Raw genomic sequence first — 56,346 nt, forward strand, 5'->3', positions numbered from 1 at the left:
ACCCCGGCCGTGCACGCGGGTGGCGACGTGCCGGCCGTCCATGCGGGCGGCGACCTGCCGGGCGGCGGGGCCGGAAACCATCTGCCTGGCAGCAGCGCGGCCGACCACCTGCCCGGCGGCCGGGCCGACGACCTCGGCAGCGGGCCCAGGGCGTCACACGAGCCGCCGAGCGGCCATGCCGGTGGCACGGCGGACAATCTCCCGGGCGGCCGAACAGACGACGTCGGTACCGACCCGACCGCCAGCCACGAGCCGTCGGGCGGTCACGCAGGAAGTGACGGTCACGGAGCCGACGTGGGCGGCCACGGTGATGGCGGCAATGGCCCTGGAGGCCACACCCACGGCGGTGACCACCCAAGTGGCCATCCTGGCGAGGCAGGCTCGCCGCACGGCCACGAACCCAACGGCGAGCCGCATGCGGAACGGGATGTGCGTGACCCCAGGGGCTCGGTTGCGGACGACATCGCCCGGCGGGAAGCCGAACCCATTCAGCTCGGGGATGAGCCACTGCCGCCCCCCAGGCAGGGCGAGCATGACCTGGGGCAGATACCCGAGAGTCGAGTGCAGCGCGACGCAGACGGTCTGATCACCCATGTGGACGGTCGTAACTTCGAGCACTTCCTCAAGGATCTCTCCTATCAGCGCGGTGCCGCGTTCAGGGAAGCCAAGGAACTTGGCACGTTGTCCAGAAGGAAAGTGGGCCCCTGCGCCGGTCTGGTCATGGACCTGCGGACGGGAAGAATAGTCGAGGCGATGAACGGCAAGCCCGACGACCTGATTGAAAACGTCCACCCGACGATCGGGGACAGGTACGAGAACTTCCCTGACCCCAGGCCGGCCCCCGACGAGCCGCTGAGGCATGCCGAGGTGAAGGCAGTCAACAGCCTGCTCTGGGAGCGGACGAAGCTAGGCCTTCCAGACGGTGCTGAGGCGCTGGCTGAGCTCCGTGCCGCAATGGAGTTTCCCTATTTTGACCACATGAGGACCGAGTTGCCGGGTCGTCCGGCAGCCTTCTGCGCCAACTGCGACCTTATGCTGGATGGGGTGGACAGCCTTCACGGCAGGTTCACCGGTGCACCGACTGACGAAAACTGGATTCCCTAATGGCCGAGGCAGAGCGAATCAATATCGACGACCCAGAGGTCGACATGGACCTGGGGCAGCGGCTGCTGTACCGAGGAAAGCTGTTCACGGGCGAAGTCGAGGAGTATCTCGGGGGCGCCCGCGTCAGCCTGGAATCCTACGTCGAGGGGCTGCCCGACGGCCCGGCCTGGGAATGGTACAAAAACGGAACGCTTGAGTCCGAGATGACGGTGCGTAAGGGGCGGGCTGTCGGGGTCGCGAAACGTTGGCATCCGAACGGTGTACTCGCCTCCGAGCGGACGTTCTCTGACGACAATGGGGCGATGCTCTCCGTCCGAGAATGGGACGAGAACGGCCAGCCGACGAAGAGTTGGAGCAAGGGAGAGAGCTGATCTCTCTGTGTCTGCAGGCGCCCGTGATCGGCCGGCCCTCGGATGCATAGAGGGAAGCGGTTGGGAATGAGCGCGAAGCGTATCGACCTCGACGACCCCGAGGTGGACCTCGACTATGCCCAGCGCCTCCTGTACCGGGGTGAACTCTTCACCGGGGAGGTCGAGGAGCACCTCGCGGGGCATCGCGTGAGTCTGGTGACCTACACGGACGGATACCGGGACGGCCCGTTCCGTGAGTGGTTCAAGAGCGGAGTCCTTCGCGCAGAGGGAACGATGCGGATGGGGAACTTGTCCGGGGAGTACAAGAGCTGGCACGAGAACGGCGTTCTCGCCACGAAGAAGCTGCACAGCGAGGACGGCGGGGGCCCCCTCTCCCACTACGAGTGGGACGACGAAGGAAGCCCGACCCGGGCTTGGGAGAACACGGCTCCACAGGGGTGAGAGATCCCTGCACGCCCCGAGGAAATGAGGGATGCCCTGCGGGACCCGGACAAGGATCCCGCAGGACGCTGTTCATGAAGATCGCAGATCACTTCCAAGAGCTCTGGTCCCCTTCTCTCGGGGCGTCGAGAGGGAGCGTGCGAGATTCCCTCGCGGGCTCCTCATATGACGACGAGCGGGAGATCGTTCAGTACCTTCTTTCCGGGCATGACCTCTTCAACATCATGGGTTCGTCCGACGATGTTCTGGGTTCCGGCCGGACCATCATGGGCGGCGACTCCGTCTACTCGGACGGGGAGTGGGTGTGGCGCGGAGACCTCTGTTTCTACGTGCGCACGTACCACGTCACCCTGCCGCCCGAATTCCTTGAGCGAATCAGGGCTTTCGACTACGTCATGCCGACAGAGGACCTGCCAAGCCTCATGGAAATCGCCAGGAAGCTCCGCACACAACTGTGAGACGCGTGAAGCGGAGCGATCCACGGCCTCCAACCATCCGGCGCCAGAAGTGCTCGGCTGGCTCACCGCGAACGGCTCCACACCGGTGGGTACTTCCTGGGTGCGGACGAATACGAGGCGTTCTCCCGGTTCTGAGTGGGGCGGCGGCTCAGGATGCGGAGGACTACCTTGTCTGAGCGATTCCTGGCAGTCACTTCGACCAGGCAGCGGAGATTCTTCACCGGCCGTTGCGTCGAAGCCGCCCTCATCACCGACCAGTTACGGAAACCAGGCGGCGAGCCGTCCGACGGCCGCAGCAGCACGCCCACCGAGGCGGCTTGTGCCCTCGGGGTCGTGTCGCCGGCGCGCAGTGACTCCGACTGCCCGAAGTGTGCTGACCCCGAAGTGTGCCGACCCCGGCGATCTTGAGGTGAACCTCCTGCCGAGCCGTGGACGCCTGCCCGGCGGGCGCCCCCCACTGTCACCCCCCGGCGGTACCGTCGGATCATGGCCCAAGAAACGGCGAGCGAGGAGCGGCGACTCGCCGTGCTCGAAGGCGTGCTGGAGCGCATCACATACGCCAACGAGGAGAACGGCTACACGGTCGCGCGGGTCGACACCGGCCGGGGCGCCGGCGACCTGCTGACCGTCGTGGGGGCGTTGCTCGGCGCCCAGGTCGGCGAGTCCCTGCGGATGGAGGGCCGGTGGGGCTCGCACCCGCAGTACGGCAAGCAGTTCACCGTCGAGAACTACACGACCGTCCTGCCCGCCACCGTCCAGGGCATCCGCCGCTATCTGGGCTCCGGTCTGGTCAAGGGCATCGGCCCGGTCTTCGCCGACCGCATCACCCAGCACTTCGGCCTGGACACCCTCCAGGTGATCGAGGAGGAGCCGAAGCGTCTCATCGAGGTGCCGGGCCTCGGCCCCAAGCGCACCAAGAAGATCGCCGACGCCTGGGAGGAGCAGAAGGCGATCAAGGAGGTGATGCTCTTCCTCCAGACCGTCGAGGTGTCCACGTCGATCGCCGTGCGCATCTACAAGAAGTACGGAGACGCCTCCATCTCCGTGGTGAAGAACCAGCCCTACCGGTTGGCCGCCGACGTCTGGGGCATCGGCTTCCTCACCGCCGACAAGATCGCCCAGTCCGTCGGCATCCCGCACGACAGCCCGCAGCGCGTCATGGCGGGCCTGCAGTACGCGCTGTCCCAGTCCACCGACCAGGGCCACTGCTACCTCCCCGAGGAGCAGCTGATCGCCGACGCCGTCAAGCTGCTCCAGGTCGACACCGGCCTCGTCATCGAGTGCCTCGCGCAGCTCGCGGCACCCCCCGAGGAAGGGGAGGACCCGGGTGTCGTGAGGGAGAAGGTGCCCGGACCGGACGGCACGCCCGTCACCGCCGTCTACCTGGTCCCCTTCCACCGGGCCGAACTCTCCCTCTGCGCCCAGCTGATGCGCCTCCTGCGCACCGACCAGGACCGGATGCCCGGCTTCCAGGACGTGGCCTGGGACAAGGCTCTGGGCTGGCTGAAGGGGCGTACGGGCGTGGAGCTGGCGCCCGAACAGGAAGCCGCCGTCCGGCTGGCACTCAGCAAGAAGGTCGCCGTCCTCACCGGCGGCCCCGGCTGCGGCAAGTCCTTCACGGTCCGCTCGATCGTGGAGCTGGCCCGCGCCAAGAAGGCCAAGGTGGTGCTCGCCGCTCCCACCGGCCGCGCCGCCAAGCGGCTGTCCGAGCTCACCGGCGCCGAGGCCTCCACCGTCCACCGCCTCCTGGAGCTGAAGCCGGGCGGCGACGCGGCCTACGACAAGGACCGCCCGCTGGACGCCGACCTGGTGGTGGTCGACGAGGCCTCCATGCTGGACCTGCTGCTCGCCAACAAACTCGTGAAGGCGGTGCCCCCGGGCGCGCACCTGCTGTTCGTCGGGGACGTCGACCAGCTCCCAAGCGTCGGCGCCGGCGAGGTTCTGCGCGACCTGCTCGCCGAGGGCGGCCCGATTCCTGCCGTGCGCCTCACCCGGGTGTTCCGCCAGGCCCAGCAGTCGGGCGTGGTGACCAACGCGCACCGGATCAACTCCGGGCAGCACCCCCTCACCGACGGCATGAAGGACTTCTTCCTCTTCGTCGAGGACGACACGGAGGAGGTAGGCCGGCTCACCGTGGACGTGGCGGCACGGCGGATTCCGGCCAAGTTCGGGCTCGACCCGCGCCGGGACGTCCAGGTGCTGGCCCCCATGCACCGGGGCCCCGCCGGCGCCGGCAACCTCAACGGCCTGCTCCAGCAGGCCATCACCCCGGGCCGCCCCGAACTCCCCGAGAAGAGGTTCGGCGGCAGGGTCTTCCGGGTCGGCGACAAGGTCACGCAGATTCGCAACAATTACGAGAAGGGCACCAACGGTGTCTTCAACGGCACCGTGGGCGTGGTCACCTCGCTCGACCCGGTCGACCAGCGCCTCACGGTGCGGACGGACGAGGACGAGGAGGTGCCGTACGAGTTCGACGAACTGGACGAACTGGCCCACGCCTACGCGGTGACCATCCATCGTTCGCAGGGCAGCGAGTACCCGGCCGTGGTGATCCCGGTCACCACCAGCGCCTGGATGATGCTCCAGCGGAACCTGCTGTACACGGCTGTGACCCGCGCCAAGAAGTTGGTCGTCCTCGTCGGATCACGCAAGGCGATAGGCCAGGCGGTGCGCACGGTGTCCGCCGGACGCAGGTGCACGACCCTGGACTTCAGGCTCTCGGAACGATGACATCACCAAAAATGATCGATCAAATGAGTCATGTGGGTCACAGAGCTCTTCCGGAAGCGGGCTGAGGAGGGGCAGGATGAGCGATCGGCGGCACTCAGTGCCGCCGATAAGCCCAATGGTCGACCCCGAGTGCACTCTCGTGCGCCAAATGGGGGATGGTAGAGACAGTCAGGGCAACCTCGAAGAAGAGGCACAACGTCGGTGAGGGATGACGTGAGCGACAACTCTGTAGTACTGCGGTACGGCGACGGCGAGTACACCTACCCGGTGATCGACAGCACCGTCGGCGACAAGGGCTTCGACATCGGGAAGCTCCGTGCCCAGACCGGTCTGGTGACGCTGGACAGCGGTTACGGCAACACCGCCGCCTATAAATCCGCCGTCACCTACCTCGACGGCGAGGCCGGCATCCTCCGGTACCGCGGCTACCCGATCGAGCAGCTGGCCGAGCGCTCCACCTTCCTGGAGGTGGCCTACCTGCTGATCAACGGCGAGCTGCCGACCGTCGACGAGCTCACCGTCTTCAAGAACGACATCACGCAGCACACCCTGCTGCACGAGGACGTCAAGAACTTCTACCGCGGCTTCCCGCGGGACGCGCACCCGATGGCCATGCTGTCGTCGGTGGTCTCCGCGCTGTCGACGTTCTACCAGGACAGCCACAACCCGTTCGACGAGAAGCAGCGCAACCTCTCGACGATCCGCCTGCTCGCCAAGCTTCCGACGATCGCCGCGTACGCGTACAAGAAGTCGATCGGTCACCCGTTCGTCTACCCGCGCAACGACCTCGGCTACGTCGAGAACTTCCTGCGGATGACCTTCTCGGTCCCGGCGCAGGACTACGAGCTCGACCCGGTCGTCGTCTCCGCCCTGGACAAGCTGCTCATCCTGCACGCGGACCACGAGCAGAACTGTTCGACCTCCACGGTCCGTCTGGTCGGCTCCTCGCAGGCCAACATGTTCGCCTCGATCTCCGCCGGCATCTCCGCGCTGTGGGGCCCGCTGCACGGCGGCGCCAACCAGTCGGTGCTGGAGATGCTCGAGGGCATCCAGGCCTCCGGCGGCGATGTCGACTCCTTCATCCGCAAGGTGAAGAACAAGGAGGACGGCGTCCGCCTGATGGGCTTCGGCCACCGGGTCTACAAGAACTTCGACCCGCGCGCCAAGATCATCAAGGCCGCCGCGCACGACGTGCTGTCCGCCCTCGGCAAGTCCGACGAGCTGCTGGACATCGCGCTCAAGCTGGAGGAGCACGCGCTCTCCGACGACTACTTCGTCTCGCGCAGCCTCTACCCGAACGTGGACTTCTACACGGGCCTGATCTACCGCGCCATGGGCTTCCCGACCGAGATGTTCACGGTCCTGTTCGCCCTCGGCCGCCTCCCGGGCTGGATCGCCCAGTGGCACGAGATGATCAAGGAGCCGGGTTCCCGCATCGGCCGCCCGCGCCAGATCTACACGGGTGTCGTCGAGCGCGACTTCGTGCCGGTCGAGGAGCGCTAGAACTCGCGGAAATGACGGAAGGCGCCCTGCCGCCGGTCCCCCCACGGGCCGGCGTACAGGGCGCCTTCCCATGTCCCGGTGCGGATTCCCCCCACGGGATCCGGCCGGGCGACTGTGAGAAACCAGCGCCTGAATCGCTGTCTTGCGGTACTGCCTGGTAGTGCCGTTGAGCAGAACGAGCAAAACTCCTCGTACTACTCCTGTGTGCGATCTGCCGGGACAGCGCACGCTGGGAGGGCCGCTCAAAGCTTCCCGGTGTGCGTGCCCCGGCGACGCATCTCTGAGGAAGTCCCCCAAGACATCCTCAGATGCCAGTAGGCGCCCCCCAAGACGCTTCCTGACACCGTCAACTTAGACCTTCGAACCCCTTCGATGGTTACGTTCACATCACTGTGATCTGCGTCTCTTGCATATGTCCGTTAGATGCGCAAGAGCCCGGATACACCGAACGGGACCCAAGCGTAAGGATGATGCGCGAGCCTTGTGAAGAGCTTATGTGAGGCTGGCGCAGGACTCCAGAGGGGCTCTGGCCTCGACTTCGGCTAATCACGAGTAACCTCGGCGTGTTTCGGCGGTTCGCTAACGGAACGTCCGCAGCCGAAGGCTGTTCGTCACCACGAACACCGACGAGAAGGCCATCGCCGCTCCCGCGATCATCGGGTTCAGCAGTCCGGCGGCGGCCAGCGGCAGCGCGGCCACGTTGTAGCCGAAGGCCCACACGAGGTTGCCCTTGATCGTGGACAGCGTCCGCCGGGACAACCGGATCGCGTCCGCGGCCACCCGCAGGTCCCCGCGCACCAGCGTCAGGTCGCCCGCCTCGATCGCCGCGTCGGTGCCGGTCCCCATCGCCAGCCCCAGATCGGCGACGGCGAGCGCGGCCGCGTCGTTGACCCCGTCGCCGACCATCGCCACGGTGCGCCCCTCGGCCTGCAGCCGCCGTACGACGTCGACCTTGTCCTCGGGCAGCACCTCGGCGACCACCTGCTCGGAGGCGATTCCGACGGCCCTCGCGACCGCCTCGGCCACGGTCCGGTTGTCCCCGGTCAGCAGCACGGGCGTCAGCCCCAGGGCGCGCAGTTCGCGCACGGCCTCGGCGCTGCTCTCCTTGACCGCGTCCGCGACGGCCAGCACCCCGCGGGCGGCTCCGTCCCAGCCGACCACGACGGCCGTACGACCGTCCCTCTCGGCCTCGTCCCTGGCGCGGGCCAACTCCTTCGGGAGCGCGTCGAAGAGGCGCCCCACGGCGACCTGGTGGCCCTCCACGCGCCCGCGTACGCCTCTGCCGGGCACGTTCTCGAAATGGTCGGCCTCCGGCAGCGGCCCGACCCGTTCCTCGGCGCCCACGGCGACCGCGCGGGCCACGGGGTGCTCGGAGGCGTGCTCCAGGGCGCCCGCGAGCCGCAGTACCTGCTTCTCGTCGGCGTCCCGGGCCACGTACACCGTCTGGAGGGTCATACGGCCGGTGGTGACCGTGCCGGTCTTGTCCAGGACGACGGTGTCGACGCGGCGGGTGGACTCCAGGACCTCGGGGCCCTTGATGAGGATGCCGAGCTGGGCGCCACGGCCGGTGCCGACCATCAGCGCGGTCGGCGTGGCCAGGCCCAGGGCGCACGGGCACGCGATGATCAGCACGGCGACGGCCGCGGTGAACGCGGCGGCGGTGTCGCCACCGGCGCCGAGCCAGCCGCCGAACGTGGCGACGGCGAGGGCGATGACGACCGGTACGAAGACCGCGGAGACGCGGTCGGCGAGCCGCTGTACCTCTGCCTTGCCGTTCTGCGCGTCCTCGACCAGCTTCGCCATCCGCGCGAGCCGGGTGTCGGAGCCGATCCGGGTGGCCGCCACGACCAGCCGCCCGCCGGCGTTGACGGTGGCGCCGACCACGGTGTCGCCGACCGTGACGTCCACCGGGACGGACTCGCCGGTCAGCATGGAGGCGTCCACGGCGGAGGTGCCCTCGACGACGGTGCCGTCGGTGGCGATCTTCTCCCCGGGCCGTACGACGAACCGGTCGCCGACGGCCAGGCGGGCCGCCGGGATCCGCACCTCCCGGCCGTCGCGCAGCACGGCCACGTCCTTCGCGCCCAGCTCCATCAGGGCCCTGAGCGCCGCCCCGGCTCGGCGCTTGGCGCGGGCCTCCAGGTAGCGGCCCAGCAGGATGAAGGCGGTGACCCCGGCGGCGACCTCGAGGTAGATCGTCGAGGCGCCGTCCATCCGGCCGACGGTCAGGGAGAAGCCGTGGCGCATGCCCGGCATGCCCGCGTCGCCGAGGAACAGTGCCCACAGGGACCAGCCGAACGCGGCCAGCGTGCCCAGCGAGACCAGGGTGTCCATGGTGGCCGCGCCGTGCCGGACGTTCGTCCAGGCGGCCCGGTGGAAGGGCCATCCGCCCCAGACCACGACCGGCGAGGCGAGGGTCAGCGCCAGCCACTGCCAGTTGTCGAACTGGAGGGCCGGGACCATGGACAGCAGGATCACCGGGACGGCGAGCAGGGCGCAGACGGTCAGGCGCTGCCGGAGGGAGACCAGTTCGGGGTCGTCTTCGGCGGGTGGCTCCTCCCGCGGGGGCTCGGGCTCCTCGGCCGTGTAACCGGTCTTCACCACGGTCGCGATCAGGTCGGCGACCTCGGTCCCCGCGGGGTAGGTGATCTTCGCCTTCTCCGTCGCGTAGTTGACGGTGGCGCTCACGCCGTCCATGCGGTTGAGCTTCTTCTCGACACGGGCCGCGCAGGAGGCGCAGGTCATCCCGCCGATGAGCAGCTCGACCTCCGAAGCGGGCGCTGTCGGGGTCTCGGCGGCGGTGCTGGACATGTGCTTACTCCAGTGAGCGGACCGGGCCGTGCGGAGCCGGGGGCGGCCGGCCGGCACGGCCCGGGAGACGGGTGGTCAGACCCTGCCGGCGAGTTCGAAGCCGGCCTCGTCGACGGCCGCGCGCACGGCCTCCTCGTCGAGCGGGGCGGCGGACACGACGGTGACCTCACCGGTCGAGGCGACGGCCTTCACCGAGCTGACGCCGGGGATCTCGGAGATCTCGCCGGAGACGGAGCCCTCGCAGTGCCCGCAGCTCATGCCGCTCACCTTGTAGACGGCGGTGACGGAACCCGGGGTGTCGGTCTGGGCGCTCATGTCGTTCTCCTCGTCGAGGCGTGTGGGCGGGTGGGGCCAGGCGGGTCTCTACGGCCAACCATGGCGTCCACTTACCTCACACTATACCCCTAGGGGGTATTTCTCCAAGAGAGGGCCGCGGCGGGGCGGGCCCACCGCGCGAGCAGTCGTGCTCAACGCGCTCAGCCTGACGGCGATGTTCGGCGCGGTGGTCTGGGTCTTCCAGGGCGGCCATCTGTCCGGCCTGCTCGGCTTCACCAGCCGCGGCTCCATCGAGACGACCCTTCCGGTCCTGATGTTCTGCGTGGCCTTCGGTCTGTCGATGGACTGCGGCGTCTTCCTGCTCTCCCGCATCAAGGAGGAGGCCTGCTGGTGCCGGCGGTCATGCGTCTCACGGGCCGGGCGACCTGGTGGGCGCCGGGGCCGCTGTGCCGCTTCCACCAGCGGTTCGGGCCGAGCGAGGGCGGCGGCGCATCCGAGCCGGTCGCGCAGCGGGACGGGGACAGGGTGGCGGCGCACGGCTAGCGTTCCGCCGTCAGAGGTGATCCAGGGAAGGCGAGGCGGACGGCATGCGGGCTGTGGTGTTCGAGCGGTACGGGGAGCGGGCCGAGGTGCGTGAGGTGGCCGACCCGAAGCCCGCGGAGCACGGGGTGGTGGTGCGGGTCGAGGCGACGGGCCTGTGCCGCAGCGACTGGCACGGCTGGCAGGGGCACGACCCGGACATCACCCTGCCGCACGTGCCGGGGCACGAACTCGCCGGTGTCGTCGAGGCGGTGGGCACCCGGGTGACCGGCCATCGGCCAGGCGACCGGGTGACCGTCCCCTTCGTGTGCGCCTGCGGGACCTGCCCGTCGTGCGCGGCGGGCGACGGGCAGGTGTGCGAGCGGCAGACCCAGCCCGGGTTCACGCACTGGGGCTCCTTCGCCCAGTACGTGGCGCTGGACCACGCTGACGTGAACCTCGTCGCGGTGCCGGACGGGATGTCCTTCGCCACCGCCGCCTCCCTCGGCTGCCGGTTCGCCACGGCGTTCCGGGCGGTGGTGCAGCAGGGCCGGGTGGCGGCGGGGGAGTGGGTCGCGGTGCACGGCTGCGGGGGTGTCGGACTGTCCGCCGTGATGATCGCGGCGGCATCGGGGGCGCGGGTCGTGGCCGTCGACGTGTCGCCCCGAGCCCTTGAGCTGGCGCGGCGCTTCGGCGCGGCGGAGTGCGTCGACGCCTCCCGCGTGACGGACACGGCGGCCGCGGTCCGCGAGCTGACCGGCCGTGGCGTCCACCTGTCCCTCGACGCCCTGGGCTCGCCCGCCACCTGCGTCGCCTCCGTGAACGGCCTGCGCCGCCGAGGCCGCCACATCCAGGTCGGCCTGCTGCCCTCGCCGGACGGCACCACGCCGGTGCCGATGGCCCGCGTGATCGGCCTGGAGCTGGAGATCCTGGGCAGCCACGGTATGGCCGCCCACACCTACCCGCCGATGCTGGAGCTGGTCCGGGCGGGAGTGCTGCGGCCCGACCTGCTGGTCACGTCCACCATCGGGCTGGCCGAGGTGCCGGCGGCCCTGGCCGCGATGGGCACGACGCCGGGGGCGGGGGTGACGGTCATCGAGCCGTGGAGCTGACGGCCCCGGGGTGTCCGCGGTGGGCGTCCCACTCGCGGTCGAGGATCCCCATGATCACCTCGTCGACCCACTCGCCGTCCCGCGACTGGGCTTCCCGCCGCACGCCCTCCGGTACGAAGCCGACCTTCTCGTAGACGCGGCGGGCCCGCGGGTTGTTGCCGTAGACCTCCAGACCGACGCGGTGCAGGCCGAGTCGCTCGAAGCCGTGGCCGACGATGAGCCGGATCGCCTCGGTGCCCAGCCCGCGGTCGCGGCCCCGAGGGCCCATGAGCGTACGGAAGTTGCAGCTGCGGGCGTGTGGGTTCCACTCGTTCAGGACGACCTCGCCGACGAGTTCGCCGGTGGCGCGGTCGGTGACGGCGAGGTCCAGCCGGTCGGGGGCGTGGGCCCGGGAGGCGTAGATGGAGCGGAGCCCGTCCAAGGTGAACTCGGAGCCGGGTTCGAAGGTGAAGCGGATGACCTCGGGGTCCTGGAGGATCTCCCAGACGGCGTCCGCATCGGCCTCGGTGAAGGGCCGCAGCACGGTCTTGTCGCCGGTGAGAACGGGTTTGACGGAGAAGCTCATGGAGGTGACTGTGCCCCACTCGGCGGGCGGGGCACAGGTGATTTCCCGTGGATCGGAGCGGGGGGTTCAGAGCTCTCTTCGGCCTCGGTTGCCCGGGCGGGAGGCGACCCACGCCCGGACGGTGTCCGCGTACCAGTAGGGCTTGCCGCCCTCGACGTGGTCCGGCGCCGGCAGCAGTCCGTGCTTGCGGTAGGAGCGCACGGTGTCCGGCTGCACCCGGATATGCGCCGCGATCTCCTTGTAGGACCAGAGCCGTCGGTCGGTCATGAGCTGCCACCTCCCTGCGCGTACCGCGGCGGCGGCCTGGGGCGGCCGTCCGGGGGAGCCGGGCACTGCGCTGGCGATCACAAAGCCTGTTCCCCGTCAACGACGCAGAGTGAAGGCCGGGCAGGGCCTGTGCACCGGGTGTGACGCAAGACCCGCGTACACGGGACATGTGTGACATGAAGGGGGCGTTTGTGACAGAGGTGAAGCAAAGGTGTACACGGGCTCATGGGCGGGGCGCGTTGACTTGCCGAAGCCCGCGCCCCTCGACGCCGGTCACCGGCGCCGCCGGGCTCCCGCTGAACCCGCCTGGCACCAACGTTCCCGGGCGTCCCGGGAGTCCCGCCCGTCCAAGGCGAAGCCATTACGAGCGCCGGCAACGGCCCGAGGTGTGCCGAGCCCTTGCGGCCAAGGCTGCCGGCAACCCCCTCAGGGGCGCGGGGAACTGCGCGACCAGCCCTCCACGGCCCGCACCCGAGCCCTGACAGGACTCGGCCCTGACAGAACTCGGCCCTGACAGGACTGGGTCCTGACAGAACCCGGCCTGCCAGGACCCAACCTTCACAGGACCCAGCCCCACAGGCCCCGGCACCCCCGCCGGCGCCCCCTCGCTCCAACCCCCGGAGGGCTACGCCCCGCAGGACCGAAGGAACGCCCGGGTCCGCTGCGCGATCGGCAGCGGGGTGTCCGGCTCGCACGGGTACATGTCCTGCTCGACGATCGCGAACAGGTCGACGTCCAGCTTCTGCGCGGCCTCCAGGACGGGGCCGAGCGCGGGCACACCGGCCGGCGGCTCGCACATCACACCGCGGGCGACGGCGGGACCGAACGGCACCTCGTTGGCCCGCACGTCCGCCAGGATCTCCGGGTCGACCTGCTTCAGGTGCAGGTATCCGATCCGCTCGCCGTAGGTCTCGATCAGCTTGACGCTGTCGCCGCCGCAGTACGCGTAGTGCCCGGTGTCCAGGCACAGCGAGACCTGGTCGGAGTCCGTCCCGTCCAGGAAGCGGACGACGTTCTCCTCGCTGTCGATGTGGGTGTCGGCGTGCGGGTGGACCACGATCCGCAGGCCGTACCGCTCCCGCACCTCCTTGCCGAGCCGCTCGGTGAGGGAGGTGAGATTGCGCCACTGTTCGGGCGTGAGCGTGTCCGGCTCCAGCACCTCGCCGGTCTTGTCGTCCCGCCAGAAGGACGGGATGACCACCAGGTGGGAGGCGCCCATGGCCTGGGCCAGCACCGCGTTGTCCGCGACGTGGGCCCAGGTCTTCTCCCAGACGGCCTCGCCGTGGTGCAGGCCGGTGAAGACCGTGCCGGCCGACACCTTCAGACCGCGCCTGGCGGTCTCCTCGGTGAGGACGGCCGGATCGGTCGGCAGATAGCCGTAGGGGCCCAGTTCGATCCACTCGTAGCCGGACTGCGCGACCTCGTCGAGGAAGCGCTGCCACGGCACCTGCCGGGGATCGTCCGGGAACCAGACGCCCCAGGAGTCGGGGGCCGATCCGATCCGGATGCGGGAGAGTGAGGTCTGAGGTGACAACGACGTCATGGCCGTCAGCGTGCGGTCACCCGGCCGAGGGTGTCAAGGGCTGGTCCGAATGTCTGGACAAAACATTGACAGGGCGCGGGGTGCGGGGCTAGAAAGCCGTGGAGAGCCGGTGTGAAGCCCGAGGCGCGGGTCCGAAGGCATGAAGGGAACTCGATGGCGTACGACCTGATCACCATGGGGCGGATAGGCGTGGACCTGTATCCGCTGCAGACGGGCGTGCCGCTGCCCCAGGTGTCGTCCTTCGGCAAGTTCCTCGGCGGCTCCGCCACGAACGTCGCGGTCGCCGCCGCCCGTCTGGGACGGGACACGGCGGTGATCACGCGGACCGGCGACGACCCGTTCGGGACCTACCTGCACGAGGAGCTGCGCGGCTTCGGCGTGGACGACCGCTGGGTCACCCCGGTCCCCGGTCTGCCGACCCCGGTGACCTTCTGCGAGGTCTTCCCGCCGGATGACTTCCCGCTCTACTTCTACCGCCGGCCCAAGGCGCCCGATCTGGAGATCGACGCCCACGAGCTGGACCTGGACGCCATCCGCGAGGCCCGCGTCTTCTGGGTCACCGGCACCGGCCTGAGCGAGGAGCCCAGCCGTACGGCGACCCTGGCGGCCCTGGCCCACCGCGCCAAGGCCGGCACCACGGTCTTCGACCTCGACTGGCGCCCCATGTTCTGGAACGACCCGGAGGCCGCCCGCCCCTTCTACGAGGAGGCCCTGCGCCACACCACCGTCGCCGTCGGCAACCTCGACGAGGTGGAGGTGGCGACCGGAGTGCGCGACCCCCACGCGGCGGCCCGCGCGCTCCTGGACGCCGGCGTCGAACTCGCCGTCGTCAAGCAGGGCCCCAAGGGCGTCCTCGCCGTCAACGACAAGGGCGAGTCCGCGCAGGTCCCGCCGCTGCCGGTGAACGTCCTCAACGGACTCGGTGCCGGCGACGCCTTCGGCGGTTCCCTCTGCCACGGCCTGCTGGAGGGCTGGGACCTGGAGAAGATCATGCGGCACGCCAACGCGGCCGGCGCCATCGTCGCCTCGCGCCTGGAGTGCTCGTCGGCGATGCCCACACCCGACGAGATCGAGGCCGCGATCGCCGCAGGAGCCGTCAAGTGAGCGTCGACATCACCGAACTCGTCCGTCTGCGCGCCGAACGCCCCGAAGCCGTCGCGGAGGCCGCTGCCCGCCGCCCCCGCCGGTCGCTGCTCAACGAGGCCGGCCGGCTGATGATCGTCGCCGCCGACCACCCCGCCCGGGGCGCGCTCGGCGTCGGCGACCGCAAGTTCGCCATGGCCAACCGGGTCGACCTGCTGGAACGCCTCTGCCTGGCGCTGAGCCGCCCCGGTGTGGACGGCGTCCTGGCCACCGCCGACATCCTGGACGACCTGCTGCTGCTCGGCGCCCTCGACGGCAAGGTCGTCCTGGGCTCGATGAACCGAGGCGGCCTGCAGGGCGCCAGCTTCGAACTCGACGACCGCTTCACCGGCCACCGCCCCGAGGACATCGAGCGCCTCGGCTTCGACGCGGGCAAGCTGCTGCTGCGCATCGACTACGACGACCCGGGCTCGTTGACCACCATGGAGTCGACGGCCCGCGCCATCGACGACATGGCCGCGCGCCGACTCCCCGTCTTCGTCGAACCGTTCATCAGCGCCCGCACCTCGGAGGGCAGGCTCCGCAACGACCTGTCCGCCGAGGCCGTCACCAAGTCGATCGCCATCGCCTCGGGCCTCGGGGGCAGTTCGGCCTACACCTGGCTGAAGGTGCCCGTCTGCGAGAACCCCGACGACATGGCCGACGTCATGGCCACGTCCACGCTGCCCGCCGTCCTGCTGGGCGGCGAGGTCGGTGACGACCAGGACGGGGCGTACGAGAAGTGGCGCGGCGCGCTGCAACTGCCCACCGTGCGCGGCCTGGTGGTCGGCCGTTCGCTGCTGTACCCGGCGGACGGCGACGTGGCCGCCGCCGTGGACACCGCCGTAGGACTGCTGTGAGGGCCGCATGACCAGCAACGACCTCTATCTCGCCAAGGGCGCCACCGCGAACGCCCGGTACGCCGTCGACATCGACCCCAAGCGGGCCGGCTGGACCTACTGCGGTCTGCGGGTCGTCGAGCTGGAGCCCGGCGGTACGCACACGTTCGACACCGGGGACAGCGAGTGGATCGTCGTCCCGCTGCAAGGCGGCTGTACCGTACAAACAGATGGCAACGAGTTCCAACTCTCGGGCCGGGAAAGCGTGTTCAGTGGAGTCACCGACTTCGCCTACGTGCCCCGTGACGCCCGGGCACAGATCGCCTCCGGCGCGGGCGGCCGCTTTGCTTTGGCAGGAGCGAAGTGCGAGCGACGACTCCCCGCCCGCTACGGCCCCGCGCCGGAGGTCCCCCAGGAAGAGCGCGGCAGTGGCAACTGCACGCGCCACGTCCGCAACTTCGCCTCGGCCGACGCCTTCGACTGCGACCGGCTGATCGCCGTCGAGGTCGTCACGCCCGGCGGCAACTGGTCCTCGTACCCGCCGCACAAGCACGACGAGCACCGGCCGGGCGAGGAGGCGGAGCTGGAGGAGATCTACTACTTCGAGATCGACGGCCCGAACGGTTTCGGCTATCAGCGCGTATCCCCTTCCCGTGAGGGCGGATCGGACGTCCTCGCGGAGGTCCGCTCCGGCGACGCCGTCCTCGTCCCCGACGGATGGCACGGCCCGTCGATCGCCCAGCCCGGCCACGACATGTACTACCTGAACGTCATGGCGGGACCGGGCGACACCCGGGAGTGGCGGATCTGCTTCCACCCGGACCACACGGAGGGTTACCGATGACCTCGACGACGAGGCTGACGGTCGCGCAGGCGCTGGTGCGCTTCCTCACCGCCCAGTACACCGAGCGTGACGGCGTACGGCAGCGGCTGATCGGCGCGACCTGGGGCATCTTCGGCCACGGCAACGTCGCCGGGCTCGGCCAGGCACTGGTCGAGCACACCGACACGATGCCGTTCCACCAGGGCCGCAACGAGCAGTCCATGGTGCACGCGGCGGTCGGTTACGCGAGGCAGTCCAACCGTCTCTCCACCCACGCCGTGACCACCTCCATCGGCCCGGGCGCGACGAACCTCGTGACCGGCGCCGCCCTCGCGACCATCAACCACCTCCCCGTCCTGCTGCTGCCCGGCGACACCTTCGCCACCCGGGTCGCCGACCCGGTCCTCCAGCAGCTGGAAGCGCCGTACGCCGGAGACGTGTCGGTCAACGACTGTCTGCGCCCGGTCTCGCGGTACTTCGACCGCGTCACCCGCCCGGAAGCCCTGATCCCGGCCGCCCTGCAGGCCATGCGCGTCCTCACCGACCCGGTGGAGACGGGCGCGGTCACCCTCGCGCTCCCCCAGGACGTACAGGCCGAGGCCTACGACTGGCCGGACGAGTTCTTCGCCGAGCGCACCTGGGTGGTACGACGCCCGGGCGCCGACCCCACCGAACTCGCCGAGGCCGTACAGACGATACGGGCGGCCAGGCGGCCCCTGCTGATCGCCGGCGGCGGCGTCCACCACAGCCGCGCCGAGGAGGCCCTCGCCGAGTTCGCCGAGGCCACCGGCATCCCGGTCGCCTCCACCCAGGCCGGCAAGGGCTCCCTGCGCTACGACCACGCCCAGGACGTCGGCGGCGTCGGCCACACCGGCACCGCGACCGCCGACGAACTCGCCCGCCTGGCCGACCTGGTGATCGGCGTCGGCACCCGCTACACCGACTTCACCACCGCCTCCGGCACGCTCTTCGAGCAGCCCGGCGTGCGCTTCCTCAACCTCAACATCGCCCCGTTCGACGGCCACAAGCTCGCCGGGATGCCGCTCGTCGCGGACGCCCGCAGCGGCCTGATGGAGCTGACCGAGGCCCTCCAGATGCACGGGCACCGGGTCCCGGACGGGTACGTGCGCGAGTACACCGAGGACAAGGAACGCTGGGAGCAGCGCGTCGACGCCTGCTACGAGGCCGACGAGCCGGACGTACGGCCGACGCAGTCCCAGGTGCTCGGCGCGCTGGACGCCCTGGTGGACGACACGGACGTGATCATCAACGCGGCCGGTTCGCTCCCCGGCGACCTGCACAAGCTGTGGCGGGCCCGCTCGCGGGACCAGTACCACCTGGAGTACGGCTACTCCTGCATGGGCTACGAGATACCGGCCGCCATCGGCGTGAAGATGGCGGCACCCGACCGGCCTGTCTGGGCGCTGGTCGGCGACGGTACCTATCTGATGATGCCGACGGAGATCGTGACGGCCGTACAGGAGGGGATCGCGATCAAGATGCTCCTCGTCCAGAACCACGGCTACGCGTCCATCGGCGGCCTGTCCGAGTCGGTGGGCGGCGAGCGGTTCGGCACCGCGTACCGCTACCAGTCCGAGGACGGTACCTACACGGGGGCCCCGCTCCCCGTCGACCTCGCCGCGAACGCGGCGAGCCTGGGCATGCGCGTCCTGCGCGCGAAGACGGTCCGGGACCTGCGAGCCGCGCTCGCCGAGGCCCGGGCCGCCGACACTCCCACATGTGTCTACGTCGAGACGGAAACGGCAGACACAGTGTCGGGCCCGCCGCCGGCGCAGGCCTGGTGGGATGTACCTGTGGCCGAGACCGCGACGCGACCGTCCGCGGTCAAGGCCCGTGAGCTGTACGAACGGCACGTCTCCACCCGACGCCGCCATCTGTGAAGGAGCACTCGGTCATGACGAAGATCGTCAACCACTGGATCGGCGGCAAGACCGTCGAAGGCGCGTCGGGTACGTACGGGCCGGTCACCGACCCGGCGACCGGCGCGGTCACCACCAAGGTCGCGTTCGCGACGGTCGACGAGGTCGACGCCGCGGTAGCCGCCGCCAAGGACGCCTACGCCACCTGGGGCCAGTCCTCGCTGGCCAAGCGCACCACGATCCTGTTCAAGTTCCGCGCCCTGCTGGACGCGCACCGCGACGAGATCGCCGGGCTGATCACCGCCGAACACGGCAAGGTGCACAGCGACGCGCTGGGCGAGGTCGCGCGTGGCCTGGAGATCGTCGACCTGGCGTGCGGGATCACCGTGCAGCTGAAGGGCGAGCTGTCGACCGAGGTGGCGTCCCGGGTCGACGTGTCCTCGATCCGGCAGCCGCTGGGTGTCGTCGCGGGCATCACGCCGTTCAACTTCCCGGCCATGGTCCCGATGTGGATGTTCCCGATCGCCATCGCGACCGGCAACACCTTCGTGCTCAAGCCCTCGGAGAAGGACCCGTCGGCCTCCATGAAGCTCGCCGAGCTGCTGTCCGAGGCCGGGCTGCCGGACGGTGTCTTCAACGTCGTCCACGGCGACAAGGTGGCCGTCGACCGCCTCCTGGAGCACCCGGACGTCAAGGCCGTCTCGTTCGTCGGCTCGACCCCGATCGCCCGCTACATCCACACCACCGCCGCGGCCAACCACAAGCGCGTCCAGGCCCTGGGCGGCGCCAAGAACCACATGCTGGTCCTCCCGGACGCCGACCTCGACGCGGCGGCGGACGCGGCGGTGAGCGCGGCCTACGGCTCGGCAGGCGAGCGCTGCATGGCCATCTCGGCCGTGGTCGCCGTCGGCGCGATCGGCGACGAGCTGGTGGAGAAGATCCGCGAGCGCGCCGAGAAGATCAAGATCGGCCCCGGCAACGACCCGACCTCCGAGATGGGCCCGCTCATCACGAAGGTCCACCGCGACAAGGTGGCGTCGTACGTCGAGGGCGCGGCGGCCGAGGGCGCGGAGGTCGTCCTCGACGGCACCGGCTACACGGTCGACGGCTTCGAGGACGGCCACTGGATCGGCATCTCCCTGCTCGACAAGGTGCCCACGAGCGCGAAGGCCTACCAGGACGAGATCTTCGGCCCGGTCCTGTGCGTGCTGCGCGTCGACAGCTACGACGAGGGCGTCGCCCTCATCAACAGCTCGCCGTTCGGCAACGGCACCGCGATCTTCACCCGGGACGGCGGCGCCGCCCGCCGCTTCCAGCTGGAGATCGAGGCCGGCATGGTCGGCGTGAACGTCCCGATCCCGGTCCCGGTCGGCTACCACTCCTTCGGTGGCTGGAAGGACTCGCTCTTCGGCGACCACCACATCTACGGCAACGACGGCACGCACTTCTACACCCGCGGCAAGGTCGTCACGACCCGCTGGCCCGACCCGGCCGACGCCCCGGCGGGCGTGGACCTGGGCTTCCCGCGCAACCACTGAGCACACCGGGTGGGGCCGTCCGCATCGCGGACGGCCCCACTTTCGTGCCCGCGTGGGAAGACGCGGTGGCTCGCGTCACTCCCCGAGGACGAGCGGGCACAGGGGCGTGGGGTCTCACCCCGCCGTACACCGGACGCGGTACACGACAGCGGCCGCGTACCCCGGCGGGATGGCCCGCAGTTCACCCCTCGGTCGATAACTCCCCGACAGCTTCACCCCGTACCGTTGACGCATGGATCTTCGACTGCCCCGGCTGCGAGGCCTACTCCGGGGGCCGCGACGGCTCGGTGCCGCCGCGGCCGCCGTTGTGGTGCTCGCCGGCGCCGGGACATGGACGGCCGCCGCGGACGACGACGCGCCCCCGGTACGCCGTACCGACCGGGTCATGGAGATGGGGGACGGGGTGCGCATCGACACCTCGTACTTCACCTCCTCCGGCGCGGGCCGGCGCCCCGCCGTCCTCCTGGCCCACGGCTTCGGCGGCAGCAAGAACGACGTACGGCAGCAGGCCCAGGACCTCGCCCGGGACGGCTACGCGGTGCTGACCTGGTCGGCCCGCAGCTTCGGCAGGTCCACCGGCAAGATCGGGCTGAACGACCCGAAGGGCGAGGTCGCCGACGTCCACAAGCTCATCGACTGGCTGGCGAAGCAGCCGCAGGTACAGCTCGACAAGTCCGGTGACCCGCGCGTCGGCGTCTCGGGCGCCTCGTACGGCGGGGCGATCTCACTGCTGGCCGCCGGGTACGACGACCGGGTGGACGCCATCGCCCCGTCGGTCACCTACTGGAACCTCTCGGACGCGCTGTTCCCGAACGGCGTGTTCAAGAAGCTCTGGGCGGGCATCTTCGTCAACTCCGGCGGCGGCTGCGAGAAGTTCGAGGCACAGCTGTGCCGGATGTACGAGCGGGTCGCCGAGTCCGGCACCCCGGACGCGCAGGCCGAGCAGCTCCTGGCGGAGCGTTCACCGGCCGCCGTCGCCGACCGCATCAAGGTGCCGACCCTGCTGATGCAGGGCCAGACCGACTCCCTCTTCCCGCTCGACCAGGCCGACGCGGCCGCCAAGGCGATCCGCGCCAACGGCGCCCCCGTCGACGTCGACTGGATCGCGGGCGGCCACGACGGCGGCGACATGGAGGCGGACCGCGTCCAGGCCCGCGTGCACTCCTGGTTCGACCGGTACCTGAAGGACGACAAGGGCGCCGACACCGGCCCCGCGTTCCGGGTCACCCGCACCCTCGGCGCCGGCTCGGGTGACGGCGAGACCCGCCTGAAGGGCGTGGACGCGGACAGCTACCCCGGCCTGGAGGGCAGGCCCCGGTCGATCGCCCTGACCGGACGCGAGCAGAGCTTCGCCAACCCGGCAGGAGCCAGCCCGCCCGGCGTCTCCTCCCTGCCCGGCCTCGGCAGCGGCGGCGGCCTCGCCCAGCTGTCGTCGCTGGGAGTCTCGGTCTCCCTCGACTTCCCGGGCCAGTTCGCCGCGTTCGAGTCGGCGCCCGTCCGCGACGACCTCCAGATCACCGGCTCCCCGACGGCCACCGTCCATGTGAAGTCCACGAGCGACGACGCCGTGCTCTTCGCCAAGGTGTACGACGTCGGCCCGGGCGGCGGCCGGCAGGAGCTGCCCTCCCAGCTGGTCGAGCCCATCAGGGTCGAGGGCGCGAAGGCCGGCAAGGACGTCACGATCACCCTGCCCGCCGTCGACCACGAGGTGGACGACGGTCACCGGCTGCGCCTGGTCCTCGCCTCCACCGACCTGGCCTACGCCTCACCGAACAGCCCGGCGACGTACACCGTCTCCCTCAAGGGCGACCTGAAGGTGCCGACCGCCCTCGGCGACGCCAACGCGGCGGCCCCGCTGCCCGCCTGGGTGTGGTGGCTGCCCCTCGCCGGCGCGGTGCTCGCCCTGGTCCTGCTGGTGACCGGACGCCGCCGCACGACGGCCCCCGCCGCCCCCGACCCCGGACTGGCGGAAGTCCCGCTGCAGATAACGGACCTGAGCAAGCGCTACGCCAAGTCGGCCGACCGGTACGCCGTCCGTGACCTGTCCTTCCGCGTCGAGAAGGGCCAGGTCCTCGGCCTGCTCGGGCCGAACGGCGCGGGCAAGACGACCACCCTGCGCATGCTGATGGGCCTGATCAAGCCGGACGGCGGCGAGATCCGCGTCTTCGGCCACGCGATCGCGCCCGGCGCTCCCGTGCTGTCCAGGGTCGGCGCCTTCGTCGAGGGCGCCGGCTTCCTCCCGCACCTCTCCGGCCGCGAGAACCTGGAGCTGTACTGGCAGGCCACCGGCCGCCCGCCCGAGGACGCCCACCTGGACGAGGCCCTGGAGATCGCCGGCCTCGGCACCGCTCTGGCCCGTGCGGTACGGACGTACTCCCAGGGCATGCGCCAGCGCCTGGCCATCGCCCAGGCCATGCTCGGACTGCCCGATCTGCTGATACTCGACGAGCCGACCAACGGTCTCGACCCGCCGCAGATCCGCGAGATGCGCGAGGTCATGATCCGTTACGCGGCGGCCGGCCGCACGGTGATCGTCTCCAGCCACCTCCTGTCCGAGGTCGAGCAGTCCTGCACGCACCTGGTGGTGATGGACCACGGACAGCTCGTCCAGGCGGGCCCGGTCCGCGAGATCGTCGGCTCCGGCGACACCCTGCTGGTGGGCACCGCCACACCGGTCGACGACCCGCTCGTCGAGAAGGTCGCCGCTCTGCCCGGCGTCGAGTCGGCCGTCCGCGGCGACGAGGGCCTGGTGGTACGGCTGGGCGCCGACGGCAGCGCCCAGCGACTGGTCGCCGAACTCGTCCGGCTGGAGGTACCGGTGGAGTCGGTCGGCCCGCACCGTCGCCTCGAAGACGCCTTCCTCACCCTGATCGGAGAGTCCGCATGAGCACGCTCGCCGAGCCCGTCGAGGTCGCCGCCGGCTACCGCGCGGGCCGCACGCTGCCCATCCGGGTCGAGCTGGTCCGGCAGTTGAAGCGGCGCCGCACCCTCGTCATGGGCGGCATCCTGTTCGCCCTGCCGTTCGTGCTGCTGATCGCCTTCCAGGTGGGCGGCGAACCGGGCGGCCGCAACCAGGGGGTGAACCTGATGGACACCGCCACGCTGTCCGGGGCCAACTTCGCCGCGGTGAACCTCTTCGCGTCCGCCGGATTCCTGCTGGTCGTCCCCGTCGCCCTGTTCTGCGGGGACACCGTCGCCTCGGAGGCCAGCTGGTCCTCCCTGCGCTATCTGCTGGCGGCACCGGTGCCCCGGGCCCGGCTGCTGTGGTCCAAGCTCGTGGTCGGGCTGGGCCTGAGCCTCGCGGCGATGGTGCTGCTGCCGCTGGTGGCGCTCGCCGTCGGCACGGTGGCCTACGGCTGGGGCCCGCTGGAACTGCCCACCGGCGGCTCGCTTGCCGCCGGGACCGCCGCCCAGCGCCTGGTGATCACGGTGGCGTACATCTTCGTGTCCCAACTGATCACCGCGGCCCTGGCGTTCTGGCTCTCCACCCGCACGGACGCGCCGCTCGGCGCGGTCGGCGGGGCGGTCGGCCTGACCATCGTCGGCAACGTGCTCGACCAGGTGACGGCCCTCGGCGACTGGCGCGACTTCCTTCCCGCGCACTGGCAGTACGCCTGGCTCGACGCCGTGAGGCCACAGCTGGAGTGGTCGGACATGATCCAGGGCGCGTCCGTGTCGGTAACGTACGCCCTGGTGCTGTTCGCGCTGGCCTTCCGGGGTTTTGCCCGCAAGGACGTGGTGTCGTAGGTCAACGGAGGATCACCTACCGGTCTCGACGGCCGTCTTCCGTGCCCTCTTCGAGATTCATCCGCAACGCCCCGTAGCGCACGTTCCGGCCCCCTTCGCCGTCACAGTCACAAGCGTCGGCGTCAACTAGCCAAGGGGGCACGGAAAATGGAGCGACATCGGATACGACGGCTGCGAGCCGCCCTGGTCGCACTCACCGCGACGGGCGGCCTGCTGCTGACGGGATGCGGCGCGAGCGGCGACAGCGACCGAGGCAGCAGCTCGGATCGGGCGGACGGGGCGACCGGTTTCCCGGCCCCGGGCCCCGACCGGGGCACCGGCGAGCAGGACGGCGACAGCCCGGACGACGAGTCCCGCGAGGTCGCCCCCTCTCCCGACCACCTCTCCACCTTCGCCCTCGACGTCGACACCGCCTCCTACGGCTACGCCCGCCGCACCCTCGCCGACGGGCAGCGCCCGGACCCCTCCACGATCCGCCCGGAGGAGTTCGTCAACAGCTTCCGCCAGGACTACGAACGCCCCGACGGCAACGGCTTCTCGGTGACCGTCGACGGCGCCCGCACCGACGACGAGGACTGGTCCCTGGTCCGCGTCGGCCTCGCCACCCGCGGCACGTCCCAGCGGCCCGACGACCGCCCGCCCGCCGCCCTGACCTTCGTCATCGACATCTCCGGCTCCATGGCCGAACCGGGCCGCCTCGACCTGGCCCAGGAATCCCTGGGCGTGATGACCGACCGGCTGCGCGACGACGACTCGGTCGCCATCGTCACCTTCAGCGACCAGGCGAAGACCGTGCTGCCGATGACCCGCCTGGGCGGCAACCGCGACGAGATCCACGACGCCGTCGACGACCTGGAGCCCACCTTCTCCACCAACCTCGGCGCGGGCGTCGAGACCGGCTACGCCACCGCCGTCGAGGGCCGCCGCGAGGGCGCCACCAACCGGGTCGTCCTGGTCTCCGACGCCCTCGCCAACGACGGTGACACCGACGCCGACTCCATCCTGGAGCGCATCGACGGCGCCCGCCGCGAGCACGGCATCACCCTCTTCGGCGTCGGCGTCGGCAGCGACTACGGAGACGCCCTGATGGAACGCCTCGCCGACAAGGGCGACGGCCACACCGTCTACGTGTCCGGCGCGGACGACGCCGAGAAGGTCTTCTGCGAGCAGCTCCCGCGCAACATCGACCTCACCGCCCGCGACGCCAAGGCCCAGGTCGCCTTCGACCCGGAGACGGTCGCCGACTTCCGCCTGATCGGCTACGACAACCGCCGCGTCGCCGACGACGACTTCCGCGACGACCGTGTCGACGGCGGCGAGGTCGGCCCCGGCCACACCGTGACCGCCCTCTACGCCGTCCGCACCAGGCAGGGCGCCGACGGCCACCTCGCCACCGCCACCGTCCGCTGGCAGGACCCCGAGACCCGTACCCCGCACGAGGAGTCAGGCCAACTGGAGTCCGACTCCCTGGACCACTCCGTGTGGAGCGCGAGCCCCCGCTTCCAGGTCACCGCCGTGGCCGCCTACTTCGCCGACGCCCTCCGCCGGGGCGACGACCGCTGGGCGGCACTACCGGACGCCCGGCCCCTCGACGAGCTGGCCGGACGGGCCGACGACCTGGCGGACACCACCGAGGACAGGGCGGTACGCGAACTGGCCGACACCATCCGCCGGGCGCGGCACCTCGCGGACTAGTCGGTCTCCGCGCACCGCCTGCCTCCGGGACCTACCGGCCGGCGCAGACCGAGGGCAGCGCCCGTGCCAGCCCCTCCAGATGCAGCAGGTCCAGCTCATGGCCGTACGCGGACCGCGCGGCGGCGACGGTCAGCCGGGGCGCGCACGACCGCCCGGCCCGCAGCGCCGACGTCTCCCGCAACTCGGCCAGCACCTGTGTGGTGATGCGATCCAGCTGCGGCCGGACCTCCTTGACCAGGTCCGGCCGCTCGGTGGGCCGCTGCTCGGGATGCGCGTCCCAGCGGGCGTAGAGACCGCGCTGCACCAGCTTGTTCGCCTCGATCTGGTCCCGGAAGACCGCACTCACCGCCTCCGGGTCCAGCCCGAGCGCGACGGCCCGCGCGGACACGTCGTCGAGGATCTGCCGCTCGCGCTCGGGGTCGTCGATCGGCTTGTCCGTCCCGTACTTGGCGGCCGCCACCTTGTCCGCGAGCAGCAGCCGCTCGGCGAACAGGTCGGTGAGCGGGACGAGCGAGTTGGCTCGCGCGGACGCGGACGCGGGCACGGACGCGAACGCGGGCACGGGTGTGGGTGTGGGCGCGGCTACGGCGGCGGGGGCGCCGGCGAGGGTGACGGCCGCCGTGGCGCACACGGCGACGAGGACGGAGCGAAGGCGTTGGGGGCGCACGGGCTTTCCTTCCGTGGGGGGTCGGTCGGCGCCGGGCCGGGACCCCGCGCCGGTCAGCAACGTACCGGTGAGGCCCCCGCCCACCGCCCGCGGGCCCTGCCCCGACTCCCTTTCCGTCGTGGGCAGATGTGGGCGTCGTCGGACATCCACGCCGCCGGAACCCGGCGAGCACCACGGCCGCCGCGGGCAGCGGCCACCGGGCAGCACTGGGCGGGGCTTCCGGCCGGACCACGGAGGGCGGCGAGGCCTTCGGCCGCGCGGGCGAGTGCGTCGACGTCGTGATCCGGTCGTCGGACCACCCGGAGCCGACCTTGACACCCTCAGCATGTTTACTCGACAGTAAGTTGACTCTCCAGTAAGGACTGGACGGGACGTCAGCAGAGCCGCGACCGGGAGCCGTCTCATGGGAGTACGCAAGGATCTGAAACGGGCGAAGCAGCGCAGCGACCTGGCGGCCCGCACCAGGGTCGAGACCGTCACGGACGAGCGCGGAGTGGTCCGCGAGGCCCGCACCCCCACCCTCGCCACCCACCCGGCGAACGGCACCACCGCCGACCTGCCCTTCACCAACGCGGCCGAGGCACCCGAGGCGGTGGTCCTGCGCCGCCGCGGGCACGACGGCTGGCGGCCGGTGACCGCGGCGGCCTTCGCCCGCGAAGTCACCGCCGTGGCCGCGGGGTTGATCGCCGCGGGTCTCGAGCCGGGCGGCCGGGTCGCCGTGATGTCCCGCACCCGCTACGAGTGGACCGTCCTCGACTTCGCGATCTGGGCGGCCGGCGGCCAGACCGTCCCCGTCTACCCCACGTCCTCCGCCGAACAGGTGGAGTGGATCGTCCGCGACTCCGGAGCCCGCTTCGTCGTCACGGAGACGGCCGAGAACGCCGACACGGTGACGACCGGCACGGCCCACCACCAAGCCGGCCCGCGTGTATGGCAGTTGGAGGCGGCGGCGCTCGACGAACTCACCACCCTCGGCCGTGACGTCCCGGACGACGAGGTCACCAAGCGCCGGACGTCCCTCACCCCCGACACCGTCGCGACGATCTGCTACACCTCGGGCACCACCGGCAGGCCCAAGGGCTGCGTCCTCACCCACGGCAACCTGTTCGCCGAGGCCGCCAACACCGTCGAGCTGCTCCACCCGATCTTCAAGGAGGTCACCCGCCAGGTGGCCTCCACGCTCCTGTTCCTCCCGCTCGCCCACATCCTCGGCCGCACGCTCCAGATCGCCTGCCTGATGGCCCGCATCGAGATCGGCCACTGCCCGAGCATCAAGCCCGACGAACTGCGCCCCGCGCTCAAGGAGTTCCGCCCGACCTTCCTCGTCGGCGTCCCGTATCTCTTCGAGAAGATCCACGACACCGGCCGCGCGACCGCCGAGAAGATGGGCCGGGGAGCCTCCTTCGACCGCGCCGACCGCATCGGCGTCCGCTTCGGCGAGGCCCACCTGAACAGGTTCCTGGACCGGGGCAAGGGCCCCGGCCCGGGCCTCCACGCCGCCTGGGCCCTGTACGACCTGCTGGTCTACCGACGGGTCCGCAAGGAACTCGGCGGCCGCATGCGCTACGCCATCAGCGGCGGCTCCCCGCTCGACCGCAACCTCAACCTGTTCTTCTACGCCGCCGGAATCGTCGTCTACGAGGGCTACGGCCTCACGGAGACGACGGCGGCCGCCACCATCGTCCCGCCCCTGAAACCCCGCCCCGGCACGGTCGGCCCCCCGGTACCCGGCACCACGATCCGCATCGCCGACGACGGCGAGGTCCTCGTCAAGGGTGGCATCGTCTTCGGCTCCTACTGGAACAACCCGGAGGCGACGGACGCGGTCCTGACCGACGACTGGTTCGCCACCGGCGACCTCGGCTCCCTCGACGAGGACGGCTACCTCACCATCACGGGCCGCAAGAAGGACATCCTCGTCACCTCCGGCGGCAAGAACGTCTCCCCGGCCGTCCTGGAGGACCGCCTGCGCAGCCGCCCGCCCGTCGGCCAGTGCGTCGTCGTCGGCGACAACCGCCCCTTCGTCGCCGCCCTCGTCACCCTCGACCCCGAGGCGGTCACCCACTGGCTGGCGGTGCGCGGACTGCCCGCCGACACCCCGCTGTCGGACCTCGCACAAAACCCGCGCCTGCGGGCCGACGTCCAGAAGGCCGTGGACTACGCCAACGAGGCCGTCTCCCGCGCCGAGTCGATCCGCGCGTTCACCGTCGTCGAGGGCGAGTTCACCGAGGACAACGGCCTGCTCACACCGTCCCTGAAGGTGAAACGGCACGCGGTGCAGGAGGCCTACGGGGACGCGATCGACGCGCTGTACCGACGCTGAGGCACAACGGAACGGCGGGCCACCGGAGAACCGGTGACCCGCCGTGCGCTGGAGCGAGGGCTCAGCCGTTGCCGGCGCCGTTGCCGGACAGGGCCGAGATGTCGTCCAGGATGTGCGACAGCGGCTCGTCGCCCTTGGCCTGCGTCGAGTTCTCGACACACTGCTGGTTCTGCGGGGCCGACAGGATCGGGATGTCCTGCACGCCGACGTTGATCAGGCCGACGAGGGACTGGAGGTTCGCCTTCGCGGGCAGGCCGATGCAGGGCTTGTTCAGCGAGCCCTGGACCAGCGCCAGCTGCGGGCTCATCTTGCCGTACGTGGCCGAGTTGCCGAACGACTGCGAAGCACCGTTGCCGCTGGCGGAGGTGGTGCCGTTGTCGTCACCGATGGCGAGCGCCGGGGAGGCGGCCGCAGCCGAAAGACCGGCGACGGAGGCGGCGACGGCCGCGGTTGCCCACAGCTTCTTCATGTTCTTTCCCTTCGAAAAGCGGACTCCGGGGAGGAGCTGCGTGATCGACAACGGCTCAAACCCCGCCAGGGTTGCGGGCTTTGCCCCGATTGGCCCAGCGCACTTGGCCTCCGCGCAAGCGCCCCAGGAACGCCTCCCGTGCGGCCCTCACCGACAGGCGTAGGAGCTCCCGCGCACCGGTGCGGCGTTCGCCAGTCGCGGCGGATCGAGTGGCTTGGGTGACGTCCCGGCCTTGATCAGCGGACGGTCCGAGCGCAGCCTGTCGAACATCTTGTCCGCCTTCGCCCGGTCCCAGACGAGCGTGGACCCGATCTCGGGATGGCTCTCGTCGAACCCGGCGATCGGCACCGTCGCGAACTCCGTCGCCTTCGCCGGCACCCGGTCCAGGGCGGCCGCCAGCTCCACCAGCTCCCCGGCGTCGAACCCCTGCTCGACCTGGCCGCTCCCGAGCAGTGTGTCCACCACCCGGGCCGTCCCGACCGGGTCGGTCAGCAGGTCGCGCGCCTGGAGTCCGCGCAGCGCGTTCACCAGGAACCGCTGCTGACGCTGGATCCGGCCCAGGTCGGCGCTGAGGTCGACGTGCCGGGAGCGGACGTACTGCAGCGCCGGCCCGCCGGCCAGCAGGTGCTTGCCGGGCCGCAGGTCGAGCTTGGTGGCCTTGTCCTTCAGGCGGCGCGGGGTGCACACCTCGACCTTGCCGACCTCGTTGACGGCGTCGATGAAGCGCCGGAAGTCGATCTGGAGATAGCGGTCGACATTCAGTCCGGTCATCGACTCCACCGTCTGCACGGTGAGCGGGGCACCGCCCTCGGCGTACGCCCCGTTGATCTTCGACGGGTGCGGCGGGCGTTCCTCCCCGGTGTACTCGTCGCGATGCGGAGGGATCTCCGCGTAGGAGTCGCGCGGCAGGCTGACGACGCTCACCCGGTCCCGGTCGGCCGACACATGGACCAGCATCAGGACGTCCGTGCAGTTGCAGGCGATCCCGCCCGCGTGGAACTTGCGTTTCTCGGCGGCGGAGATGGTGTCCCGGCCGTCCGTGCCCATCACCAGGATGTTCAGGCCGTCGGCGGAGGGCTCGCGGTCGGGCAGCGCGGGGGCGCCGAGCAGGGCCGCCGCGGCGGCGGACACGATTAGGGAAGAAAGAGTTCTCTTCATCGTCACGCGAGGCAACGTAAGCGAGCGGGCCGCCGGTGGTCCGGCGGCCCGCTGACGGAGGCTCAGAAACCAGCCTCTGGGCTCAGAGGCCCTGGGTGATACGAGGCTCAGCTGTTGCCGGCGCCGTTGCCGGCGAGGACCGAGATGTCGTCCAGGATGTGCGACAGCGGCTCGTCGCCCTTGGCCTGCGTCGAGTTCTCGACACACTGCTGGTTCTGCGGGGCCGACAGGATATTGATGTCCTGCACGCCGATGTTGAGCAGGCCGACGAGGGACTGGAGGTTGGCCTTCGCGGGCAGGCCGATGCAGGGCTTGTTCAGGGAGCCCTGGATGAGCGCCATCTGCGGGCTCATGTCGCCGTGCGTGTAGGAGTTGCCGAAGGACTGCGAAGCACCGTTGCCACTGGCGGACGTGGTGCCGTCGTCGTTGCCGATGGCCATGGCGGGGGAGGCGGCGCCGATGACGGACGCGGCGACAGCGGCAGAAGCCAAAACCTTCTTGATCACTTGAGTAGATCCCTTTCTGGAGAAACCCCGTCCACCGGAGCCGTGCTGGTCAACTGCCGCGGGCCCGCTTGGTTGCTGTCATTCACTCCGATGGCCCACTGGGGCTGATCGGGTGAAACGTCGCAACCAAACCTCGCCCAACCGGTTGATGCCAGCGCAGGAACACGCGTCCTGCCGGGATGCGTCTGGTCCAGGACGCCTCCTGCCCCAGGAAAGGAAAGCGAAATGCTGAAGAAGGCAATGGCCACGGCGGCGATCGCCGCGTCTGTCGTCGGCGTGTCGGCGGCGGCCGCTCCCCAGGCGCTTGCCATCGGCGACGACAACAGCACCACCTCCGCCAGCGGCAACGGCGCCCGCGAGGCGTTCGGCAACCAGGGGACCAAAGGCGACCTGAGCCCGCAGGCCACCCTGGTCCAGAGCTCGCTGAACAAGCTCTGCGTCGGTCTGCCCGCGAAGGCCAACCTCCAGTCCCTCGTCGGCCTGCTCAACATCGGCGTGCAGGACATCCCGATCCTGTCGGCCCCGCAGAACCAGCAGTGCGCCCAGAACGCGACGCAGGCCAAGGGTGACGAGCCGCTGTCGAACATCCTGACCGACATCTCGGCCCTGTCCGGCAATGGCGCCGGCAACGGCTGACGCATCGCTTCCCTAATTTCGCTCGGGCCGTCCCGCCACTTGCGCGGGGCCGTCCGGGCGATTTTATTTTGCTTATCCCGATCGCGTTTATTCGATATGGATCCTCGTTACTGATCTTCGCTATTGATCTTCAAGGTAAATTCCGTGAAGGCGTTCGGGTGAATTACCCCGCGACACACGTTCCGGAGTTTCTTCTTCCGTCTATCTCTCGTTTACAGCCTGCAGGTCATGGTGCGAGCCGTTCCGACTGTGCTCGCTCGGTTTCGACCGTCACAGAGGCATGACCGCAGAGAAGGGAAAGCTCATGAAGAAGACCGCAGCTGTCGTCGCGGGCGCGATCATGGCCCTCGGCATGGCCGCCCCGGCCTTCGCCGACTCGGGTGCCCAGGGTGTCGCCATCGGCTCGCCGGGTGTCCTCTCGGGCAACGTGGTCCAGGTTCCGATCCACATTCCGGTCAACGTGTGCGGCAACACCGTGAACGTCATCGGCCTGCTCAACCCCGCGGTCGGCAACCAGTGCGTGAACGACTGACGGCATAACGCACCAGCCGTCCGGCTGGGCCATGGCCGGCCTTGGGCGTCTTCCATTCGTTCCGAGGCCGGCTTTTCCCACCTCTTCGAGCAGGAAGACAACGAGATTGCGCCAGACCCTGAGTAGGGGAATGGTCGCGGCGGCCGCCGCGACGAGCATTCTGTCCCTGTGCGGCAGCTCCGCCCTCGCCGACGTGGACGGGAACGGGACCGCCAAGGATTCGCCCGGTGTCCTGTCCGGCAACAGCGTGCAGGCTCCGGTCGAGGTGCCGGTCAACGTCTGCGGCAACTCCGTGGACGTCGCCGCCGGACTCAACCCCACGTTCGGCAACTCCTGTGCGAACGGGTCGGGTTCGCACAAGAGCGGATCGCGCGCCGCGGACCACGGCGACCACGACGACCTGCCCGGCTTCTCCGACTCCTGGTCGTACGGCTCGGCGATGGGCTCGCAGGTCCTCGGAGCAGGCGACCGCGCGCCCGCCCACGGCCCGGCCGGCAAGGCGGACGACCACGAGTACGGCGACCACGAGTACGGCGACGACGGGGACGGGTACGGCGAGGACTCGGGCGGCGGGTACGGCGAGGATTCCGGCGGCGGGTACGGCGAGGACTCCGGCGACGGGTACGGCGACGGCCACGAGGACGAAGGCGGGTACGGCGACACGCCCCCCACCAAGCCGCCCACGACGCCGCCGCACACCACTCCGCCTCCGCATACGACGCCGCCCCACACCACTCCGCCTCCGCATACGACGCCGCCGCACACCACTCCGCCTCCGCATACGACGCCGCCGCACACGACCCCGCCTCCGCATACGACGCCGCCGCACACCACTCCGCCTCCGCATACGACGCCGCCGCACACGACCCCACCCCCGCATACGACGCCCCCGCGCACCACTCCGCCTCCGCATACGACGCCCCCGCACACCACCCCACCCCCGCATACGACGCCCCCGCACACGACCCCACCGCACACCACCCCACCCCCGCACACCACGCCCCCGCACACGACCCCGCCCCACGGTGGCCACACCCCGCCGCCGGGCGGTGGCGGCCATCAGCCGCCCAGCCTGCCCGAGACGGGTGCCGAGGCCGTGCTGGCCGCATCGGGTGCCGCTGCCGTGCTGATCGCCGGTGGGGCAGTGCTGTACCGGCGCGGGCGAGCCGCCTCCCGTCGGTAGTGCTTGTCGCGTACGCCGGGTGCCGGGCACGTCACGTGCCCGGCACCTGTGTGTTGTCCGAGCCGTGAGGCCCGGCGTCAGGGAGCGCCGCCCGGGTCGCCGGACAGCTCGGGGGCCAGCTCCGTCGGCGCGGCGGGCGAGGGGGCGGGGACCGTGGGGCGGGCTGTCGCGTGCGAGCCGGCGGGACGGGCCGTGCCTTTGCCCGGAGCCCGCACCCGTTCCCGTAGCCGGCGGTTGACATGGCGGGCCCACAGGGTCCACATCGCCCGGCCGGGTGCCCGGTCGTCGTCGGCGTGCCAGGCCAGTTCGCGGCCGCCCGGGGCGGGGCGCAGGGCGGTGAGGGGGGCGTAGTTCTCGACGACGAAGGCGCGCCCGGGGCGCGGCGCGCCGGCCGGCAGCGGACGGTGGGTCAGGTCCAGGTGCAGGGCGCGTACGACGTCCAGGTCCGCCGTGTCGGCGAAGAGCCGGAACTGGGCACCGGGGCGGGGGTTGAAGTCGAGCAGGTGGTAGCCGCCGGTCGTGCCGCAGCGGCGGAAGTCGAGGTCGAGGATGCCGTGGTAGCCGAGAACGTCGGTGAGCCGCTCGGCGAGGGCCTGAACCCTCGGGTTCGGGGTCCAGCGGCCCACCGCCGTCAGGCCGGCGTCACGCGGCCAGGACTGTTCCTTGGAGCCGGACCCGCCGCCGCGCAGGGTGCCCGCGCGGTCGGCGTATCCGTGGAAGAACCAGTCGCGGTCCGGCCCCGGCGGCAGGTACGCCTGGAGCAGAAGTCCGCTGCCCGCCTCCTCGGCGCGCAGGTACAACCCGCGCGCCTCCTGGGTGGAGCGGATCAGGACCGTGCTGCGCAGCCCGCTGTCCGCGGGCAGCAGCCAGGGGCGGCTCCACTTCGCCACCACCGGAAGCCCCAGGCGCCAGGCGGCTGAGGCGGCGGTGGCCGCGCTGTCCGGCATCACCGTCTGCGGGTGGGGGACGTCCGCCGCCGCGCACAGAGCGGGCAGTTCGGCCTTGTCCGCCACCCGTTGGGACAGGGCGTCGGGCTGGTGCGGCAGCAGATAGGCGGGGGCCAGCTCAGCGCGCAGCAGGCCCACCGCGACGGCACTCGCGTCGTCCATCGGGATCAGCAGGGCGGGGCGCGCGATCCGGGCGGCCACCCGGCGCAGCACGACGGCGATGTCGGCAGCGGACGCGCCGGGTGGCGGCGGGGAATGCAACTGCCGTACGAAACGGGATGCGCGCACCGGGCTTCCGGTGCAGTCGGCGACCACGTGCACCTCCACGCCGGCCCGGCCGAGGGAACGCGCGGCACCCAGCGTTCCGTGGTGAAAGGGATTCCGGTCGACCCGCAGCAGTACGGCGGGGACGCGGGTGTCGAACGGCGACACGGCGGTTTCCTTCGGTCGGTTCACTCGTGCGGGCGATCGCGGCACTCGAAAGCCGTAAGCGCGGTGGCGGAATTCATACTGATATGACTGAGTGTCAGTTACTGGGATTCCAGTGGAGTGGTCGTGGAGTGCCAGTTATTGGCGCGACAGCGGAGAAAGGAGCAGGCATGGCCTCACAGCAGCGACGGGCCCGTTCCAGGCGGCTGGCGTTCATCGCCGCGACGGTCGCCGCGTCGGCCGCCCTGGCCTCGGGACCGGGTGCCGCCGCGGGGGTGGGGCGGGACACCGATCCTCCCGCTCCGACACCCGCGCTCACCCCCACGCCGACGCCGACGCCGGCACCGACGCAGTCCGCGGGGCCCGCGAATACCGGCCCCGCCTTCGGTGCCTACCTCGACTACGGTCCCCGTGGCGTGGCGCGGATCGCCGAACTCAGCCGCTGGCTGGGCGACGCCGAACTGCGGGTCGGCCACACCTACCTGCCCGGCGACCGCTGGAGCAACATCGAGGGCGCTCCCGGCTTCCTCGACGTGTGGGCGGACTGGCGGCTCGAGAGGGACGACCGGATGCTCGTCCTCAACGTGCCCATGATGGAGCGCAACGAGGGCAACGTCTCCGACGCCGAGGTGCGCGGACTGCTGCGGCAGGGCGCGGCCGGACAGTTCGACCACCACTTCCGCAGACTCGCCCAGCGGCTGGTCGAGTTGGAGGTGCCGGACACGGTCATCGTGCTCGGCTGGGAGATGAACGGCATCACCTACACCCACCGCTGCGGGCCCGACCCGGAGGCGTGGAAGAAGTACTGGAACAGAATCGTCACCGCGATGCGGGCCGTGCCCGGGCAGAAGTTCCGTTTCGACTTCACGCCCTCCCGCGGCCGGGACGCCGTTCCCTGGACGCGGTGTTATCCGGGGGACGACACGGTCGACATCATCGGAATGGACTCCTACGACCAGCCGTCCGGGCTGAGTTTCGACCAACAGGTGACCGAGCCCTACGGACTCCGGGAACACGTGGACTTCGCCAAGGCGCACGGCAAGCCCATCTCGTATCCGGAATGGGGGCTGTTCCGCAACGGGGACAACTCCGAGTACATGCGGCGCATGCTCGCCTGGATGGACGAACACAAGCCGCTGTACAACACGCTGACCGACTACTGCCCGCACGGTGTCTGGCAGTGCGGGAACAACCCCAAGTCGTCCGAGGTCTACCGGTCGGTGCTCTTCGGCCGCACCGACCCGGTCACGGAGCCGACCAAGCCGGTCGAGCCGACGAAGCCGGTCGAACCCACCACGCCGGTCGAGCCCACCACGCCGCCCGAGCCGACGACCCCGGCGAACTGCTCCCCGCTGGATCTGGGCGACTGGGTGGAGTACTGGCTCGGCGGGAAGCTGTGCCTGCGCTTCGACTGGTGGTCGCGCAGCCGGTAGCACAGCCGGGAGAAGGTGGCGGCAGCTTCGGTCAGGGCCTGCCGCCACCGTCACGCTCCTTCCGCTCCCGCCATCCCTTCCAGTGCAGCAGCAGTTCCTTGCCCCGCCGTCTCGCGGCCACGTCGCAGACGACCGCCGCGAGCAGCGGGGCGGTACGCCGACGGGCGAGCAACAGGCGCTGGTTGACGACCGTCTCGGGCCGCCAGTGGTGTTTGTAAGGTTCGTTGCCGCGCAGCAGACTCAGCGTGTCGCGCCCGCAGCCGTGCGTGTGCTCCGTGGACGCGTCGAGCAGCATCACCGCCACATCCGTCCTGCGTTCCCGCAGGCACGGGTGGGCGCCGTACAGGTAGCCGCCCGCCAGCCGCCGGGACAGCAGTGTCAGATCCACCGCCACCACGTCGTCCTCCAGGCGGAACTCGGTGACCACCGCGTCCCCGGACCGCACCATCGTGCCGACCGCCCGTACCAGGTGCTCGCGGAACCGCGGCCGCAGATGCTCCGACGTCACCTTCCGCCCCTGCCACTGCAGTTCGTGCAGCTCGACGAGCCGGCGCAACGCCTTGTCGACCTCGTCCGCTGTCACGACACGCCGCTCGAGGCCCAGCGCGGCGACCCTGCGCAGCTTGGCCCGGGCCCGTTGCTGGGTCTTGGCCGACGGCAGCCGGGCCACCAGCTCGTCCATCGGCAGGCCGGGCAGCTCCAGGCACACCGAGTCGGCCACCCGCCGGCGGGGCCCGCGCCAGTGGTCGTGGATCCGCTCGGCGGCCCCGCCCGGGCGTACCTCGCGGAGGTCGATCACGGCCGTGCGGGCGGCGGCGCGCAGCCCCTCGGCGAGTGCGGCCACCGCCTGCTCGCCGTGTTCGTCGTCCAGCAGGACGTCCCCGTAGTCGGAGATCGCCCCGCCCAGTGGCACCAGGGAGGGCACCGGGCGGCCGACGCGCATGAGCGGGGCGGCGGCGACGAGTCGCCCCCCGACGCGGACCAGCACCAGCCGCAGCCGGCCGCGTCTGCCGTACGACAGCCACCAGGAGTGCAGCCAGGCGTGGCTCTGGAACGGGGTCGCGGAGGCGCAGCGCCGGTACAGCGCGCCCCACTCGTCGGCCAGTTCGGCGAAGGTCCGCTCGTCGGTGACGAGTTCCGCCGTGCAGGTCGGGTTCACAGCTGCCCGTGCACGTCGGCGGCGGGGGCGGGCCCGGGCACGGAGGCCGGACGGCCCGGCTCGTCGCCGGTCCGGCGGGGGCGGGCCAGCATAGCCAGGCCGCCGAGCAGGCCGCCGGCGCTCGCGCCGACCAGACCCGTCACCGCGGGCGAGGCCGAGGACGCCTCGGTGGGCTTGGTGGCGCGGGCGAACTGCTGGAGTTCGACGTGGGTGGTGGCCTGGGCGTCGTTCGCGTGCCGGGTCAGCGCGCGGGAGACGGCGTTGGCCATGTCGGCGGCCAGGTCGGGGCGTGCGGAGGTGGCCGTGATGGCGACCATCGGGGCGTCCGGCGAGGTCTCCGTGCGCACACTCGACTTCAGCGTCCTCACCGGCACTCCGGCCCACACCTGGGCGTCCCCGAGCACCGCGACCTGCGTGGCGACCCGGCCGTACGCCGTGGCGAAGCCGAGCGCGGACGCCGGGTCGGACTGCTCGGTCGGTACGGCGACCACATAGCTGGTGGCCGTGTAGGCGGGCGGCTTGGCGATGCCGTACACCCCGCCGAGCAGGCCGCCCGCGAGGGCGCCCGCCGCGATCAGGGACCAGGGCGGGAGGGCCTTGGCGAGGGCGGCGGCCGGACGGCGCGGGCCGGTGGCGTGGTGGGTCATGAGGAACGGGCTCCCATGGGTGAGCGGGACTCGGAAGGGGCGGCCACCGTGGCCGCGTAGACGGTCATGAGCCGGGCGGCGCTGCGGGTGATGCTGTAGTGGTGGGCGGCGTCGGGGGCGGTCCGCGGGTGCGGGCCCCGCGCCCGGGCCGCCGCGATGGCCCGGGCGAACGCCTCCGGGCCGCCCCGGACCGGGCGGGCGGCGGGCGCGGCCTGCTCGGGCAGGTCCTCGATCGCCGGGCAGGACGCGTAGCGCACGGGCAGCCCGGCCGCCAGCGCCTCCACGACCGCCAGGCCGAAGGCCTCCTCGGCGGACGGCGAGGCGAGCAGGTCCATGGCCGCGGTGAGCGAGGGCAGGTCGGGGCCGGGGGAGCCGTCGGGGACGGACGGGCGTTCGCCGGTGAACAGGACGCGGTCGGCGACCCCCGCCTCGCGGGCGGTGCGGCGCAGGACGCTCTCCTCCGGACCGCCGCCGACCAGCAACAGCCAGCAGTCAGAGGGGAGTTGGGCGAGTGCCCGGATCAGGACGTCGAAGCGCTTGCCCGCCACGAGTCGGCCGACGCCGCCGACGACGTACGCGGTCTCCGGCAGCCCGAGGCGTCGGCGGGTACGCAGCCGCTGTGCCGGGTCGAAGCGGAAGCGGTCCAGGTCGATGCCGTTCGGGACGACCTCGACGCGGGGGGCCGGTACGCCCCAGCGCACGAGTCGGTCGGCGACCGTGGGGGAGACGGCGACGGTCGACCGGCCCAGGCGCTCGCTGGCCAGGTAGAGCCCGCGGACCCCCGGGGTCAGCTGCCGGCCCTCCATCTGGGAGTCGCCCAGGGAGTGTTCGGTGGCCACGATCGCCCGGACGCCCGCGAGGCGCGCGGCGAGACGGCCATAGACACAGGCGCGGTAGAGGTGGGTGTGCACCAGGTCGTAGTGGCCGCCGCGGACGAGGCGGACCAGGCGGGGCAGTGCGGCCAGGTCCCGGTTGCCGGCCATGCCGAGGTGGGTCACGCGGACGCCGTCCGCGACCAGCCCCTCGGCCACCGAGCCCGGGTTGGTGAGCGTCACGACGTCGCAGTCCACGGGCAGGTGCCGCAGCAGCAGCCGCAGCTGCTGTTCGGCGCCGCCCACCCCGAGGCCGGTGATGACATGCAGGGCCTTCACCTCAGACCCCCTCGACGGGACGCCGGCGCAGGCGGTGCAGCCGGTACTTCAGGAAGAGGCGTACGGCGGTGTCGTGCTGACCGACGTGGACGCGGGGGAGGGCGTGGACGCCGTTCAGCGGGCCGGGGTCGATGGCGCAGGCGTAGGTGTAACCGGCCGCGCGCACGGCGTCGACGGCACGTCGGTCGACCGTGCCGTACGGGTAGCAGAAGCCGGCGACCTCCTCTCCGGTCAACTCCGCCAGCAGAGCTCTGCTTTCGGTGACCTCCCTGTGCAGCGTGTCGTCGTCGGCCTTCGTCAGGTCGACGTGGGTCAGGCCGTGCGAGCCGATCTCGACGCCCTCGGCGGCGGCCTGCCGGATCCCGTCGGCGGTCAGGAGCGGCTTGCGCGGGCCCAGCGGGTCCCAGGCGTTGTCGCCGCCGAGGCGGCCCGGCAGGACGAAGAGGGTGGCGCCGCAGTCGTGGCGGCGGAGCACGGGCAGGGCCCGCTCGACGAAGTCGGCGTATCCGTCGTCGAAGGTGAGACCCACCAGGCCTCGGCCCTCGCCGCGGGCGCGGGCGGCGAGCAGGTCGGCCGTCGAGACGCCCCTCAGGCCCCGGGCGCGCAGCCAGCGCAGCTGGCCGTCCAGCCGTTCGGGTGTGACCGTGATGCGGTAGGGGTCGTCGGAGCAGTCGCCCACGGAGTGGTACATGGCCACCCAGGGGACCGGTCCCGCGTGGGTGGTTCTGCCGGTGGAGTCAACGGTTGCTGCCATGGCGGAGCCTTCGGGTGACGGTACGAGCGACGTGTCGTACGGAGTGGTGGACGGGGGCCAGTCCCCGCGCGCCCAGGGCTTGGGCGAGCAGGGCGAAGACGACGGTCACCGTCGAGGCGCCGGCGGCGAGAGCGGGCAGTGGCGTGCCGAACCGGCTCGCCACGAAGGCGCCGGCGAGGGTGGCGACCGCCGCCGCGCAGACCGGCCTGCCCAGCTCGGCGAGGACCCGCCGGGTCCGGATCGGGACGTTGCGCTCGCCCATGCCGGCCAGCAGCAGGGCGGCCGTGACGGTGATGCCGGCCGCGTTGGCGGCGGCGATGCCGGTGACGCCCCAGGGGCCCACCGCCCAGACCCCGAGCCAGCAGGTCACGACGATGCCGACGGCCATCGCGCCGAGCGGGTACCAGGTGGGGCGTCCCGCCGAGAAGTACGAGCGGATCAGACAGCCGACCAACGTCTGGCCGAGCAGCCCGAGGGCGTACACGCGCATGACGCCCGCGGTGGCCGCCGTGTCCGCGGCGGTGAACGCGCCGCGCTGGAAGAGGAGTTCGATCATCTGCGGGGCGCACGCGATCACCGTCGCCGCGCCGAGCAGGACCATGCACGCGGCCAGCGCCAGGTCCCGCTCCACCCGGTCCCGGGCCCGCTGGACGTCGCCCTCGGCCAGGGCCCGCGCGACCACCGGGAAGGTGACCGTGCACAGCATGAGCGACAGCGTCATCGGGATCTGCGCGACCTTCTGCGCGTAGTTGAGGTGCGAGATGGCCCCGGCGGGGAGCGTGGAGGCGAGGAAGCGTTCGATGAGGACCTGGGACTGTCGGCACAGCGCGAACAGCAGGACGGTGGCGACCAGCGCCAGTGTCACCGCGCGGTCGGGCGACTCGACGGGCTCCTGCCGGGCAGCCGCCTTCCGTCGCAACCGCCGCCAGACCGAGGGCAGTTGGACAGCCACCATCAGTCCGCTGCCCACCGCGACACCGAGGGCCGCCGAGCGCACCCCCCACCGCCCGCCCAGCACGAACATCGCGGTGATGATGCCGGTGTTGTACGCCACGTAGATCGCGGCCGGCACCAGGAACCGCCGGTGTGCCCGCAGTACCGCGCTGCAGTACCCGGCGAGCCCGAAGCCCAGCACGCACAGCGCGGTGATCCGGGTGCAGTCGACGGCCAGCGACGGGTCGGGCAGGCCCGGTGCGAGGGCCTCGACCAGGTGCGGGGCGGTGCCCGCGATCAGCGCGGACACCGCGACGAAGGCCAGCGACAGGCGGGGCAGGGTGGCGGCGACCAGGGCGCGGACCGGGTCGCCGGGGGCGCCCTGGGCCCGGCGGGCCAGGGCCAGGCTGAACGCCGGGATCAAGACGAAGGCCAGCCCGTCCTCGATCAGGAGCGTGGCCGCGAACTCCGGCACGGTCCAGGCCACCAGGAAGGCGTCCGTCTCGCTTCCGGCCCCGAACAACCGGGCCAGCGCCTGGTCGCGGACCAGGCCGAGGACGGCTCCGGCGACCGAGAGGACGGCCGTGACGAGGGTGGCCTTGGCGAGGAACCGCCGTGATACGGGGGCGAGTTCGGTGGCGTCCGCGGTGCGGGCCGCGGGTACGGTGGCCGCGGCCGCCGGGGTGCTTTGGGAAGGTTTCGTCCTCATCGTGCCGCGGCCTTCTCGGCGGCCACGCCGGCCGGCCGCTCGGCCGGGATCTCGCGGGAGCCGCTGGTGGCCAGCGCCCACCAGCCCACCAGCCCGAAGCCCACCGCCGTCAGCACGGTCGCGGGCCCGCCGATGTCGGCGTAGGCGAAGTCGGTGAGCTGCCACACCAGCAGGCCGCAGGCGATGAGCCCGCAGTCCAGGCCCGGCCCGTCCCGGCGGACCCGGATCAGCCGCCGCAGCCCGCACACCAGCAGCGCCAGCCAGCTCCCGGCCAGCGCGAGCAGCCCGGCCAGGCCCTGCTCGGCGAGGATCAGCAGGTACATGTTGTGCGGGGAGAGCAGGGGCTGCCTGCGGAAGGAGGCACCCGCGCCGTCGGTGTCGCTGCCCGAGGACAGCGCCAGCGAGGCATGGGCGTCCCGGTGCTCCGGGAAGCCCTTCAACCCCACGCCGGTCAGCGGCTGTTCGCGCCACATGCCGACGGCCGCCGCCCACATGGTGTACCGGTCGGTCACGGACTGGTCGGGGGCGTCGGCGACCTGCGTGATGCTGGTGATCCGTTCCTGGAGCATCGCCGTACCGACCCCGAACCCGCCCACCAGGATCACGCCGGCCGCGGCCACGGCCGCCCCGACCTTCAACGCCCGCCGCGTTCCGGCGAGCACGAGCTGGACGGTGCACGTCACCGCGGTCGCGATCCAGGCGCCCCGGCTGAAGGACAGCGCGAGCGGCAGCAGAAGGGCCAGCGCGCATCCGGCGGCGACAACCCGCTGCCGCACGGCCGTACGCCCCAGCGCCAGTCCCGTCGCGCACACCAGCCCGAAGGACACGACCGTCGCCATGCCCATCACGTCCTGCGACCCGAAGGTGCCGACGGCCCGGATCATCTCCCCCTGGTACGAGGCACCGGTGCCGGTCGCGTACTGGTGCACGCCGATCGCCCCCTGCCACAGGCCGAGCCCCACGAACGACCAGGCCAGCAGCCGGAAGTCGCCCCGGCCACGGACCAGGAGCAGCACGGTGGCCGGGACGAGGACGAAGACCTGGAGATAACGGCCCATGCCGGAGAGCCCCTCACCCGGCGAGGACGCTCCCATCGCGGCGAGGGCCAGCCCGGCCACGGGCAGTCCGAGGAGCACGGCCGCCGTACGGGACAGGGGGCGCCGCCGGTCCCGTAGGAGACGGACCGCGCAGTACAGGACCACGAGCGCGGACAGCGCGTCGGCGGGGCCCGCGCCGCCCTCGCCGCCGGGCGCCAGAGGCAGCCCGAGCAGGGCGACGACGGCCACCACGGGCAGGACGGGGGACAGCTGCCGTACGCGGGGCAGCGGCAGTGCGTGGGTCATGTGCTCAGCTCCCCGTCGGACGCAGGAGCGAGACCGCGGTGCGCAGCAGGATGCAGACGTCCTGCCACAGCGACCAGTTGTCGATGTAGGCGTTGTCGAAGCGGGCCCGGTCCTCGATGGAGGTGTCGCCGCGCAGGCCGTGGATCTGGGCCAGACCGGTGATGCCGGTCTGCATGCGGTGGCGGGCGGCGTAGCCCGGGTAGGTCTGGCTGAACTTGGCCACGAAGTAGGGACGTTCGGGGCGGGGGCCGACCAGGCTCATGTCGCCCCACAGGACGTTCCACAGCTGGAGCAGCTCGTCCAGCGAGGTGCGGCGCAGGAAGCGGCAGAACCACGGCATGCGGTACTCGTTGGCCACGCTCCAGCGGGTGGCCGCCTCGTGCTCGTTGACCGGGCGGTGGGTGCGGAACTTCAGCAGCGTGAAGGGCTTCCCGTCCCGGCCGATGCGTTCCTGCCGGAACACCACGCCCCGCCCGCCGGTCAGCCGCAGCAGCACCGCGCACACCAGCAGCAGCGGGCTGACCAGCAGCAACAGCGTCCCGGACACGGTCACGTCCAGCGCCCGCTTGCCGCCGCCCCGCCGCGGGGAGCCCGTCTCCAGCAGCCGGCAGGAGAACCCGGCGAGCTGGTCCAGCGTCCGGCACGACGGCGAGTCGGCGTCCACCTCCCACACCGCGCAGCCCGACTGGGCGAGCGCGCGCAGCAGCGGGCCCTGCTGGGACCGCGCGGAGGGATGCACGACCAGGACGTCCCGCACACCGTTCTGGATGAGGGCGCGCTCGACCTCCTCACCGGTCGTCAGCACCGGCAGCCCCTCCTTGCCGTCCGGCTGCTCGGCCACGACCCCCACCGGCCGCACCCCGCTCCGCGGATGGCGCAGCACGGCGGCGGCCACCCGCTGCGCGGTGGCGACGGGGCCGATGACGAGGGCGGCGCGCGGCCGGGCGAGCCGCACCGCGCGCCGCTGCGCGTGCACGAGGCCGCGGCCCACGCAGGCCGTAGCCGACTGGAGCAGGAAGCCGCCGGCCAGCGTGCCGAAGCTCAGCGCGCGCTCCGGCGCGTACGCCGCCACGAGCGCCGCGACCGCGAGCCAGCCCACCGCGATCCGGCCGCAGACGGCGGGCAGTTCGTCGAGGATTCCCTGCACGGACCGGGCGAGGCGCGGGCGCAGCAGTAACGACGCGGTCACCAGCAGGGCCACGAGCAGCGGATGGCGCTCGGCCTCCGCCACGGCGCAGGCGCCCAGCAGGGCGGCGACCACGTCCGCGGCGAGCAGCGGAGCCGGTGAGGCCGACCGGGCCGGAGGCCGGCGCAGCGGGAACCGGAAACCGGCGTCGGCGCCGCGCGGCGGCATGACCGAGACGGGCGAGAATCCGAGATCCCGTGCCTGCCCACCGGGCGAGGGGACGGTGCTTTCCGCAGTCACGAGTGGAGGAACTCCCTGTACTCGGTGGGCGCGACGCCCATGGCGGCCCGGCCGCCGAGCAGGTCGCGGTACACGCCCGCCACCGCCTCGGCCGTGTGCCGCACGTCGTGGGTGGACAGGGCGTGACGGCGCCCCTGGTGGCCGAGCGACTCGCGCAGCAGCGGGTCGAGCAGCAGCCCCGCGACGGCCCCGGCGAGAGCGGCCGGGTTCTCCGGCGGCACCAGACAGCGCGGGACGAGGCCGGGCGGCAGGCTCTCCCGGGCGCCATCCACGTCCGTCACCACCACCGGCCGCCCGCACGCCATCGCCTCCAGCGGAGCGAGCGCCATGCCCTCCCAGCGCGACGGCAGGACGACCAGGTCGGCGGCCTGGTACCAGGGCAGGGTGTCGGTGACGGCCCCCGCGAACAGCACGGATCCCGGGGCGCGAGTACGCAGTCCGTCCAGGTCCGGTCCGTCGCCGACCAGCACGAGGCGGGCGTCCGGCACCCGCTGGAGGATCCCCTCCCACGCCCGGAGCAGGACGTCCTGCCCCTTCTGCCGGCACAGCCGTCCCACACACGCCACCAGCGGCGCCGCGGGATCGACGTCCGGCAGGAGCGCGGTCCGTACCGTGCCGACGGCGGCGGGGTGGAAACGCTCGGTGTCGATGCCGTTGGGGATGACACTCCACCGCCCGGTCACCCCGGCGCGCACGCCGGTCCTGCGCTCCGCCGCGCTCACGCACACCACCCTGGACGCCCAACGCGCCCCCCACCGCTCCCACCGCAGCGCCAGCTCGGCGGTGGTCCCGCCGACCGCCTCGAACGACCAGGCGTGCGGCTGGAACACGGTCGGGATCCGCCCCCGCACGGCCAGCCGGCCGGCCAGACCGGCCTTCGCGCTGTGCGCGTGCACCAGATCGGGGCGTACGTCCTCGATCACGCGAGCGAGCCGACGTACCTCTCGAACGAGTGTCGGGCCCGGCGAGCGGGTGGCCGCCCAGTGCCGTACGTCGGCGCCGAGCGCCCGCAGGGCCGGGGCGAGCGGAGCGTTGGGGCAGGCGACCGTGACCCGGAGGCCGGCCCGCAGCTGGGCTCGCACCAGGTCCGTCAGCACGCGGGCGACCCCGCCGTCCACGGGCTGGGTGAGATGCAGGACCCGAGGCCGAGGGTCGGGTGCTGGCTGGTGCATGCGCGGTTTCCTCGCTCACGGACGGCGCTGGGACGGGCGGGAACGCACCTACGCGCGGGCGTCTACGGCGACGAAGCACGCCGGGCCCACGCCGCGTCCCGCTGGGAAACGAGCCGGGAGGCCGGCTGGTCACCACCCGATCGCAGAGCCTTGCCCGGTTCGAACACAGGGGTGCGGCAGGAGGTCCGCAACTCTAGCCCCTGTCCGCATTTATTCCGAGAAGCCGGATATCTGTGTCGGATTGGTCAACCGGGGTCACTCGTGAGATCACCCCATTGGCGGCACAACCCGCGTGGGCCGCACGCGTTGACACAGCGCCGGGCATCCCCGCCCGGATGTTTTGGTCAACACCAAGGAGCACTTCTCCATGTCGCGTATCGCGAAGGGCCTGGCCCTGACCACCGTTGCGGCCGCCGCCGTTGCGGGCACCGCCGGCATCGCCACCGCCGACAGCGGCGCGCAGGGCGCTGCCGCTCACTCCCCGGGCGTGCTGTCGGGCAACGTCGTCCAGGTTCCGGTCCACATTCCGGTCAACGTCTGCGGCAACACCGTCAACGTCATCGGTCTGCTGAACCCCGCGTTCGGCAACGAGTGCGAGAACGACTGACGTCGGCTCGAACCCCCCTTTACCGGCCGCCCTCCCGTGGTTCTTCCTCGGGAGGGCGGCCGGTTCGCGTGCTGATCGCCTCGCCCGACCGGGGTGGCGCTCGAGAGGAACCCGGCCGGCCCGGGTGTCCCGTCGGCGTCCCGTGGGCCCGTCCCCGACACGGACACGCCTCTCGCCCAGGCGCCGCCCTCGCAGCCCGATGAGCCGGGTCTACCGGCGAACCGACCCGGGCGGGTCGCGGAAACCTTCCGCGTTCGGGGTTTCCGCCCAGGCCGGGGCTCGTTAGGCACGGCGTCAGAATTTCCTCTGGTGGCGTGAGCCGCCGAAGAAAGGAACACGATGAAGTCCCTGAAGGCTGCCGCTGTAGTTGCCGGTTCCATGGTCCTCGCCGGTGTCGCCGCGCCCGCGTTCGCCCACGACACCGCCGACCTCACGCCCACCAGCCTCAACGGCGCCGTGGACACGCTCGCCAAGGGCGGCCTCGAGCCCACCGACGTGATGCCGCTGCAGCACCAGTCGGACGCGCTCGACACCGAGAACAAGGACTCGGTGCTCAGCACGGTCAAGGGTGCGACCACCACGCTGAACTCCAGTGGGCTTCTCGGCGGACTTCCGCTGCAGAGCTGACGTATCCCGGAGCTCTCGCGGCAAGGGCCGATTCCGTGTCGTACGGAACCGGCCCTTCGTGCTGTTCGAGGCGCATCCCTCGTTCGTGTGGTCGGGTCGGGGGCAATCGCCCGGTCGGGTGAGAACACGACCGGCCCATTCCGGCGCGTCGGTAAGGTCGCGCGGTGACCTCAACCCGAAGCGAAACCCGCCCTTTCCACGCCCCCGACCTGGGCACGCTCGTCGTGATGGCCTGGAGCGGCGAAGCCCCCGACGGCGACATGCCCTACCTCCTCGCCTACTCACTCGGGGACGGCGCGAACGGTCCGGAGGCCTCGACGGCCGCCGTCGAAGCGCTGCTGGAGAACAACGGCATGCCCGTCGGCGGCGACCTCGTCGACGGCAACGCCCGGCCCAGCCTGCCGGTCAGCCTGCTCGTCGAGGCCGGCACGGCCGTCGTCAACATGCCGGGCTTCAACGCCCAGTGCACCCCGCCCCCGGAGTGGCTCGCGGCCGTCGGCGAACGCGGCTTCGCCTACTTCGTGTTCACCACCCGCCCCTGGCCCGAGGCCGAGCCGGGCAAGCCCGTCGAGCCGGAGGCGCTGGCCGCCTTCGCGGGCGCCGACGACACCCTGAACGCGGCGGCGCACCTCGTGCTGCCGGCCCGCAGCCTGCGCGGCTGATGGCCGAGGCCGCGGGACTGCGGGCGCGGACCGCCGGCTCCGGCCGGGGGCTCGCCCTGCTGCTGGTGGTCACGGGAGCGGCCGGACTACTGGCCTCCTGGGTCATCACCCTCGACAAGTTCAAGCTGTTGGAGGACCCGGACTTCACCCCGGGCTGCAGTCTGAACCCGGTGGTGTCCTGCGGCAGCGTCATGAAGAGCGACCAGGCCGAGGTCTTCGGCTTCCCCAACCCGATGCTGGGCCTGGTCGCCTACGGCATCGTGGTCTGCGTCGGCATGAGCCTGCTGGCCGGTGCGGCCTTCCCGCGCTGGTACTGGCTGACCCTCGACGCCGGCTGCCTGTTCGGCGTCGGGTTCGTGTCCTGGCTGCAGTTCGAGTCGCTGTACCGGATCAACGCGCTGTGCCTGTGGTGCTGTCTCGCGTGGATCGCCACGATCCTCGTGTTCTGGTACGTGACCTCGTTCGCCGTACGGCGTGAGTTCCTGCCCGCGCCACCCTGGTTGCGGTCGTTCCTGGACGAATTCACCTGGGTGCCGCCGGTGTTGCACCTCGGCGTCGTCGGCATGCTCGTGCTGACCCGTTGGTGGGACTTCTGGACGAGCTGACCGCCGTACGTCGTACTACTGCGGCAGTCGGGGGAATCTTGCGCTGGTGACCGCCCCGGGATCGTTACGCGGTCAGGACGTTGAGCACCCCGATTCCTGAAAGGGACCGTACCTGACATGAAGTCGACCACCCGAGGAACCCTTGCCGCCGTCATCACGGGCGTCGCGGCCGCGGTGGGGGCCACCGCGACCCCCGCCGCAGCGGTGGACACGGTCCCCGTCCCGGTGCCGCTGGAGGGCGTCGAGCACTCCCTCAACATGGAGCTGCCCAAGCTCGGCGGGGAGATCCCGCTGCTGACGCCGGGCGTGCCCGAGGGGCCGCGGTACGTCGAGGGGCGCCTCATCCCGGATCGTGTGATCCCGCAGCTGCCGGTCAGCGGCGCGCTGCCCGGCGCCGGCCTGCGGGCCCCGCTGCCGCACCTCCTCGGTGACGACTTCGACCACGTCGGCGTCGACGCGCCCGCCTCCGACCTGCGCACCCTGGCGCCGGGCCTGACCCTGGACGCCCCGCTGACCCCGCCCAACCCCGACAACTTCGGTCTGCCCGAGCCGAAGCTGCCGCAGGTCGGCCTGCTCGCGCCGGTGCTGCGGACCGTGCCGGGGGCCGACCTGGGGACGGGTCCCGGCCTGTAGCGACGGAGCGCCGCACCGGCCGCGTCGGCCGTGGGGACAGGGCCCGGGACCGTGTGCGGCGGACCGGGCCCTTCGGCTGTCCGGACCGGATGTTCATCTCTTGGGCCGCCGGACGGTGACCGGGCGGGCCGCCGGGCGGTTACCGGTGCAGAAAGCCGAACCGGACGAGGAGCAGACATGGTCGTGAGCGCAGGCGGAGTGCCGGTGGGTGCGGAACCCTCAGCGACGAGCGCGGTGAGAGGCGGCCCCGTGCGCGGAAGCCGACGGGACCTGCTGCGCGGGCTGCTCGCCCCCGCCGTCGCGCTGGCACTCACCCCGATCGTCGCGGCCTCCCGACCGCTCCGCGCCGACGGGCCGCCCGCCGACCTCGCCTTCGACGAGACCTACCGGGGCCGCCACATCCGAGGCGTGCGGACCTCCGCGACGGCCGCGGGACGCGCCTTCGAGGGCGACCGGTGGCACGTCACCGTGGACGGCCGGCCCCTGCACCTGATGCGCCGCGCCGACGGCACCTGGCTGAGCATGGTCGACCACTACCGGTCGTACGCCACGCCGCTGGAGGCCGCCCGCGCGGCCGTCGACGAGCTGGGCCCGGGGCAGCGGCTGCGCGCCCCCGGGATGACCGGGGGACCTGAAGGGGGCATGGGGGGACACCATGGCGTACACGCGTAAGGACGTCAGCACGCTGACCGCCGCCGAGAAACGGCGGTTCGTGAAGGCGCTGCTGGAGATCAAACGCCGCGGCGAGTACGACGAGTTCGTGCGGATGCACATCGAGTACTACGTAGCCGACGGCGAGGGCGAACTGCGTACGGCCCACATGACGCCGTCGTTCCTGCCCTGGCACCGGCAGTTCCTGCTGGACCTGGAGCGGGCGCTGCGCAAGGTGGACCCGTCGGTGAGCGTGCCCTACTGGGACTGGACGAAGGACCGCACGAAATCCTCCGCGCCCTGGACCAGGGACCTGCTCGGCGGTGACGGACGGCGCTCGGACCGGCAGGTGACGACCGGGCCGTTCGCCTACAAGGAGGGCAACTGGACCCTCAAGGAGGGCGTCACCGACGGGGAGTTCCTCACCCGGGACCTCGGACGGGCCCGCGACCCCATGGCCCTGCCGACGAAGAGCGAGCTGGAGTGGGCCCTGAAGGACCCCCTCTACGACGTCTCGCCCTGGGACTCCACGGTCACCAGGGGGTTCCGCAACAAGCTGGAGGGGTGGGGCACCGGGCGGGGCAGCGCCGCCTGGCGCAACCACAACCGGGTGCACCGCTGGGTCGGCGGCGTCATGGTCGGCGGGGCCTCCGTGAACGACCCCGTCTTCTGGCTGCACCACGCCTTCGTCGACCTGTGCTGGTCCCGCTGGCAGCGTCGGCACCGCGAGCACCGCTACCTGCCCGCGAAGCCGCCCGGGCCGGGCAGCGACCAGCGCGGCCGGATCGTCGCCCGGCACCAGAAGCTGCCGCCGTGGGACGTCACGCCGGACGAGCTGGAGGACCACGGGCGGATCTACCGGTACGCCTGAGCCGGCTGGAGCCGGACGCGCGAGAGCCCCGGCGCTCGGAGGTGCCGGGGCTCTCTGGTGTGCGTGCGGTGGGTCAGCCGCCGTAGCCGTTGCCGTTGCCGTGGCCGTGACCACCCGGGCCGGGGTGGCCGGCCTTGCTGTCGTCGACGTTGGCGCACTGGTTGCCGAACGCCGGGTTGAGCAGGCCGATCACGTTGACCGTGTTCCCGCACACGTTGACCGGCACGTGGATCGGGACCTGGACGACGTTGCCCGACAGGACGCCGGGGGAGCCGATGGCGGCGGCCTCGGCTCCCGCGTCCGCCATGGCCATGCCGGCGCCACTGATGACCACGGCACCGGTGCCGAGGACCACTCCGGCTGCCTTCGCGATGCGAGACATCACGTTCTCCTTCTGACTCGGTGAGTACGGCGGCATGACGTGCCGTCGCACTTCCCGTTCAACGCCTCGGCCCACCCCTGGTAACGGCAGTCGTGGGCGGATCACCCTTTTTGAACAGGGAATCGGCCGCGGACGGGGGGAGGGGGCGCGCCCCGGGCGGCGGGAAAATGGCTTTGATCGGGTCGCGGCCGTTCTCTAGCCTCCCGTCATGGAATTCGACCGAACGACCCTGGCCCGACTGTTCGCCGAGGAGAGCCGGGTGCGGGTCTTCGCGGCCGTGGCCCTGGGGGCGCGGGGCCCGGCGGAGGTGGCCCGGGCGGCCGGCCTGTCCACGAAGGAGACCGCCCTCGCGCTGTTGCGGCTGCGTGAGCAGGGTGTCATCACGGCGGGGGACGACGGGGCACTGCGGGTGGCGTACGACCTGTTCAAGGAGCAGGCGCGGGCGGCCGTGCGCCGACAGGCGGAGCAGGCGGAGGTGGGGCGGGCGGAGGTGGAGCCGGTCGGTGGGGACGAGCGCACCGACATGATCCTGCGGACCTTCGTCCGGCAGGGCCGACTGCTCAGGCTGCCCGCGCAGTGGACCCGCAAGAAGCTGGTGCTGCGGTACATCGCCGAGCAGACCTTCGAGCCGGGCATCGAGTACCCCGAGCGGATCGTCAACGAGAAGCTGCGGGCCTGGAGCGAGGGCGGCGAGACCGACCATGTGACGCTCCGGCGCTATCTGGTGGACCTGCACGAGCTGCGCCGCGACGAGGGGATCTACCGGCGACCGGTTTCGGTGGCCGGGGCCGACGTCGTCTGACGTGGGCGAGTGCGTCCGCCGGGGCCGTCGACCGCCGGCGGCCCGCTGTCACGGCAGTCGTCGGACGGGCGAACCCGCCAGGAACGCCTGGATGTTCTCGACCGCCTGCCCGTAGTACGTGCGGTAGTTGGCCTGCGAGACATAGCCGAGGTGGGGCGTGGCGAGCAGGCGGGGGGCCGTGCGCATCGGGTGGTCGGCGGGGAGGGGCTCGGTGTCGAAGACGTCGACTCCCGCGCCGGCGATACGGCCTTCGACGAGGGCGGCGAGCAGGGCGTCCTGGTCGACGATCGCGGAACGCGAGGTGTTGACCAGGTAGGCGGTCGGTTTGAGGAGGGCGAGTTCGGCGGGGCCGAGCAGGCCCCGGGTGCGGTCGCCGAGCGCGAGATGGATCGACACGAAGTCGCTCTGGGAGAGCAACTCCTCCTTGGAGGCGGCGAGTTCGACGCCCACCTCGTCGGCCCGCTCCTGGCTGAGGTGCCGGCTCCAGGCGCCCACCCGCATGCCGAAGGCGAGGCCGACCTGGGCCACCCGGCTGCCGATCTTGCCGAGACCGAGAAGGCCCAGGCGGCGGCCGTGCAGGTCGGCGCCGACCGTCTGCTGCCAGGGACCGCCGGAGCGCAGGGCGTTGCTCTCCTCGACGATCCCGCGGGCCAGGCCGAGCAGCAGGGCCCAGGTCAGTTCGACGGGTGGCGTGGAGGAACTCGCCGTACCGCACACGGTGACGCCGTGAGCCTCGGCGGCCGCGTAGTCGATGACCGTGTTGCGCATACCGGAGGCGACGAGCAGCTTCAGCCGGGGCAGGCGGGCGAACAGCGAGGCCGGGAAGGGCACGCGTTCGCGCAGGGTGACCACGATGTCGACGTCGGCCAGGGCCGCGGCGAGGGCGTCCTCGCCGGCGAGGTGCTCGCGCAGCGCGACGACCTCCACGTCCTCCTCGACCGCAGACCAGTCGGCGGATCCGGCCGCCGCCCCCTGGAAGTCGTCCAGCACCGCACAGCGAAGTCGCACGTCGTCTCTCCCCTTGTCGCCGGTTACGTGACCGTACACGGACACCCTGAGCGGGCCGTCCGCGCGGCGGGGGTCCGACCGCCCGTACGTGACGGCGTGCCGAGCGCCTCCCATGGGCGTAGCGTCCTCATAGTGGCGCGAACGGGTACGTCCGGCGTGCGCGCGCCGCATCCACAGGGGAGCGGAGGGCAGCCCCGGCCGTCCGCGGAAGTCTCCCGCGATGCTGGAGGTGCCTCGTGACCAGCGCGGGTGATGCGCCCGCCGACAACGGTGAGGTCGACGCCGTGTTCGCGGAGACGGTGCGCCGTACCGGCGCGTCCATCGGCGCCCTGTACCTGCTCGCACCGGACGAGCAGCTGTTGTGGCTGGACGTGCTGTGCGGGGCACCGGCCGATTTCGCCGCACCGTGGGCGACCGTACCGATGACCGCTCCGGCACCGGTGGCCGTCGCGGTCCGCGAGGACCGTCTGGTGTGGGTGGGCAGCCAGGAGGAGATGGCCCGCTCCTATCCGCGCACCGCGATGGTGCTGCCCTACCCGCTGGCGCTGGTCGCCGCGCCGGTCACCGGCACCCGTCGGTGGGGCGCGTTGCTGCTGATGTGGTCGGCCGACCGTCCGCCCTATATGACCGGGCGGGAGCGGAGTCACATCGCGTCCCGCTGCCGGCGGCTGGCCCGGGCGCTGGAGGGAGCCGTCGAGCGCGGCAGGCCACCGGTTCGCGGCGACAGGCCACGCGTCGTCACCACCGGCACCGGCCGCCGGTCCGCGAGTCCGGCGACGGCCGCCGCCGACTTCGCCGAGCGACTGCCCGGCGGAAGCTGCGCCCTGGACCTGGAGGGGCGCTTCACCTACGTCAGCTCCGGTGCCAGCGCCCTGCTGGGCTGCGAAGCCGGTCAGCTGCTGGGCACGCTGCCGTGGCAGTCCCTGCGCTGGCTCGACGATCCCACCTACGAGGACCGCTACCGGGCCGCTGTGATCAGCCGAGAGGCCGTCGCCTTCACCGCGTGCCGCCCGCCGGACCGGTGGCTCGACTTCCACCTCTATCCGGACGCCAGCGGGATCAGCGTCCGCATCGTTCCCACTGGCGCACAGCCTCCGCCGGTGCCGGGGGCGGTCCGGTCCACGCGCACCGTCACACCGGCCCGCGCGGGCCGGATCTACCAGCTCACCCACCTCGCCGCCGCACTGACCGAGGTCGTCGGTGTGCAGGACGTCATCGACCTGGTCGCCGACCAGATCATGCCCGCCTTCGACGCCCAGGGTCTGGTGCTGTCCACCGCGGACGCCGGCCGGCTCCGGATCATGGGCTCCCGCGGCTACGACGCCCACGTCATCGAACGCCTCGACGCGCTGCCTGTCGACACCGACTTCACCCCTGCCGGGCGGGCCCTCCACAGCGGTATCCCCGCGTTCTTCGCCGACCCGGAGGAGATGCGGCGCATCTACCCGGAGGCACCGCTGATCAGCGGAAAACAGGCCTGGGCCTTCCTGCCGCTGATCATCTCCGGCCGTCCCGTCGGCTGCTGCGTCCTGTCCTACGACCACCCGCACAGCTTCCCGGCCGAGGAACGCGCCGTCCTGACCTCGATCGCCGGGCTCATCGCCCAGGCACTCGACCGCGCCCGCCTGTACGACACCAAACTCCAGCTCGCCCACGGCCTCCAACAGGCACTGCTCCCGCGCACCCTCCCCTCGATCACCGGCCTGCGCGTCGCCGCCCGCTACCTGCCCGCCACCCGTGGCATGGACATCGGCGGAGACTTCTACGACCTGATCCGGCTCGGCGACACCGCCGCCGCGGCCGTCATCGGCGACGTCCAGGGCCACAACGTGGCCGCCGCCGCTCTGATGGGCCAGGTCCGTACCGGTGTCTACGCCCACGCGACCCTCGGCACCTCCCCCGACCAGGTCCTCGCCCGAACCAACCGGCTCCTCGCCGACCTCGCCCCCGACCTCTTCACCAGCTGCCTGTACGCCCACCTGGACTTCGCCCGCCGACGTGTCACCCTGGCCTCCGCCGGCCATCCGCCACCCCTCCTGCGCCTCCCCGGCGGCGACACCCGGCCCCTCGACGTCCCGCCCGGTCCGCTCCTGGGAATCGACCCCGACGCCGTCTTCCCCCTGACCGAGATCCCGCTCACCCCCGGCCTGACGATCGCCTTCTACACCGACGGCCTGGTCGAGACACCGGGCGTCGACCTCGACGACTCCATCGCCGGCCTCGCACGTCATCTCGCCGACGCCGACGACCGGGACCTGGAGCAGCTGATCGACGAGTTGCTGAGAAAGGCCAGCGCGACCGGGCAGCGCACCGACGACGTCGCGCTCCTCGTCCTGCACGTCGAATCCGGCCGCTGACATCAGATCCGCTCGAACCGTCGATCGACGGTTCGAGCGCGAGACCACGGGGGTACCCGTGGGGTTCCCCTTCCTGCCCGGAACTTCCGGAGGTGATGGCAGTGACAACCTCTCACGGGTCGTCGATGGAAACCCATCCCGACATCGTCGCCATGCGCCACCGTCATGAGATGGCGGAGCGCGCCACCAGTACGCCCAGGGCGCAGGCCATCGAGACCATGGCCTTCCTCACCGGCGTGTATCTGGCGGCCTCCCCGTGGATCGCGGGGTTCAGCGACCTGACCGCTCTCGCGGTCAACAACCTCGTGGTCGGTATCGCCTACGCGCTGTTGATGAGCGGAGGCTTCGGCCGCGCCTACGAGCGGACGCACAGCATGGCGTGGGCCGCCTGCGCGCTGGGTGCGTGGACCATCATCGCGCCATGGGCCGTCGCCGGTGACGTCAGCACGACCAGGACCATATGGAACAACATCATCGTCGGCGTCATCGGCCTCCTGATGGGTCTGGCCGCCAGCGCCGTCGCCAACGAGAAGCGGTCGTCGCGAGCCGGACAGGGTATGAGCGCCTCGTAGCCGAGGTGGCCGTACAGAGCTCGGGCCGCCGTACCCCGCCCGAAGCCCGGACCGGCCGTTCCGGTCCGGGCGACGGCGGCTCCGTGTTGCCGAGGAGCCGTCGCCCGGTCGGGGCCCGGTCGGTGCCCCGGCCGCTCAGTCCTGGGCCGGGGCCTTCTTCCTGCCCACCAGTACCAGGGCCGTGCCGCCGATCACCACGAGGGCGATCGCGGTACCCGCGATCATCGGCGTGGCGTTGGAGCCGCCGGTCTCGGCGAGGTTCACGTCCGTGGAGGTGCCGCCCACCGTGGCAGGGCTGGGCTCACTGAGGGTCTGGGTAGCGTCGCCGGCCGCGCTGCCCTCGGTCCGGCAGTCCAGAACGCCGGTGAAGCGCTTCTCGAGGCCTCCCGGGCCGGTGATCGTGAAGTCGTAGGCCTGGTCCTCCTGGAGCGGGATGGTCACCGTGCGCGACTCGCCCGCCGGGATGCTGTGCTCGGTCCCCATGAGCTCGAAGGCGAAGACCTCGTCGCCCACGTTGGCGGCGGTGATGTCGAGGCCGCCCTCGGCGCAGTTCTTCGCCGCGGACAGGGCGGGTATCGCGCCTTCCGCGGCCCAGGTCGCGCCCGCCGTCGCCGAGACCGTCGACTCGCTGGAGCCGGCCAGGATCTGCGTCTGGCTGCGGCTCTCGGAGGTGAGGGCGCGGCCGACCGGCACGGTGGTCGACGCCTGTACGGTCAGCTCGGCTGAGCCGTCCGGCGCGTCCTCGGGCACGTCGATGAAGAGTTCACTGCCGTCGACCGCGGACGTGATGACCTTGCCGTCCTTGCCGACGATCCGCACCCCGCTGGTGGCGGCGTCCGCCGGCGGGGTCAGTGTCACGCCGGCCGCGTTGGTGTGCACCGTGACCGGGCCGAGCAGTTCGCCGGGGTGACCGGAGACGGCGGGCGGGTCGAGCGTCAGGGACGCCACGGGCTCCGCCAGGTTCCGGGCGCTCTTGTGCAGGTAGTCCGCGAGCCTCTCGGCCTGCGGGTCGACGGCGTCGACGGCCGCGCCGTCTGAGTAACGCCAGATGGCCACCTGGGTACCGGCCGCCGCGTCCTGCTCGGTGAGGCCGCCGTTCACGCCGGCCGCCGCCGCGAGTGCCGCGAGGTCGTTGACCTGCGGGTAGGAGTTCTGCAGGATCCAACGGATCTTGCCGGCATCCTTGTTGGCGGCCAGTGAGGTGCCGCTCCACGGGGTCTCGTGGTACTTGGCGTCGCGCTGCGTGGGGTTGTGGAGGTCGACGCAGTACGTCTGCAGGGTGCCGCCGCCCTCGACGGACATCTCGAACAGACCCGCCGACACCGTCAGGTCCCCGGCCTCGTCGTGTATGACGGCGTCGCCGTACGTCTTCAGGCCACCTATCGTGGCGGTCGCCCCGCCCTGGTTCTGCGCCGTCTCGTCGGCGGACGCCGTGGCCCCGCCGGCCAGCACACCGGCGGCGACCAGCCCGGACACCAACGTGACGGCGGCGAGGCGGGCCGCGCCTCGCCCGCGCACCGACAGCGCGGTCAACGAAGAAAACACAGAATTCCCCTTCGAGCAGGACCCGTTGACGTGGGGGGCGTGGTCCCACCAGCAGAAACAGAAACCCCGAGAGTTACCTTCGGCATCCTAGGTACGTGGCGTG

51 protein-coding genes and 1 pseudogene are annotated in these 56,346 nt (G+C 71.6%); 31 read left to right on the plus strand and 21 right to left on the minus strand.

Going from position 1 to position 56,346, the window contains the following annotated elements:
* The 6 genes from AQJ84_RS43810 to AQJ84_RS37535 all read left to right on the plus strand — a co-directional run.
* Positions 1-1,104, plus strand: a 1,104-nt coding sequence (locus tag AQJ84_RS43810; protein ID WP_263972663.1) for a YwqJ-related putative deaminase, incomplete at its 5' end; no start/stop codon positions are given.
* The gene (locus tag AQJ84_RS37515; RefSeq protein ID WP_030044223.1) at positions 1,104-1,475 is read left to right on the plus strand and encodes a toxin-antitoxin system YwqK family antitoxin; all 372 of its coding nucleotides are present in this window, start codon (positions 1,104-1,106) and stop codon (positions 1,473-1,475) included. The genes AQJ84_RS43810 and AQJ84_RS37515, both read left to right, overlap by 1 nt.
* Before the next feature lie 66 nt (positions 1,476-1,541).
* Positions 1,542-1,916: a toxin-antitoxin system YwqK family antitoxin gene (locus AQJ84_RS37520; protein WP_030044222.1), complete on the plus strand. Its 375-nt coding sequence runs from the start codon at positions 1,542-1,544 to the stop codon at positions 1,914-1,916.
* A gap of 74 nt (positions 1,917-1,990) precedes the next feature.
* On the plus strand, positions 1,991-2,374 hold the full coding sequence (locus AQJ84_RS37525) for a hypothetical protein (protein WP_030044221.1): 384 nt from the start codon (positions 1,991-1,993) through the stop codon (positions 2,372-2,374).
* 486 nt (positions 2,375-2,860) lie between these two features.
* The gene (gene recD2, locus AQJ84_RS37530) at positions 2,861-5,104 is read left to right on the plus strand and encodes an SF1B family DNA helicase RecD2 (RefSeq protein ID WP_030044220.1); all 2,244 of its coding nucleotides are present in this window, start codon (positions 2,861-2,863) and stop codon (positions 5,102-5,104) included.
* A 213-nt stretch (positions 5,105-5,317) separates the two neighbouring features.
* Entirely contained in the window at positions 5,318-6,607 is a 1,290-nt protein-coding gene (locus AQJ84_RS37535) for a citrate synthase (protein WP_030044219.1), read from the plus strand.
* A 579-nt stretch (positions 6,608-7,186) separates the two neighbouring features.
* On the opposite strand, the gene AQJ84_RS37540 is transcribed toward AQJ84_RS37535, so the two are convergent.
* A complete protein-coding gene (locus AQJ84_RS37540; RefSeq protein WP_030044218.1) occupies positions 7,187-9,418 on the minus strand; it encodes a heavy metal translocating P-type ATPase in 2,232 nt (743 codons plus the stop codon).
* Between the two features lie 75 nt (positions 9,419-9,493).
* Positions 9,494-9,733, minus strand: a complete 240-nt coding sequence (locus AQJ84_RS37545) for a heavy-metal-associated domain-containing protein (RefSeq protein ID WP_030044217.1) — start codon at positions 9,731-9,733, stop codon at positions 9,494-9,496.
* Positions 9,734-9,872: 139 nt separating this feature from the next.
* On the opposite strand from AQJ84_RS37545, the pseudogene AQJ84_RS41720 reads away from it, so the two are divergent.
* A pseudogene (locus AQJ84_RS41720) lies at positions 9,873-10,237 on the plus strand (MMPL family transporter); the annotation flags it as partial.
* 44 nt (positions 10,238-10,281) lie between these two features.
* Positions 10,282-11,325: a zinc-dependent alcohol dehydrogenase family protein gene (locus AQJ84_RS37555; protein WP_030044215.1), complete on the plus strand. Its 1,044-nt coding sequence runs from the start codon at positions 10,282-10,284 to the stop codon at positions 11,323-11,325.
* On the opposite strand, the gene AQJ84_RS37560 is transcribed toward AQJ84_RS37555, so the two are convergent.
* From AQJ84_RS37560 to AQJ84_RS37570, 3 genes are all read right to left on the minus strand, one after another.
* Positions 11,306-11,890, minus strand: coding sequence for a GNAT family N-acetyltransferase (locus AQJ84_RS37560; protein ID WP_037804307.1), 585 nt, complete (start codon positions 11,888-11,890; stop codon positions 11,306-11,308). The two genes, AQJ84_RS37555 and AQJ84_RS37560, sit on opposite strands and share 20 nt — an antisense overlap.
* 66 nt (positions 11,891-11,956) lie before the next feature.
* Positions 11,957-12,157: a helix-turn-helix transcriptional regulator gene (locus AQJ84_RS37565; protein WP_030044213.1), complete on the minus strand. Its 201-nt coding sequence runs from the start codon at positions 12,155-12,157 to the stop codon at positions 11,957-11,959.
* A 625-nt stretch (positions 12,158-12,782) separates the two neighbouring features.
* A complete protein-coding gene (locus tag AQJ84_RS37570; protein ID WP_053193511.1) occupies positions 12,783-13,700 on the minus strand; it encodes a sugar phosphate isomerase/epimerase family protein in 918 nt (305 codons plus the stop codon).
* 153 nt (positions 13,701-13,853) lie between these two features.
* Here AQJ84_RS37570 and iolC point away from each other — a divergent pair, with 153 nt between their 5' ends.
* From iolC to AQJ84_RS37610, 8 genes are all read left to right on the plus strand, one after another.
* Positions 13,854-14,804, plus strand: coding sequence for a 5-dehydro-2-deoxygluconokinase (gene iolC / locus AQJ84_RS37575; RefSeq protein ID WP_030044210.1), 951 nt, complete (start codon positions 13,854-13,856; stop codon positions 14,802-14,804).
* Positions 14,801-15,682: a Cgl0159 family (beta/alpha)8-fold protein gene (locus AQJ84_RS37580; RefSeq protein ID WP_030044209.1), complete on the plus strand. Its 882-nt coding sequence runs from the start codon at positions 14,801-14,803 to the stop codon at positions 15,680-15,682. The genes iolC and AQJ84_RS37580 overlap by 4 nt, the downstream gene beginning before the upstream one ends.
* Positions 15,683-15,689: 7 nt before the next feature.
* The gene (iolB, locus tag AQJ84_RS37585) at positions 15,690-16,505 is read left to right on the plus strand and encodes a 5-deoxy-glucuronate isomerase (RefSeq protein WP_030044208.1); all 816 of its coding nucleotides are present in this window, start codon (positions 15,690-15,692) and stop codon (positions 16,503-16,505) included.
* Entirely contained in the window at positions 16,502-18,385 is a 1,884-nt protein-coding gene (iolD, locus tag AQJ84_RS37590) for a 3D-(3,5/4)-trihydroxycyclohexane-1,2-dione acylhydrolase (decyclizing) (protein ID WP_053193508.1), read from the plus strand. The genes iolB and iolD overlap by 4 nt, the downstream gene beginning before the upstream one ends.
* Before the next feature lie 14 nt (positions 18,386-18,399).
* On the plus strand, positions 18,400-19,902 hold the full coding sequence (gene mmsA, locus AQJ84_RS37595) for a CoA-acylating methylmalonate-semialdehyde dehydrogenase (protein WP_030044205.1): 1,503 nt from the start codon (positions 18,400-18,402) through the stop codon (positions 19,900-19,902).
* Positions 19,903-20,134: 232 nt separating this feature from the next.
* Positions 20,135-22,789, plus strand: a complete 2,655-nt coding sequence (locus AQJ84_RS37600) for an alpha/beta fold hydrolase (protein WP_053193504.1) — start codon at positions 20,135-20,137, stop codon at positions 22,787-22,789.
* Positions 22,786-23,649, plus strand: a complete 864-nt coding sequence (locus AQJ84_RS37605; protein ID WP_030044202.1) for an ABC transporter permease — start codon at positions 22,786-22,788, stop codon at positions 23,647-23,649. Before AQJ84_RS37600 ends, AQJ84_RS37605 begins: the two co-directional genes overlap by 4 nt.
* Positions 23,650-23,796: 147 nt before the next feature.
* Positions 23,797-25,344, plus strand: coding sequence for a vWA domain-containing protein (locus AQJ84_RS37610; protein ID WP_053193502.1), 1,548 nt, complete (start codon positions 23,797-23,799; stop codon positions 25,342-25,344).
* Between the two features lie 31 nt (positions 25,345-25,375).
* Here AQJ84_RS37610 and AQJ84_RS37615 read toward each other — a convergent pair whose 3' ends face one another.
* Positions 25,376-26,011 carry a chorismate mutase gene (locus tag AQJ84_RS37615; RefSeq protein WP_030044200.1) on the minus strand — a complete coding sequence of 212 codons (636 nt, stop codon included), beginning with the start codon at positions 26,009-26,011 and terminating at the stop codon, positions 25,376-25,378.
* A gap of 403 nt (positions 26,012-26,414) precedes the next feature.
* On the opposite strand from AQJ84_RS37615, the gene AQJ84_RS37620 reads away from it, so the two are divergent.
* A complete protein-coding gene (locus tag AQJ84_RS37620; protein WP_053193499.1) occupies positions 26,415-28,334 on the plus strand; it encodes an AMP-dependent synthetase/ligase in 1,920 nt (639 codons plus the stop codon).
* A gap of 61 nt (positions 28,335-28,395) precedes the next feature.
* Here the strand turns inward: AQJ84_RS37620 and AQJ84_RS37625 are convergent, their stop codons facing one another.
* The 3 genes from AQJ84_RS37625 to AQJ84_RS37635 all read right to left on the minus strand — a co-directional run bounded on the left by AQJ84_RS37625 (position 28,396) and on the right by AQJ84_RS37635 (position 30,467).
* Positions 28,396-28,803, minus strand: a complete 408-nt coding sequence (locus tag AQJ84_RS37625; protein WP_053193496.1) for a rodlin — start codon at positions 28,801-28,803, stop codon at positions 28,396-28,398.
* A 147-nt stretch (positions 28,804-28,950) separates the two neighbouring features.
* On the minus strand, positions 28,951-29,961 hold the full coding sequence (locus tag AQJ84_RS37630; RefSeq protein ID WP_078632347.1) for an LCP family protein: 1,011 nt from the start codon (positions 29,959-29,961) through the stop codon (positions 28,951-28,953).
* Between the two features lie 107 nt (positions 29,962-30,068).
* Positions 30,069-30,467 (minus strand): rodlin, encoded by a 399-nt coding sequence (locus AQJ84_RS37635; RefSeq protein WP_053193492.1) that lies wholly within the window; start codon positions 30,465-30,467, stop codon positions 30,069-30,071.
* A gap of 225 nt (positions 30,468-30,692) precedes the next feature.
* Between AQJ84_RS37635 and AQJ84_RS37640 the strand changes: the two genes are divergently transcribed.
* The 3 genes from AQJ84_RS37640 to AQJ84_RS45025 all read left to right on the plus strand — a co-directional run bounded on the left by AQJ84_RS37640 (position 30,693) and on the right by AQJ84_RS45025 (position 32,818).
* A complete protein-coding gene (locus tag AQJ84_RS37640; RefSeq protein ID WP_053193489.1) occupies positions 30,693-31,103 on the plus strand; it encodes a rodlin in 411 nt (136 codons plus the stop codon).
* Positions 31,104-31,407: 304 nt separating this feature from the next.
* Positions 31,408-31,635, plus strand: a complete 228-nt coding sequence (locus AQJ84_RS37645) for a chaplin (RefSeq protein WP_030044193.1) — start codon at positions 31,408-31,410, stop codon at positions 31,633-31,635.
* A 130-nt stretch (positions 31,636-31,765) separates the two neighbouring features.
* Positions 31,766-32,818 carry a chaplin gene (locus tag AQJ84_RS45025; protein WP_059198910.1) on the plus strand — a complete coding sequence of 351 codons (1,053 nt, stop codon included), beginning with the start codon at positions 31,766-31,768 and terminating at the stop codon, positions 32,816-32,818.
* Between the two features lie 77 nt (positions 32,819-32,895).
* Here the strand turns inward: AQJ84_RS45025 and AQJ84_RS37655 are convergent, their stop codons facing one another.
* Entirely contained in the window at positions 32,896-34,197 is a 1,302-nt protein-coding gene (locus tag AQJ84_RS37655; protein ID WP_030043757.1) for a carboxylate--amine ligase, read from the minus strand.
* 167 nt (positions 34,198-34,364) lie between these two features.
* Between AQJ84_RS37655 and AQJ84_RS37660 the strand changes: the two genes are divergently transcribed.
* Positions 34,365-35,627: a glycoside hydrolase family 26 protein gene (locus AQJ84_RS37660; RefSeq protein WP_053193474.1), complete on the plus strand. Its 1,263-nt coding sequence runs from the start codon at positions 34,365-34,367 to the stop codon at positions 35,625-35,627.
* 31 nt (positions 35,628-35,658) lie between these two features.
* Here AQJ84_RS37660 and AQJ84_RS37665 read toward each other — a convergent pair whose 3' ends face one another.
* The 8 genes from AQJ84_RS37665 to AQJ84_RS37700 are packed head-to-tail and all read right to left on the minus strand — an operon-like array spanning position 35,659 to position 44,921.
* Positions 35,659-36,786, minus strand: coding sequence for a GNAT family N-acetyltransferase (locus tag AQJ84_RS37665; protein WP_053193471.1), 1,128 nt, complete (start codon positions 36,784-36,786; stop codon positions 35,659-35,661).
* Positions 36,783-37,433, minus strand: coding sequence for a YveK family protein (locus tag AQJ84_RS37670; protein WP_053193468.1), 651 nt, complete (start codon positions 37,431-37,433; stop codon positions 36,783-36,785). The genes AQJ84_RS37665 and AQJ84_RS37670 overlap by 4 nt, the downstream gene beginning before the upstream one ends.
* Entirely contained in the window at positions 37,430-38,584 is a 1,155-nt protein-coding gene (locus AQJ84_RS37675; RefSeq protein ID WP_053193464.1) for a glycosyltransferase, read from the minus strand. Before AQJ84_RS37675 ends, AQJ84_RS37670 begins: the two co-directional genes overlap by 4 nt.
* A gap of 1 nt (position 38,585) precedes the next feature.
* Complete coding sequence (locus AQJ84_RS37680; RefSeq protein WP_053193461.1) at positions 38,586-39,338, minus strand: polysaccharide deacetylase family protein; 753 nt, start codon at positions 39,336-39,338, stop codon at positions 38,586-38,588.
* On the minus strand, positions 39,322-40,980 hold the full coding sequence (murJ, locus tag AQJ84_RS37685) for a murein biosynthesis integral membrane protein MurJ (protein ID WP_030043762.1): 1,659 nt from the start codon (positions 40,978-40,980) through the stop codon (positions 39,322-39,324). Before murJ ends, AQJ84_RS37680 begins: the two co-directional genes overlap by 17 nt.
* Positions 40,977-42,323, minus strand: coding sequence for an O-antigen ligase family protein (locus AQJ84_RS37690; protein ID WP_053193457.1), 1,347 nt, complete (start codon positions 42,321-42,323; stop codon positions 40,977-40,979). Before AQJ84_RS37690 ends, murJ begins: the two co-directional genes overlap by 4 nt.
* Before the next feature lie 4 nt (positions 42,324-42,327).
* A complete protein-coding gene (locus AQJ84_RS37695) occupies positions 42,328-43,749 on the minus strand; it encodes an exopolysaccharide biosynthesis polyprenyl glycosylphosphotransferase (protein WP_053193454.1) in 1,422 nt (473 codons plus the stop codon).
* Complete coding sequence (locus AQJ84_RS37700; protein ID WP_053193451.1) at positions 43,746-44,921, minus strand: glycosyltransferase; 1,176 nt, start codon at positions 44,919-44,921, stop codon at positions 43,746-43,748. Before AQJ84_RS37700 ends, AQJ84_RS37695 begins: the two co-directional genes overlap by 4 nt.
* Before the next feature lie 367 nt (positions 44,922-45,288).
* Here AQJ84_RS37700 and chpG point away from each other — a divergent pair, with 367 nt between their 5' ends.
* From chpG to AQJ84_RS37735, 7 genes are all read left to right on the plus strand, one after another.
* Positions 45,289-45,528 (plus strand): chaplin ChpG, encoded by a 240-nt coding sequence (gene chpG, locus AQJ84_RS37705; RefSeq protein WP_053193482.1) that lies wholly within the window; start codon positions 45,289-45,291, stop codon positions 45,526-45,528.
* A 339-nt stretch (positions 45,529-45,867) separates the two neighbouring features.
* Entirely contained in the window at positions 45,868-46,155 is a 288-nt protein-coding gene (locus AQJ84_RS37710; protein ID WP_030043766.1) for a hypothetical protein, read from the plus strand.
* A 164-nt stretch (positions 46,156-46,319) separates the two neighbouring features.
* Positions 46,320-46,817 carry a DUF5949 family protein gene (locus tag AQJ84_RS37715; RefSeq protein WP_030043767.1) on the plus strand — a complete coding sequence of 166 codons (498 nt, stop codon included), beginning with the start codon at positions 46,320-46,322 and terminating at the stop codon, positions 46,815-46,817.
* Positions 46,817-47,422 carry a vitamin K epoxide reductase family protein gene (locus AQJ84_RS37720; RefSeq protein WP_030043768.1) on the plus strand — a complete coding sequence of 202 codons (606 nt, stop codon included), beginning with the start codon at positions 46,817-46,819 and terminating at the stop codon, positions 47,420-47,422. Before AQJ84_RS37715 ends, AQJ84_RS37720 begins: the two co-directional genes overlap by 1 nt.
* 117 nt (positions 47,423-47,539) lie before the next feature.
* The gene (locus AQJ84_RS37725) at positions 47,540-48,055 is read left to right on the plus strand and encodes a hypothetical protein (protein WP_030043769.1); all 516 of its coding nucleotides are present in this window, start codon (positions 47,540-47,542) and stop codon (positions 48,053-48,055) included.
* Positions 48,056-48,232: 177 nt separating this feature from the next.
* Entirely contained in the window at positions 48,233-48,727 is a 495-nt protein-coding gene (locus AQJ84_RS37730) for a tyrosinase cofactor (protein WP_030043770.1), read from the plus strand.
* A complete protein-coding gene (locus AQJ84_RS37735) occupies positions 48,711-49,577 on the plus strand; it encodes a tyrosinase family protein (protein ID WP_030043771.1) in 867 nt (288 codons plus the stop codon). The genes AQJ84_RS37730 and AQJ84_RS37735 overlap by 17 nt, the downstream gene beginning before the upstream one ends.
* 73 nt (positions 49,578-49,650) lie before the next feature.
* Here the strand turns inward: AQJ84_RS37735 and AQJ84_RS37740 are convergent, their stop codons facing one another.
* On the minus strand, positions 49,651-49,959 hold the full coding sequence (locus tag AQJ84_RS37740; RefSeq protein ID WP_053193448.1) for a chaplin: 309 nt from the start codon (positions 49,957-49,959) through the stop codon (positions 49,651-49,653).
* 208 nt (positions 49,960-50,167) lie between these two features.
* On the opposite strand from AQJ84_RS37740, the gene AQJ84_RS37745 reads away from it, so the two are divergent.
* The gene (locus tag AQJ84_RS37745) at positions 50,168-50,761 is read left to right on the plus strand and encodes a DUF2087 domain-containing protein (RefSeq protein WP_030043773.1); all 594 of its coding nucleotides are present in this window, start codon (positions 50,168-50,170) and stop codon (positions 50,759-50,761) included.
* Positions 50,762-50,809: 48 nt separating this feature from the next.
* On the opposite strand, the gene AQJ84_RS37750 is transcribed toward AQJ84_RS37745, so the two are convergent.
* On the minus strand, positions 50,810-51,769 hold the full coding sequence (locus AQJ84_RS37750) for a D-2-hydroxyacid dehydrogenase family protein (RefSeq protein ID WP_030043774.1): 960 nt from the start codon (positions 51,767-51,769) through the stop codon (positions 50,810-50,812).
* Between the two features lie 236 nt (positions 51,770-52,005).
* On the opposite strand from AQJ84_RS37750, the gene AQJ84_RS37755 reads away from it, so the two are divergent.
* The gene (locus AQJ84_RS37755; protein ID WP_030043775.1) at positions 52,006-54,126 is read left to right on the plus strand and encodes a SpoIIE family protein phosphatase; all 2,121 of its coding nucleotides are present in this window, start codon (positions 52,006-52,008) and stop codon (positions 54,124-54,126) included.
* Positions 54,127-54,251: 125 nt separating this feature from the next.
* On the plus strand, positions 54,252-54,698 hold the full coding sequence (locus AQJ84_RS37760) for an SPW repeat protein (protein ID WP_030043776.1): 447 nt from the start codon (positions 54,252-54,254) through the stop codon (positions 54,696-54,698).
* Between the two features lie 135 nt (positions 54,699-54,833).
* Here AQJ84_RS37760 and AQJ84_RS37765 read toward each other — a convergent pair whose 3' ends face one another.
* Positions 54,834-56,243 carry a Cys-Gln thioester bond-forming surface protein gene (locus tag AQJ84_RS37765; RefSeq protein ID WP_030043777.1) on the minus strand — a complete coding sequence of 470 codons (1,410 nt, stop codon included), beginning with the start codon at positions 56,241-56,243 and terminating at the stop codon, positions 54,834-54,836.
* Positions 56,244-56,346 lie beyond the last annotated feature (103 nt).

It is taken from the genome of Streptomyces resistomycificus (assembly GCF_001514265.1).
Lineage (GTDB): Bacteria > Actinomycetota > Actinomycetes > Streptomycetales > Streptomycetaceae > Streptomyces > Streptomyces resistomycificus.

What these genes read in the sequence shown, in the direction of transcription:
- AQJ84_RS37515 (WP_030044223.1), top strand. Translation starts at nt 1,104, where the DNA reads ATGGCCGAGGCAGAGCGAATCAATATCGACGACCCAGAGGTCGACATG.
- AQJ84_RS37520 (WP_030044222.1), top strand. Translation starts at nt 1,542, where the DNA reads ATGAGCGCGAAGCGTATCGACCTCGACGACCCCGAGGTGGACCTCGAC.
- AQJ84_RS37525 (WP_030044221.1), top strand. Translation starts at nt 1,991, where the DNA reads ATGAAGATCGCAGATCACTTCCAAGAGCTCTGGTCCCCTTCTCTCGGG.
- recD2 (WP_030044220.1), top strand. Translation starts at nt 2,861, where the DNA reads ATGGCCCAAGAAACGGCGAGCGAGGAGCGGCGACTCGCCGTGCTCGAA.
- AQJ84_RS37540 (WP_030044218.1), bottom strand. Translation starts at nt 9,418, where the DNA reads ATGTCCAGCACCGCCGCCGAGACCCCGACAGCGCCCGCTTCGGAGGTC.
- AQJ84_RS37545 (WP_030044217.1), bottom strand. Translation starts at nt 9,733, where the DNA reads ATGAGCGCCCAGACCGACACCCCGGGTTCCGTCACCGCCGTCTACAAG.
- AQJ84_RS37555 (WP_030044215.1), top strand. Translation starts at nt 10,282, where the DNA reads ATGCGGGCTGTGGTGTTCGAGCGGTACGGGGAGCGGGCCGAGGTGCGT.
- AQJ84_RS37560 (WP_037804307.1), bottom strand. Translation starts at nt 11,890, where the DNA reads ATGAGCTTCTCCGTCAAACCCGTTCTCACCGGCGACAAGACCGTGCTG.
- AQJ84_RS37565 (WP_030044213.1), bottom strand. Translation starts at nt 12,157, where the DNA reads ATGACCGACCGACGGCTCTGGTCCTACAAGGAGATCGCGGCGCATATC.
- AQJ84_RS37570 (WP_053193511.1), bottom strand. Translation starts at nt 13,700, where the DNA reads ATGACGTCGTTGTCACCTCAGACCTCACTCTCCCGCATCCGGATCGGA.
- iolC (WP_030044210.1), top strand. Translation starts at nt 13,854, where the DNA reads ATGGCGTACGACCTGATCACCATGGGGCGGATAGGCGTGGACCTGTAT.
- iolB (WP_030044208.1), top strand. Translation starts at nt 15,690, where the DNA reads ATGACCAGCAACGACCTCTATCTCGCCAAGGGCGCCACCGCGAACGCC.
- iolD (WP_053193508.1), top strand. Translation starts at nt 16,502, where the DNA reads ATGACCTCGACGACGAGGCTGACGGTCGCGCAGGCGCTGGTGCGCTTC.
- mmsA (WP_030044205.1), top strand. Translation starts at nt 18,400, where the DNA reads ATGACGAAGATCGTCAACCACTGGATCGGCGGCAAGACCGTCGAAGGC.
- AQJ84_RS37600 (WP_053193504.1), top strand. Translation starts at nt 20,135, where the DNA reads ATGGATCTTCGACTGCCCCGGCTGCGAGGCCTACTCCGGGGGCCGCGA.
- AQJ84_RS37605 (WP_030044202.1), top strand. Translation starts at nt 22,786, where the DNA reads ATGAGCACGCTCGCCGAGCCCGTCGAGGTCGCCGCCGGCTACCGCGCG.
- AQJ84_RS37610 (WP_053193502.1), top strand. Translation starts at nt 23,797, where the DNA reads ATGGAGCGACATCGGATACGACGGCTGCGAGCCGCCCTGGTCGCACTC.
- AQJ84_RS37620 (WP_053193499.1), top strand. Translation starts at nt 26,415, where the DNA reads ATGGGAGTACGCAAGGATCTGAAACGGGCGAAGCAGCGCAGCGACCTG.
- AQJ84_RS37625 (WP_053193496.1), bottom strand. Translation starts at nt 28,803, where the DNA reads ATGAAGAAGCTGTGGGCAACCGCGGCCGTCGCCGCCTCCGTCGCCGGT.
- AQJ84_RS37630 (WP_078632347.1), bottom strand. Translation starts at nt 29,961, where the DNA reads ATGAAGAGAACTCTTTCTTCCCTAATCGTGTCCGCCGCCGCGGCGGCC.
- AQJ84_RS37640 (WP_053193489.1), top strand. Translation starts at nt 30,693, where the DNA reads ATGCTGAAGAAGGCAATGGCCACGGCGGCGATCGCCGCGTCTGTCGTC.
- AQJ84_RS37645 (WP_030044193.1), top strand. Translation starts at nt 31,408, where the DNA reads ATGAAGAAGACCGCAGCTGTCGTCGCGGGCGCGATCATGGCCCTCGGC.
- AQJ84_RS45025 (WP_059198910.1), top strand. Translation starts at nt 31,766, where the DNA reads ATGGTCGCGGCGGCCGCCGCGACGAGCATTCTGTCCCTGTGCGGCAGC.
- AQJ84_RS37660 (WP_053193474.1), top strand. Translation starts at nt 34,365, where the DNA reads ATGGCCTCACAGCAGCGACGGGCCCGTTCCAGGCGGCTGGCGTTCATC.
- AQJ84_RS37670 (WP_053193468.1), bottom strand. Translation starts at nt 37,433, where the DNA reads ATGACCCACCACGCCACCGGCCCGCGCCGTCCGGCCGCCGCCCTCGCC.
- AQJ84_RS37680 (WP_053193461.1), bottom strand. Translation starts at nt 39,338, where the DNA reads ATGGCAGCAACCGTTGACTCCACCGGCAGAACCACCCACGCGGGACCG.
- murJ (WP_030043762.1), bottom strand. Translation starts at nt 40,980, where the DNA reads ATGAGGACGAAACCTTCCCAAAGCACCCCGGCGGCCGCGGCCACCGTA.
- AQJ84_RS37690 (WP_053193457.1), bottom strand. Translation starts at nt 42,323, where the DNA reads ATGACCCACGCACTGCCGCTGCCCCGCGTACGGCAGCTGTCCCCCGTC.
- AQJ84_RS37700 (WP_053193451.1), bottom strand. Translation starts at nt 44,921, where the DNA reads ATGCACCAGCCAGCACCCGACCCTCGGCCTCGGGTCCTGCATCTCACC.
- chpG (WP_053193482.1), top strand. Translation starts at nt 45,289, where the DNA reads ATGTCGCGTATCGCGAAGGGCCTGGCCCTGACCACCGTTGCGGCCGCC.
- AQJ84_RS37710 (WP_030043766.1), top strand. Translation starts at nt 45,868, where the DNA reads ATGAAGTCCCTGAAGGCTGCCGCTGTAGTTGCCGGTTCCATGGTCCTC.
- AQJ84_RS37720 (WP_030043768.1), top strand. Translation starts at nt 46,817, where the DNA reads ATGGCCGAGGCCGCGGGACTGCGGGCGCGGACCGCCGGCTCCGGCCGG.
- AQJ84_RS37725 (WP_030043769.1), top strand. Translation starts at nt 47,540, where the DNA reads ATGAAGTCGACCACCCGAGGAACCCTTGCCGCCGTCATCACGGGCGTC.
- AQJ84_RS37730 (WP_030043770.1), top strand. Translation starts at nt 48,233, where the DNA reads ATGGTCGTGAGCGCAGGCGGAGTGCCGGTGGGTGCGGAACCCTCAGCG.
- AQJ84_RS37735 (WP_030043771.1), top strand. Translation starts at nt 48,711, where the DNA reads ATGGCGTACACGCGTAAGGACGTCAGCACGCTGACCGCCGCCGAGAAA.
- AQJ84_RS37740 (WP_053193448.1), bottom strand. Translation starts at nt 49,959, where the DNA reads ATGTCTCGCATCGCGAAGGCAGCCGGAGTGGTCCTCGGCACCGGTGCC.
- AQJ84_RS37745 (WP_030043773.1), top strand. Translation starts at nt 50,168, where the DNA reads ATGGAATTCGACCGAACGACCCTGGCCCGACTGTTCGCCGAGGAGAGC.
- AQJ84_RS37760 (WP_030043776.1), top strand. Translation starts at nt 54,252, where the DNA reads ATGGAAACCCATCCCGACATCGTCGCCATGCGCCACCGTCATGAGATG.